Genomic DNA, 57,671 nt, shown 5'->3' on the forward strand with positions numbered 1-57,671 from the left:
CGTAGTCTGGATTTTGCAAAATACGGCGATATAACGCCAAGATATGCAGTAAATTCAGATGTTGCCGTTTGTATTCATGTAAGCGTTTAATTTGCACGTCAAACATCGCGGTAGGATCAACATCGATACGCGTCAGTTTCTTAATCACCACGGCTAAATCAGCTTTATTTTGCTGTTTAATCGCCATAAAGTTTTCTTGGAACTGCGGATCTTTGGCATGCTCAACCAGTTTTTGTAACTGATTCAGCTCTCGTGGCCAATCTGTACCGACAATCGTATCCAGCAATTTAGCCAAACGCGGGTTACATGACTTTAACCAACGCCGTGGCGTGACACCGTTAGTGATGTTGGTAAATTTATCCGGCCATAATGCCACCATTTCTGGGAACAGATCGGATTGCACCAATTTAGAGTGCACTTCGGCCACACCATTCACTTTAAATGAACCCACAACCGATAAATGCCCCATCCGAACCATTGGCTCATGGCCTTCTTCGATAATAGACAATTTACGTTTTTTCTCGTTATCGCCAGGCCACAACACGTCTACCTGCTCTAACAAGAAGCGGCGGTTGATTTCATAAATAATTTCAATGTGCCGAGGTAATACTTTTTCAAACAATCTTACCGGCCAACGCTCTAGCGCTTCTGGCAATAAGGTATGGTTGGTGTAGGCAAAAACCTGCTGACAAATCGCCCATGCATCATCCCAAGCCATTTGCGCTCGGTCGACTAAAATACGCATTAATTCAGGAATCGCTACCGCAGGGTGAGTATCGTTTAATTGAATGACCACTTGTTTACCAAAGTGGCTCCAATCATCACCGTGCCGACGTTTATAACGGCGAATAATGTCTTTTAATGAACAAGAACAGAAGAAATACTGCTGAATTAACCGTAACTCTTTACCGGCATCCGTTTCATCATTGGGGTATAACACTTTGGAAATATTTTCGGCTTCCACGTTTTCACGCGCAGCATCGATATAACCACCCGAGTTAAATACGTCCCAGTTGAAAAAGTCTGAGGCACGGCTTTCCCACAAACGTAACACGTTAACTGAGCTACCATCGTAACCAACAATAGGAATATCCCAAGGCACACCTTTGATAATACGCCCCGGGTGCCAGACTTTTTGCATTTGGCCTTGTAAATCAAATACGGTCTCGACATAACCATAAACAGCAATTTCTTGTACTGATTCTGGGCGACAGATCTCCCAAGGGTTACCGTATTCGCGCCAGCTGTCTGGACGTTCGATTTGACGTCCATCTTGAAAACTTTGCTGGAACAAACCGTTTTCGTAATGAATACCATAGCCAATGGCCGGATAATTTAAGGTGGCTAACGATTCGATAAAGCACGCGGCTAAGCGCCCTAAACCACCGTTACCCAGTGCCATATCTTCTTCTTGATCTTCCAAATCGGCAATGTCTAAGCCCAATTCAGATAAAGCTTGTTTTGCTTGCTCGTATAACCCAAGGTTATGCAGGTTATTACTGAACATACGCCCCATCAGGTACTCTAAACTGAAATAGTGGAGTGCCCGAGTATCTTTTTCATAGTGGGTACGTTGCGTTGTTCTTAAACCGTCGTAGATTTGTTCGTTGACAGCGGCACAGGTCGCGCGCCACCAAGCCTGATGACTGGCTTTATTAAGATCGGTACCTAAGGTGGAGTGTAAATGTTTAACAATGCGTTCTTTCAACTGCTCTGTGGCAGTTGCGGCAGACGCGGCCGCTTTAGCTGTAGTGGTTTTTTTCATTGCCAATCCTAAAGTTTTCCGCGTATTTCACGATTTCAATGCATATTTGTTGAAAAATTACTAAAACAATAGCCTATAAAGGTCGTTTTGGCAAAAAAAAAGTGCATCCTGTAATTAAATTACATAATCACGATTTTTATTTAAACCGCAGCAGGCAGGCAAATGCGCGACAAAAGCGTGTTTACCTGCCTAAAGGGTGTAACACTACATTTTACTGAACACATCAGCCACAAAGGCTTTCGCATCCATTTCTAGCTGCTCTAAGTGGGCCTGATCAACAAAGCTTTCTAAGTATATTTTATAGGCGTTTTCGGTACCCGATGGCCGCGCAGCAAACCAGCCATTCTTTGTCACGACTTTAACGCCACCAATACTGGCATCGTTACCAGGTGCTTTCGTTAAAACCGCTAAGATGGCATCACCCGCTAAATGGGTGGCACTGACACTGCTGGTATCCAGATTCTTTAATGCCGCTTTTTGCTTGGCATCCGCCGGCGCATCTAAACGACGATACAACGGCGAGCCCAGCTCACGCGTTAACGCTTGGTATTGCTGATAAGGATCAACACCGGTTTTTGCCAGCATTTCAGCGGCTAATAAGCCCAAGATAAAACCGTCTTTATCGGTAGACCAAGCGGTACCATCATGGCGTAAGAAACTGGCACCGGCGCTCTCTTCGCCACCAAAAGCAATAGTGCCTTGGTGTAAACCTTCAACAAACCATTTAAAACCAACCGGTACTTCTTTTAAAATACGGCCTTGTGCTGCAACGACTCGGTCAATTAGCGCACTGGATACCAAGGTTTTACCGATGGCCAGTTTGTCATCCCACTGCGGTCGATTCGCCAGTAAATAATTGATCGCCACCGCCAAGTAATGGTTCGGGTTCATCAAGCCGCCACTGCGCGTCACGATGCCATGGCGGTCAAAATCGGGATCGTTACCAATGGCCACATCAAACTGATCTTTGAGTTTAATTAAATTCGCCATGGCATAAGCAGAGGAACAATCCATGCGGATCTTGCCGTCTTTATCTAACGACATAAAAGAGAATGACGGGTCAACTTTGTTGTTTACCACGGTAATATTTAAACCATAACGTTCAGCAATACGCGGCCAATAGGCAATACCGGAACCCCCTAAAGGATCGACCCCGATCCGTATCCCGGCTTTGGCAATGGCGGCCATGTCGATCACGTTTTCCAGGTCATCAACATAGTGCTGGATATAATCGATATGCTGGCAATAGCCTGATTGTAAGGCCAAGGCGTAAGGCATCATCCGCACACCGTCTAATTCGTTAGCCAGTAATTCATTAGCGCGTTGCTCAATCCAGTCTGTCGCATCGGTATCGGCTGGGCCACCGTGCGGTGGATTGTACTTAATACCGCCATCTTCAGGTGGATTGTGCGACGGTGTAATAACAATACCATCGGCAAGTTGGCCAGTAGCGCCTTTATTTTGCGTTAAAATGGCATGAGAAATCACCGGCGTAGGCGTATAGCCAAGGCCTTCTTGAATACAAACCTGAATATTGTTAGCAATTAGTACCTCTAAGGCACTGGCAAAGGCGGCTTCAGATAAGGCATGCGTATCTTTACCTAAAAACAACGGGCCCGTGATCCCCTGTGCTTTACGATAATCGGCGACCGCTTGGCAAATGGCTAAAACGTGCGGCTCGTTGAAAGAGCAGCTTAATGCGCTACCACGATGGCCAGAAGTCCCAAAGCTAACGCGGTGAGTGGCATGGCTATGAATATCGGGTTCCAAGACATAATAGGCCGTCATTAAGCGGCAAACATTCGGGATAAGTTCGTTAGGTACCGGCTGACCTGCCAGCGGATGTAATGACATAACCATTCCTTAATTATTATAATAAATCGCGAATACGTTCTGCGTCTTCAGCGCTATAACCCAGTTTGCTTGCCGTTTCTGTCAACATCATTTTCTTGCGAGTTGTGTTCGAGTTAGTAATCACCCAAAAATCCGTATTCGGAATTTGCTTAGGGTTAGTACTACTGCCACTTTCAGACAATTCCGCTGCTGATTTAGCAAAATACAGGCGATTGCGGCCTTTTATTTCCAACACATTGGGGAAGTCTTTTTTGTGCACTCGGGCTAACACCGACAACAAATACAAAAAACGGCCAACGATATTGTGCTCGGCTTGTAAATCAGCCGGCGTGACCAGATCAAAAATATTGCCTTGTTTCTCGGTACGCTTTGGCGGCTCGCTAACCGTTGCAACCGGAACCACTGGCGCTTCAGACTTAGCTTTGCTGAGCTCTGGCGAGCTGTCAAGGGATGCAGTGGAAGTTTTTAGCGGAGCACCAGGCAATAAACGACGCAGTATATCCGACGCACTTTCGCCAATCTGTAATGTCTGTGCCGCAATGTATTGATACAAATCGTCGTCAATTTCAATGGTTTTCATAGATTTAATCCGTTACCTCAAATTCAGGTCATTATATAAAGGCTTTGCCACTGACGCCAGTTCGCTGTTTTGTTAAAATAGCAGCAATTACGCAGATAGGATAATTATGATTTTACATTATCAATTAACAGGCCAAGGCCCCTTAGTGGTGTTGGTCCACGGTTTATTCGGTAGCTTAGAAAATTTAGGCGGTGTGGCGCGTGCGCTAAGCGAGCATTTTCAGGTACTCAACGTTGATGTACGCAATCATGGCCGCTCAGCACATAGCGATGAAATGAACTATTCACTGATGGCAGCCGATCTGTCTGAAACCTTAGATGACTTAGGGCTGCGACCTTTTGCGGTGTTAGGGCACTCGATGGGTGGTAAATTGGCGATGGAATTTGCGCTGCGCCACCCTGAGCAACTCGACCGCTTAATTGTGGCGGATATTGCTCCGGTCAGTTACAGCGCTCGGCATAGCACGGTTTTTGCCGGCTTAAATCAGGTTGATCTTTTGCACATCGCCAATCGCGGTGAGGCAGACCAACAGATGGCGCAGCACATTGTTGAACCGGGTGTGCGGCAATTTTTACTGAAGAGCTTAGAGAAAACAGACAACGGATTTCGTTGGCGCTTTAACTTAGCCGCCTTGCAGCAGCAGTATCCGCAGCTGATAAACGCGCCGCAAGCCGGTGGCCAATTCAATGGTAAAGTCTTGTTTATCAAGGGCGCCGAATCGGATTATATTTTGCCAGAACATCGCCCAACCATCTTAGGCTTGTTCCCACAGGCACAAGCGAAGATTATTCAAGGCACGGGGCATTGGTTACATGCCGAAAAACCCAGTGCGTTTAATAAGCTGGTATCTGACTTTTTATTGACGTAACGCAGAAAACTTTTCACTAAATATGCTATGATGCGCGCACTTTTTTCAGAGGCGAACGATGTCAATGAGCATAGAACAGTTTGAAACCATTGGATTATGGTTAGGACTTGGCGGATTGTACTTCTTTATCGTACTGGCTATCCGAGACGTCTTGAAGAAAAGTGAAGCACCAAGAATCGGACAAATTTTTGTTTGGCTAGTGCTGTTTTTATCACCCCTGGTGTTTATCGTGAAAAGTATTGTGCAGTATTTTTTCGAATAAGAGGGTTACAGATTAATGGCGAAAATAGCCACTGATCGCACAACTATTGATTTGTTTGCTTTGGATAAGCGTCCTGGTCGGCCCAAAACCAATTTGTTGCCACGGGAAGAACAACTGAAACAAAACAAACGTAATCAAATTAAACGCGATCGTGTTAAGGGCTTAAAGCGTATTGAGTGTAAAGTGCCAGAACAGCTTTGTGAAAAGCTTGATTTGGCCGCCGCACAGGCAAATATGACACGTAGTCACTTTATTGAACATCTTTTAGAACAGGCTTTGGCCGGGTAAGAAGGCTTAAAACATGGCAACAGTTGGCATTTTTTTTGGTAGCGATACAGGTAACACTGAACATATCGCCAAAATGATCCAGAAAGAACTGGGTAAACAGTTAATAGAAGTACGGGATATCGCTAAAAGCAGTAAAGAAGATATAGCGAATTTTGATTTACTGCTGTTGGGCATTCCTACTTGGTATTATGGCGAAGCACAATGTGACTGGGACGATTTTTTCCCAGAACTTGAAGGCATCGACTTTAATAATAAACTGGTTGGTATCTTTGGTTGTGGTGATCAGGAAGATTACGCGGAGTATTTCCTCGATGCGATGGGCACATTACGTGACATCATCGAACCTAAAGGCGCCATCATCGTTGGACACTGGCCAACCGCAGGCTACAACTTTGTGGCTTCAAAAGCCTTAGTGGATGATAACCACTTTATCGGTTTAGGGGTTGACGAAGATCGTCAACCTGAATTAACCGAAAAAAGGGTTAAGCAGTGGTGTAAACAAGTTTATGATGAAATGAGTTTAGCTGAGTTTGCCTCGCTGTAATTGCAGCTAGCGCTTAGGCTATTCAAACAAAGGCTGCCATGGGCAGCCTTTGTGCTTTTTGATGCTTAGCCAGCGCGATATTGTGCTTTCTTTCGCACATACAAGGTACGATTGACCTCACAGACTACCTGATGTTTCGCATCATGAATATGCACCAGAAACTGTGGAAAATATTTGTCGCCCTGTGCTGTGTGTTGCTTGATGTCGGTCACGGTGTCATCCGATAACCAAAACTCAGCCACCAACTTACTGTAGCCAGGGCTAATAAAGTTGATGTCAGCTTGTTTATCCCAAACGTGGTACTCTTTACCTAAGGCGCCCATTAACATCAAGGGATAAATGGGATCGGTCATCGCAAACATAGAACCGCCAAATTGACTGCGATTAATGTTTTTGGTCCAAGGCCGTGATTTTAGCTCTACTTTACAATAGCGATAATCATCACTTAATACCGTCACTCTGATACCACAAAATAAAAACGGCGGCCAAAAATTAAGTAAATGCCGCAGTACCGATGGCTTAAATGCCCAACGCATAAGTTCCCCTGGTAAGACCTGTTTAGCGCATTCTACCGATTGCCGTTAACAGTACAAGAGTGGCTCATAAAAAAGCAATGTACATAAAGCATTTGAATATAGCCCTGATCTCTTTATAATCCTTAGCAAGTTCACGTTAAAAAAGAGTACTTATGAACGATCACAATACCGAATTACGCAAAGCGGGCCTCAAAGTCACGCTGCCTCGAGTGAAAATCCTTGAGATCCTACAAGATCCAAAAAATCAGCATATCAGCGCTGAAGATGTGTATAAAATCCTGTTGGAGTTGGGTGAAGATATCGGTTTAGCCACAGTTTATCGAGTACTTAACCAATTTGATGATGCGGGCATTTTAACGCGCCACCATTTTGAAGGCGGCAAATCGGTGTTTGAACTCACCGGTGCTAACCATCATGATCATTTAGTCTGTTTAAAATGCGGTAAGGTCGTCGAATTTGAAGATGATATTATCGAAAGACGCCAATTAGAAATCGCTAACAGCAATGGCATCAAACTCACCCATCACAGTTTGTATTTGTATGGTGAGTGCGAAGATGCGGCAAAATGTAAGCTTTACGCGCAAAATCAATAAATCCAAACCTTAAAAAAACCTTCCTTGTGAAGGTTTTTTTTTGCTCAAATTGCTGGCCGATCTCAGCAATAATTTTAAAGCTATTGTTAAATACGCTTGATATAATGTTGCCGTCTTAGCAAAAAGAGGTGTTAAAACTAAATTATATGAGTTTATTGATCGCGTTTGTGGTTTTGTCTATCAGCGTTTCCTTCATTTGCTCTATTCTTGAAGCCGCCCTACTCTCCATCACACCGAGCTATATTGCGCAGCAAAAATTGCTCAAGCCAAAGCTATACGAAAAACTAAAACAATTAAAAGAAAAAATTGACCAACCCTTAGCGGCGATTTTAACACTCAATACCGTGGCCCACACCGTGGGTGCTACCGGTGTCGGTGCGCAAGTCACTATTGTATTTGGTGATGGCTATTTGGGTATCGCTTCTGCGGTAATGACCTTATTGATCTTGATTCTTTCCGAGATCGTGCCGAAAACCATCGGGGCCCGTTATTGGCCAAGCCTAGTGCCAGTGTTGCCTCCTGTGTTAAACGCAATGATTCTGTTGCTAAAACCTTTTATCTGGATGTCGGATCAGGTGATGAAATTATTTGGTGGCGGCCAGCATGAACTTGATTTAAGACAAGAAATTAAAGCCTTAACCATTTTAGGCCGCGAGTTAAATAAGCTGGATGAAAATGAGCAACGGGTGATCAGTAATATTTTGGATCTGCATGAGATCAAAGTACGCGATATTATGACGCCGCGCACCGTTTGTGATTATGCCAAACCGGATGAACTGTTAGCCGATTTAGTGAAACGCGCCAAAAAAGGCCAGTATTCCCGTTATCCTATTTTAGATCACGAAGAAGCTCCCATCGGCATCGTGTTTCGTTATGACATGCTGGATTATCAGAGCGGACAAACGGCCTCAGACATCAAAAAACCGGTTAAAGTCATTTCGGATAAAATGAATGTTGAGCAATTAATGTCGCAGTTGATCCGCGAGCAGCAACATATGGCGCTGGTTTATGACGAATACGGCAGCTGGATGGGTTTAGTGACCATGGAAGATGTGTTTGAAGCCATTATCGGCCAACCGATTATGGATGAAACCGATAACATTCCCAACCTGCGTCGTTTTGCGAAACGCCGTTGGGAAAACAAGCAAAAACAACTGGAAGAGATGAAATAATAAATAACAGGGTGAAACCTAAGGTTTCACCCTAAAACGTCTTAAACCGCCGGTGCGCTTTGATTAAAGGTCAGCATTAATCCGCACCATTTGCAGCGCATTGATATAGTTGCCATATTGAAAGGCATAATCTGTTAATTCCGCCTCAACTTCAAAACCAAAACGTTCATACAATGCAATCGCGGAGTCGTTATTGCTATACACCAGTAATTCAATACGCCGCAGGGCTAACCAGTTATCCGCTAAATCTAAGGCGGCACGCAGCAGCGACGAGCCCACCCCCTGCCCTTGATACGCTTCAGCGACTGCCATACCAATATCCGCAGCATGGCGTCGCCGCGGATTCTGCATCACCTGTAAACCTAATTGACCAATGACTTCACCTTCTAATTCCGCCACCAAATTATAAAAACCGGCTTGCGGTTCAAATAAACTTTGCCATTTTGCCATCGGCTGAAACGGCAATTGTAAGGTGTTAGCATAGACTAAGGGGGCATCATAAATGGCTTTCACTGCCGCAATATCTGCCGGCTCTGCATGTCGAATAAGCGGTAACATGACTTTTCTCCCTGAAGACGAACCAGACCATATGAGCTAAATAACAGCTGCAAATAGTAAAGTTGCGCCACAGGAAAAGCCAGCAGATTATGCGAAAAGCGAGGTTAAGCAGTTAAAGGTTTTTGTCGCGGCCTAAAAAAACGGAGTGGCTTGGCCACTCCGTTTTTCATAACGACTTGCTATTAACGCCAGCGGTTACAGTGCAGCGTCAAGCTCAGGAAGCACATTAAACAAATCGCCAACAATACCGTAATCCGCTACTTGGAAGATTGGCGCTTCAGCGTCTTTGTTAATGGCAACAATCACTTTCGAGTCTTTCATACCGGCTAAGTGTTGGATAGCACCAGAAATACCGACGGCAATATACAAATCAGGAGCCACAATTTTACCGGTTTGGCCCACTTGCATATCATTCGGCACGAAGCCGGCATCCACTGCAGCGCGAGACGCACCAATCGCCGCATTCAGCTTATCGGCAATACCATTTAGCAGCGCAAAATTTTCACCATTTTGCATACCACGGCCACCAGAAATAATCACTTTAGCGGCGGTGAGTTCAGGACGCTCTGATTTGGTAAGCTCTTCTGCGACAAAACGAGAAACACCGAGATCTTTAACCACCGACACCGCTTCAATGGCAGCAGTATTGCCGGTTGCAGCAGCGGCAAAAGCGGAACTACGCACCGTTAATACTTTAATCTTGGCCGTCGATTGCACGGTAGCGATAGCGTTGCCGGCATAGATAGGTCTGACAAAGGTATCGGCACTTTCAATCGCAATCACATCGGAAAGCTGTGCCACGTCAAGTAAAGCCGCTACGCGTGGCAGCATATTTTTACCGGTGGTGGTCGCGGCCGCCAGAATATGGCTGTAACTCGCGCCTAGCTCGGCCACCAGTGCGGCGACATTTTCAGCCAGTTGATGGCCATAAGCGGGCGCATCTGCGTGTAACACTTTACTGACCCCCGCGATGGTCGCGGCTTCGTTAGCTGCAGCTTGACAATCTGCCCCCGCTACTAACAGATGGATGTCTTGGCCAATTAAGGTCGCCGCTTGTACTGTTTTGAATGTATCCGCTTTTAACGCCGCGTTATTATGTTCTGCAATTACTAAAATCGTCATCAGATCACCTTCGCTTCATCTTTTAACTTGCTGACCAACTCAGCCACTGACTCGACAATGACCCCGGCTTTACGGCTTTGTGGTGCCGTGACTTTTAAGGTCTGTACTTCTGAGCTTAAGCCGACACCGAAACTGTCTGCGGCTTTAACATCTAAAGGTTTCTTTTTCGCTTTCATAATGTTCGGCAGTGAGGCGTAACGCGGTTCATTTAAGCGTAAATCGGTTGATACCACCGCAGGTAAACTCAGTTCTACTGTTTGCAAGCCACCGTCAATTTCACGTGTCACTTGCACTTTATCATTAGCCACCACTACTTTTGAGGCAAAAGTACCCTGCCCCATACCGGTTAGCGCAGCTAACATCTGAGCGGTTTGGTTATTATCAGAATCGATCGCTTGTTTACCCAGAATCACTAGCTGTGGTTGTTCTTCTGCCACCACTTTGGCTAATAATTTAGCCACTTGTAACGAATCAAGCGTAAGGTCAGTTTCGATATGAATAGCGCGGTCTGCACCTAAGGCTAAAGCTGTACGCAGCTGTTCTTGAACCGCTTTTGCACCAATAGACACCACGACCACTTCGCTAGCGGTACCGGCTTCTTTTAAGCGCACCGCTTCTTCAACAGCAATTTCGCAGAACGGATTCAATGCCATTTTGACATTCGCTAAATCCACACCAGTTTGATCCGGTTTAACCCGAACTTTCACGTTATAATCAATTACCCGTTTTACCGGTACTAATAGCTTCATAATGGCCTCATATTAATGCCAGCCTTTTGCAGGCTGCTTTACGTGAAGGTAAAGTTTAACTTGTCGAATGCCTGTCAATCTACTTCCTGTTGACGTTAACGTCAACCTGCAATATTCTGATAGCCGTATTAGATGCGACAATTATGTAAACTATAGCATCCAACGTCGGTTTACTGAGGTGCTTAATGCGTTATTTTCATTAAGCCACTCGCGACCGCCACCCCCAACGCAGCAAGAGAGGTATTCAGTGGAAAGAGAAGCAATGGAGTACGACGTTGTCATCGTCGGTGCAGGTCCAGCTGGTTTATCAGCTGCCATCCGTTTGATGCAACGCGCGCAAGCCGCAGCTCAAGAACTGTCTGTTTGTGTGGTGGAAAAAGGCTCTGAAGTGGGCGCTCATATCTTATCGGGCGCCGTGTTTGAACCCAGAGCGTTAAATGAATTATTACCTGATTGGCAAACGCTGGGAGCACCGCTCAAAACGCCGGTAACCCATGATGATATCTACTGGTTTAATAACGCCGAGCAAGCCCGAAAAATACCAGGTATCGCCGCACCTAAAACCATGCATAACAGCGGCAATTTTATTATCTCTGCAGCCAATTTGTGTCGTTGGTTAGCCGAACAAGCTGAAGGCTTAGGTGTCGATATTTTCCCCGGTTTTGCCGCCAGCGAATTACTGCTGAACGACGGTGCCGTTGCTGGCATAATCATTGGTGATATGGGTGTCGATCGCCAAGGTCAACCCAAAGACAGTTACACACCCGGCATGGAATTGAAGGCAAAATATACGTTATTTGCTGAAGGTTGCCGCGGGCATTTAGGCAAACAACTGATTAGCCAATTTAAATTGGATCTAGACAGCGCGCCACAACATTATGCTATTGGCTTTAAAGAAATTTGGGATGTGCCTGCCGATCAACATCATCCAGGTTTAGTCGTGCATTCTGCCGGTTGGCCTTTAAACGATGCCAGCGGTGGCGGTTATTTATATCACAGCGAAGATCAGCAAGTTGTGGTCGGGTTAATTGTCGACTTAAATTATCAAAACCCCTATCTGAACCCGTTTGAAGAGTTTCAACGCTATAAGCAACATCCGGTGATTCGTCAATATCTTAGTGGCGGCAAACGCGTGACTTACGGTGCCCGCGCCATTGCCAAGGGCGGCTTGCACAGCTTACCGAAAATGAGCTTCAAAGGTGGTTTACTGCTCGGTTGTAACGCGGGTACCTTAAACTTTGCCAAAATTAAAGGTAATCACACGGCCATGAAATCGGGTATGTTAGCTGCCGAAACCGTTGCGGATGCCTTATTTAATGGTGATTTGGGTGGGCAAGATTTAACGGCTTACGCCAGCAATATTAAAAACAGCTGGCTCTATACAGAGCTTTATAGCGCGCGAAACTTTGGTGCTGCCATCCACAAGTTTGGAACCTTCTTCGGTGGTGTTTATAACACGCTGGATCAAAACCTGTTTCAAGGTAAATTACCCTTTACCCTACACGATACCATGCCGGATCACGCCTGTTTAAAACTGGCCAGCGAGTGTCAGCCAATCAGTTATCCGAAACCAGATAACCAGCTGAGTTTTGATCGCTTAAGTTCAGTGTATTTGTCTAATACCAACCACGAGGAAGAACAGCCTTGTCATCTACGTTTAAAAGATGCCAGCATTCCGATCACGGTTAATTTAGCCAAATATGCCGAACCGGCACAGCGTTATTGTCCGGCAGGAGTCTATGAAATTATCGAAGACGAACACGCTAATCCTAAACTGCAAATTAATGCGCAGAACTGCATTCACTGTAAAACCTGTGATATTAAAGATCCCAGTCAGAATATTACTTGGGTGACACCAGAAGGGGGCGGCGGGCCGAACTACCCGAATATGTAAGCATGTTTATTGCCCTTAAAAAACGCCGCGTAAAACGCGGCGTTTTGCTTGATGCAACCCAGGCTGTTAAGGCAGTCGTTCGCCGCGGGCCGCAATATATAATTGATACCAATGCTCGCGATTTAATAAAATACGGCTCGCTTCGGCACAAGCACGAATGCGCTGTAAATTGGTGGTGCCGATCACCGGCTGTACCTGTGCCGGATGGCGCATTAACCAAGCGAGGATAATCGCTTCAGTACTGCATTGATATTCTGCTGCAAATTGTTGCAGTAGCTGACACACCGCACTTTCTGCTTCCGTCTGCCCAGGATAACCGACACTAAAGCGCCCTTGTGCTAAGCTGCCCCAGCTTTGAATTTGAATGTTATGCAATTGGCAATATTCAATGGTGCCATAACCAAAGTGTCGACCTGCAGCGGCGGGCATACCGACCATAACACTTTCTTCTAGCCAGTTATGTGCTGCTAAACTCATTTCTAACTGATTAGCACGTAGCGGCTGTGTCACGGCTTGCTGCAACAGTTGCAATTGTGCCCAGCCCATATTCGAGACACCAAAGTGCCTTACCTTACCTTGCTGTTGTAATTGGTTGAACGCTTCTGCTACTTCTTCAGGTTGACATAAAGGATCCGGCCGGTGTAGTAACAGCAGATCGAGATACTCGGTTTGTAAACGTTGTAACGATTCTTCAACAGCGCGCAAGATAGCGGTTTTAGAACAATCGTATAAACCCACTTGCCCCGTCTGCGGTAAGCGAATAGCACATTTAGACTGAATATACAGTTGCTCCCGTTGCTGAGGATGGGCGTTTAAATAACGACCAAACACCGTTTCAGCTTTACCATGACTGTAAATATCCGCATGGTCGAAGAAATTAATACCATTCTCCAGTGCGGTCTCTATTACGGCAAAGGCCTGCTGCTCGGCCGCGAGGCTTACCTCGGCTTCATTCCAACCGCCGCCTAATCCCATACACCCCATACAGATGCGGCTGGCTTGCGGTAAAATGTCATGTATTGGTAATGTCATGCTGAATTCTCAATTAATTGAAGGCTTATGCTAAATCAAGCTGAACGCGCGGCGGTGAAAACCTTGTACAAACCAAGCCAGACACTTACACTAGCTCGCTAGATAACTTTTAATACTGTTTACCGACACCGCTATGACCGAAGAAACTACCTTGTACCGTTTAAATAAATTTATCAGTGATACCGGTTTTTGCTCGCGCCGTCAGGCCGATGCCCACATTGCTGCTGGTGATGTCACCGTAAATGGTCAATTGGCAGAAATGGGCCTGAAAGTATCTTATGCTGACACTGTCTTAATTAAAGGGCAACCCTTAAAGGAAAAACCCAAACGGGTTTATCTGGCTTATCATAAGCCGGTAGGCATTACCTGTACCACTGAGCGGCATATTGCCGGCAATATCATTGATGCAGTGAAGTACCCCGAGCGGATCTTCCCGATTGGCCGCTTAGACAAACCCTCTGAAGGTTTAATCTTTTTAACGAATGACGGTGACATCGTTAATAAAGTATTGCGCGCCGGCAATGCCCACGAGAAAGAGTACGTGGTCAGCGTGAATAAACCGATATCAGATTACTTTATTAAGAAAATGTCACAGGGAGTGCCCATTTTAGGCACGGTTACCCTTCCCTGTCAGGTAACCCAGATCTCACGTAATACGTTTAAGATCATTTTAACGCAGGGGCTTAATCGGCAAATTCGCCGTATGGCAGAGTTTTTAGGCTATGAAGTGGTTAAGCTAAAACGCATCCGTATTATGCATATTCGTTTAGCCGAGCTTAAACCCGGCAAATGGCGCTTACTCGATCCGATCGAAATTAAAATGCTGGACCAACTGGTTCAAGATTCCAGCAAAGTGGCCGCCAGCGCCCAGCATGATCACGAAGAATAACCGAGCCGCAGCAACAGTCATCTTCTTGTATACCTAGCCCTGCTCTGCAGGGCGCTTTAAAAACGTCAGTAAGTCTGCTAACGGCATCGGCCGCGCATAATAATAACCTTGCGCCCGATCACAACCGAGTTGTTGACACAATTCACTCATCTCTGCGGTTTCCACACCTTCAATCACCACGGTTTTACCAATTTGATTACAGGTACTGACCAGCATTTCAACAATTTTACGTTGCTTAAGATCGTGAGTAAGATCGCGGGTAAAGGAGCGATCTAATTTCACAATATCTGCCGGCAACCGATAAAGATAAGACAAACTAGAATAGCCGGTACCAAAATCATCAATGGCTAGCTGACAGCCTAAGGCTTTAATCTGATTGGGCAGAGCCAGCGTATGGCCTTGTTCTTCTAATAAAGCGCTTTCGGTTAACTCAATACAAATTCGCGCAGCGTCAATCTGATATTCTGCTAAAACTGCGGCTAAGAATTGCACAAAATCATAACGTCTAAGCTGCTGTGCTGACACATTAATCGCCACGCTAAGTTTGGCTAAACCCGGGTTTTCAACCAGATCACGCAGCACCATCTTCATGACTTGTTCGCCGATCTGAATGATTTGTCCGGTTTGTTCAGCAATCGGGATAAAAGAAACGGGCGAGATAAAGCGCCCCTGATGCTGCCAACGCACTAAACTTTCAATGGCAACGGTTTTACCCGTGCTGAACTCAATCACCGGCTGGTAATACACCTGTAACTGCTCTGCATCGAGGGCCGCTTGTAACTTGTTACGCATAGCCACAATATTGCGGTAGTTATCAGCCATGGTATCTTGATAAAAACGGTAAGTATTTCCCCCCGCCTGTTTGGCATTACTCATCGCCACATCTGCAAGCTGGGTTAATAATTGCGAGCTGCAATGGGCTTCTTGATTTTGCACAATACCAATACTGGCTGACAAATACACATCAAACCCGGTCACTGTGCTAGGTTGAGATAAAGCGCGTAACAACGCATTCGCTAACTGTTCAGTGGCCTCAACGGGAGATTCAGGTAAGTACACTAAAAACTCATCACCACTGAAACGCGCTAATAAAGCCTTTTCTCCACAAAGCAAACGGATACGCAGCGCCATTTCTGAGAGCAGTTTATCGCCAACATCATGCCCAAAACTGTCGTTTATCGGTTTAAACCCGTCTAAATCAATAAAAATAATCACTTCGGGTGCCGTCTTTTCACGGATCACCACCTGCTCGACCGCTTGATAAAAGGCATCGCGGCGCAATAAGCCGGTAATATCATCAAACTTAGCGAGGGTAGACAGTTTCACTTTTTCGTGGCGCAACAAACGCGTGCGATCAACCGCTAAAATAAAGGTGCAGCAGAACAGTAGCGATACCCATAATATGATTTGATGTAATCGACTGCGCGCTTGTAACTCGGTGAGATCGGTAATAAAAACATAAAAAGGAATACTGCCCCAATTAGCTTGATCCGGTTGAATTTGTTGATGATAAGGATAACGGCGTTGTAAATCAGCCAAGGTCGCCCGCTTAAAGCCACTGGCATCGGCGGTAAACAGCAACTGGGGTAATACTTCCAGGTAAATTTGGATTTTTGCCGCGCCCACAGAGTTATCCACTAATAACGCTTGTTGTAAATTAATCAGCACTAATAAAAATTGTGGCGACGCGTCTGTAACAGGCAAAGCTAAGCGCAACATCATAATAGGTGAATCACTATCTAAAGAAGCACGATTGATGGCCATGGCTTCCTGATCCGAGTCAGAAAACAGCCACGACCGAGTGCCCTCGCTACTGAACAAACCTTGTTCTTGAAACGCAGCGGCTTTACCCGTCATCAACACGGCTTGCTGTTGCTGATCAAAAATAACGGCCCCATAGACCACATCGTAGGCAGCCGTGATGGCAGACAGATCTTCTGTGATAAATTGCAAACGTTCAGCAGGATTAACTCGCTGCCATCTTGTACGAGCACGCTGAAATAACTCTTCAGAAAACGCTAACTGTGCTTGTACTTGGCTGACCACCCGAGTCACTTTTTGCTCGGCTAAGTGTGTTTCATAGCGTACATCAAACACGCTTAAGGCAAACCAGATACCATATCCGGCTTGAAACATTAACATAGCAGCAATAGCGCTATGGCTTAATGGCCCCGTGACCTGCAACTGAAAATGCTGTTTTAGCCAAACCGAAATCCCGACCATAATCAGCATAATGGGTAATAAGGATGAGCTAAAGGGCGTGGTATTTTGCCAAGGCAGTTGCGGAAACCACAAGCTTAGCTGGGCGTAGCAACCATACACGAGACAAATGAAAGCCAAAATGCGCCAAAGGTAATGACCAACCCGCGAGGTATGCGAACAGACTAATATGGCCGCCGCTAACAATAGCAGCACCGACAGCAAGGGTAATGGCATTCCACTTAAGTCTTGCAGCTGGCCTTGACGAGTAGCCAACCACAGATAACTGATAAAACTTAATATCAATAGGCTGCAAAATATTTGCAGTTTGCGGCGGTTGAAGAGTAAAGCGGTTAACCCCAAGCTGACTAAGGCGGTGGCGAGAACTAAATTAAATGACAGTAAAGGCAGAATAAGCTTAGCTAAAAACAGGTGCTCGACCAGTCCTAATAACGCAATAATAGTGTAAAAACCTGCAGTCAGCAGATAAAACACTACAGCCGAAGCACGGCTTATACTATCGTTTACTTTCCAAGTTTCTGGCACTCTTCACACCATTTAACTGCATAGGCTTATGAGTTTAGCCTATAAAACACGTGTAGCACATGTAACCACAGTGCCTGACAGGGTGCAACAAGGATATTTATGGATATGCTGAAGATTTAACCCGTTAATCCGCAAAAGCACTGGCATAATGATGCCAATAGCTTGGGCTTAACTTGGCTTCTGCGCCCTAACACCGTATAGTGGCGCGGTTAATTTCTTAGGTTCTTATTTATGCTGCAAAACAATCCGCTTTTGGCTCAATTAAAACAACAACTTAAAGAAACGTTACCCACTAAAGAAGGTATCGTTCGCGCAACGGCAAAAAGCTACGGCTTTTTAGAAATCAGCGACAAAGAAAGTGTTTTTATCGCGCCTCCCCAAATGAAAAAGGTACTGCATGGTGATCGTATCCGCGCGGTGATCCGCACCGAGGGCGAGAAAAGCCAAGCTGAACCTGAAGCATTGTTAGAAAGTGCCATAAGCAGTTTTGTTGGCCAGATTAAACGTCAAAAAAATAAACTCAGTGTAGAGGCCGCCAACCCACTGTTACGAGACGCTTTTAAAGCGACAGTAGCTGAGGGCATCAATGCCGCTGAGTTACAAAATGGTGATTGGGTGATTGCTACGCTAAGCCAGCATGCGCTTAGCGCTGAGAGCTTTATGGCCACAATTACTGAGTTAGTGGCAAAAGCCGATGATCCAGAAGCGCCTTGGTGGGTTGTGTTAGCGCGGCACGAATTACCGAAAAGAGCGCCAGATGCTCATCAGCAATGGCCATTACTGGATACTCAGCCTCGTACAGACTTCACCACGCTACCGTTTTTGACAATTGATAACGCCTCAACTCAAGATATGGACGATGCGATCAGTGTTCAAGCCGTGGCTGATGGCTGGCAGTTACAAGTTGCTGTTGCCGATCCAGATGCTTACATAGCCGCCGGTTCTGCCTTAGATCAACAAGCACAGCAACGGGCTTTTACCACCTATTTGCCTGGGCGTAATATCCCCATGTTACCGCGCGAACTTGCCGATGATTTATGCTCGCTGCAACAAGGGGTAAAGCGCCCAGCCATTGTCGCCACGATGCACATTACCACTGACGGTGCTTTGCAAAGCCCGGCTGAGTTTACGTTGGCCTGGATTTGTTCGCAGGCGCGACTTAATTATCAGCAGGTTTCCGACTTTTTAGAACAACAAGGTGATTGGCAACCCGATAATAGCGACATAGCCGAGCAATTACAGCAGCTGCAGTTATTAACGCAAGCCAGACAACAATGGCGTCAGCAACACGCCATTGTGTTTCAAGATAAACCGGATTACCGCTTTGAATTAGATGAGGCCGGTCAAGTGGTGCATATTCATGCCGAACATCGGCGCATCGCTAATCAAATGGTAGAAGAGGCGATGATCGCCGCTAACCAAGCCTGTGGTGACTTACTGGCCAATCGTTTGGGCTTTGGTTTATTTAACGTACATCAAGGCTTTGACAGCAACAAACTCAGCGCACTGGCTGAATTATTGCAACAGCATGCCGCGCCTGTCGCACACGAGGAACTGGCTGAATTGAGCGGTTATTGCCAACTACGTCGCTGGTTAACGCAACAAGATACCCGCTATTTAGAAAGCCGTTTACGCCGTTTTCAAGCCTATGCTGGCATGAGTATTGCGCCTGCACCGCATTTTGGTATGGGATTAACGCAATACGCGACCTGGACTTCACCGATCCGTAAATATGGCGATCTGGTCAATCAACGTTTGTTAAAAGCCATTTTACAGCAACAGCCTGCGCCGGAGATCCCCGAACAGCTGACGCAACATCTGGCCGATCAACGCAAAGTACAGCGCAAAGCCGAACGGGATATCGCCGATTGGTTGTATCATCTGTATCTACAGCCGCAACTCGGTGCAGCTCAAGCATTTACCGCTGAGATATTTGATATTAACCGGGCGGGGATCCGTGTGCGTTTATTAGAAAACGGCGCGGCGGCCTTTATTCCTGCCAGCTTAATTGCTCAGGGTAGCGAAACGGTTAAATTAAATTGGGAAGAAGGCCGTTGCTATCTTGCCGAGCAAGCCTTGTACGAGTTAGGCCAGCAACTGCAGGTGCAGTTACATGAGTTGAATGAACCCGGTAACATTTTAGTTAAACCTCTGCAAAGCGCAGAGTAAAACACCCGCCAGCTGATTTGCTGACGGGCCCAAGGGCTCATTCAGATAAGCTATTACGCTCTTCTGCTTGAGCTTTTTGGGTTTCATCGCGGATCCATTCGCGCCAAATTGCCACCAACAATGCCATTAATACCGGGCCAATAAATAACCCCACTAAACCCATTGTTTTCACGCCACCAATTAAACCAAAAAATGTGGGTAAAAACGGCAGTTTAATTCGCCCTCCCACCAAAGTGGGTCGAATGGTTTTATCGACAATAAATAGCTCGATACTGCCCCATAAAAATAAGCCAATCCCTGCGGTGGTAGCACCGGTGCCAACGAGGTATAACGAAATTAAACTAAAGGCCAGCGGTGCGCCGCCGGGCACCAGCGCCATAAAGCCCGTTAACACACCAAAAGCGACCGGCGAAGGCACCCCAGCCACCCAGTAGGCAACGCCCAGTACCACGCCCTCACCCACGGCAATAATTGACATACCCAGCACGGTTGAAGTGACGGTAGCCGGTACCACCCGCGAGAAACGCTGCCAACGCTGTGGCAAAATCCGCTCGCCCACGGTATCTAATTGCAGCGCTAATTTGTCGCCGTCTTTGTATAAAAAAAACAGGGTAATTAACATAAACAACAGTGACAGCAAAAAACCTGCGGTATGCCAACCCATGGTTAAAATGGTGCGGGAAATACCCCCGAGATGCTCCCCCGTGACCACACTGATAAATTGCCCCAACTGATTAGGCGCACTAAGGTGCGCCTGCCATAACTCTGCTAACCACTCGCCCGCTAAGGGTAAGGCGGCTAACCAAGCGGGCACGGGCTCACCAAATTGATTGGCATGCACCAGCCATTGCAGCCAGGTTTTGGCTTCTTGCAGCGCAAAAGAAAACACCAACGTTAAAGGCACCACTAACCCTAACACCATTATCGTTAGCGCCAGTGTTGCCGCTAAGGTGACGTTTTCAGCGCAGCGCTGCACTAATTTTTGATAAAGCGGCCAGCTGGCAAAGCAGATAATCAGTGCGGCTAATACCGGCACCAAAAAACCGATAAAGAAAAACACCCCAGCGGCTAAAATCAACAACAGCAAAACGCGACTGATCGCTTCATTACTAAAAATTTGCGCCATGCTTACCACCTTTGACTGCCCGCAAGGGGCTGACGACACCTAGAAATGCAGCCTTGATCCTGGCCACAATAATGGCGCTACTTTACTGCTTTACGGGTGAAATAGCACTGACAAGCAGCCGCTTGCGACTAAAGTTTTGCGACTTGTCGCGCGACGGTGCAACTTCTCCCCTCATCACGTCTCAAAATAAGGGGCAACGGCTGGCCATTTGACGAAAACCTACCTAGCCTCTAAAGTTAAACAGCAACACTATTGCAAGAGCGAGAATGAATGAAAACCCTCTACAGAACCTTAATGATTATCGGCTTACTGCTCGCTGCTTTGATATGCTATGGCTACGGCTTTTCGAGTGGCGCAGTAATTTTTGTGGTGCTAGGCATGGTATTAGAATTGGGGTTTTGGTTGGGCTTGTTTAGCAACAAGCTGCTACCCAAGTCTTAGCCTGCTGCGCGCTCGTTAATCCCTTACCGTGCCGCTGTCAAAATAACAACTTGTTGCGGCTTTAATGACCAACAAGCACCCACCTAAGCGGTGGATGCTTGTTATTAGCACACAACGACTGGTTACGCAGTGTGTTGTCAGCAGCGTTTAATGACCGCCACCCAATGACTTAATAGCTTGGATCATCGACACCATGACCTTTTGCGCATCACCGTACACCATTTGCGTGTTATCGGCATAAAACAGCGCGTTTTCAACACCAGAATACCCTTTACCCTGACCGCGCTTCACCACATACACTTGCTTAGCCATGTCGACATTCAAAATGGGCATACCATAGATCGGTGAACTTTTGTTGCTGCGTGCGGCGGGGTTGACCGTATCGTTAGCGCCGATCACAATGGCGACATCCGCATCTTTAAACTCATTATTTATGTCTTCCATATCATAGATAATGTCATAAGGCACACCGGCTTCTGCCAGTAACACGTTCATGTGTCCGGGCATACGGCCCGCTACCGGATGAATGGCAAATTTCACTTCCACATCGGCGTCTTGCAGTAACTTCACTAATTCATACAATTTATGTTGTGCTTGTGCCACCGCTAAACCGTAGCCTGGGGCAATAATCACTTTAGTGGCATACCGCATATTAATACCCGCATCGCCTGCATCAATCGGTTTTTGGCTACCCGCCATTTCGCCTTGTTCTTCATCGCCCGCTGCCCCGAAGTTTGAGAACAGCACATTAGCCACAGAGCGATTCATCGCTTTGGCCATTAATAAGGTTAATAAAGAGCCAGCAGAGCCAACCACCATACCGGCAATCATCAACGCCGGGTTATTCAGCACATAGCCTTCAAAGCCAACCGCTAAGCCAGTAAAGGCGTTGTACAGTGAGATCACAACAGGCATGTCGGCACCGCCAATGGGCATGGTCATCATCACACCGTAAACCAGCGCTAAGGCGAAAAACACCGCAAACACCGGCATGCTGACCGCACCGCCCTGCCAAACGATATAAGCACCCATGGCTAACAACACCAGCAACAAACCGCCGTTGACCAGCTGTAGCGCGTTAAAACGCAAGGTGCCATTAATTCGTCCATCGAGTTTTGCCCAGGCAATTAATGAGCCGGACAACGACACCGCACCAATCACCCCGCCAAGCACCGCTAGGCTCAGTGAAATACTGCCGTGAGTTTTATAGCCAATTAGCTCAATAGCAGCAATAGCCGCTGCTGCACCGCCGCCCATGCCATTATAAAGCGCCACCATTTGTGGCATTTCGGTCATCGCCACTTTTTTACCACTGCGCCAAGCCCAACCTAAACCTATAGCCAGCGCGAGCAATGCTAAGGTTAAGTTGGTACTTAAATGCGGTTTTGCGGCTTCGTTCACGTCTAACGTGTAGAGAAAGCTCGCCAACACCGCTAACACCATACCGGCACCGGCTACCACAATGCCTGAGCGTGCGGTTAAGGGTGACGACATGCGCTTTAAACCATAGATAAACAAAAACGCCGCAACGAAATAACTGGCATCAATCAACAAAGCTGCATTCATGTGTTACTCCTTGGCTTTAGGGCTTTTACTTGAGGGTTTAAACATCTGCAGCATGCGCTCTGTGACGACATAACCGCCCGCAGCATTGCCGGCCCCCAATAACACGCCTAAAAAACCAATGATCTGCTCAGGTAATGAACTCGCATTAAGTAATGCCCAGAGCGCCCCCACTACAACGATGCCATGAATAAAATTCGAGCCAGACATTAACGGCGTGTGCAAAATAGCCGGTACTCGGCCGATAATTTCAAAGCCGGTAAAGGCAGCCAGCATAAAAATGTATAAGGCGACAAAGCCCGTTAAAATAGTGGTGCTGTATTCCATAAAAACTCCCAAGGCCTATATTTATTGTTCTAATGCGGTTTTAATCGCAGCGGGTTTGATCTCGCCCGCGTGCGTCAGTACCGTTTTGGCTAACACTTCATCTTCCCAGTTCAGGGCGATTTCACCGTCAACAATAAACAGTTGCAGTAAATTCAGTACGTTTTTGGCGTACAACTCAGAAGCATGCTCTGCCAACATCGAGGGGACATTTAAAGGGGCCGCGATAGTAATTTGACCTTGCAGTACGGTTTCACCCGGTACGCTGTATTCGCAATTACCGCCGCCCTCGGCGGCAAGGTCAATGATTACGGCGCCCAGTTTCATGCCATCAACTTGCGCTTTACTGATCAATTTGGGCGAAAGTCGCCCCGGAATGGCTGCAGTGGTGATCACAATATCGGCTTGTTGAATATGCTTGGTGACAACCGCAGCAATCTTGTCTTTTTCTGCTGCGGTTAATTCTCGGGCATAACCGCCTTCACCGCGAGCATCAACGCCGGTATCCACAAATTTAGCCCCTAAAGATTCGGCCTGCTCTTTGGTTTCAGGCCTGACGTCATAGCCTTCGGTAATAGCGCCTAAACGTCTGGCCGTGGCTAACGCTTGCAAACCGGCAACGCCTAGCCCCATCACTAAACAGCGTGCCGGGCGAATAGAGCCAACCGCAGTGGTCATCATCGGTAAAATACGCGAGAGCTTAGTCGCGCCCATTAAGGCGGCATAATAACCGGCAAGTGCGGCTTGTGAAGATAAAGCATCCATAGCTTGGGCGCGGCTAATGCGCGGTACTTGTTCCATAGCGAAACAGGTGATCTGTTTATCACGTAATAAGCGGGTTAATGCCGCTTCTTTATTGGGATAAATAAAACTGAGTAAGATCGTGCCGGGTTGCAGCAAGGTAATGAGTTCAGCGCTGGGCGCTTGCACCGCTAACACAATAGCGGCATCCGCGAGTAATGCTTGTTCACTCTGGGCAAAAGTCACAGCACTAAAGGCCGAGTCTGGCAGCTTACTGGCTAAACCCGCCCCGCTTAGCATACTGATACTGCAACCCAGTTTCGCGAGCTTATCCGCCACTGCAGGCACCATCGCTACCCGTTTCTCATGTGGCCTGCGCTCAAACAGCACGGCAACCTTTATTGGCATATCCTTTACTCCTAATGATAACTGTCTGAGGAGTATAGTCTTTACTTAGAAACTTACCGGTGTTTCAGCATTAAAAGTTTTTGAGGTTTAGTTTATCTTTTGTCATAACGCTGCTGAACTCAACAACCTCGTTGCCTAAAAACGCCAACAGGATACGACTGTATGTCGCGGTTGTTCGCTGAAATCCTTGCCATGTCACTTAGCACTTAGCACTTAGCACTTAGCATCAGATGTTCAGTTATATTTAATCAAATAACAGCTTAACAACCCTTTTGTTTATCCCTCATTCGACAAACCAACACGCAACAGCCGCGACAATGGTTAATGTAGCGTTAAGCCCCGGGTGTTATAAATAAAGTTCACACGTTGAAAGGTACATGCAAATGAAAACGTTAATGTTCGTCTTATCCATCTCTACCTTACTGTTAAGTCATTCGGCTATGGCCAAACCTGAGCACGATAAAGGCTTACCACCAGGCTTGGAGAAAAAGCTAGAAAAAGGTCAACCTTTACCGCCTGGTTGGCAAAAAAAACTATCGGCTGGCCAGTATCTACATGATGATTATTATCGTCGTAGTACGGTATTAAAAAGACCGAATGCTGATGGCATTATTACTATCCAAGTTGAAGGCACCATCATTGAATTATTTGAACACAGCAGAGAAATAGTGCGAATTTTGGAAGGTAAACGTTAAGACGCCTTAATATAAAAGGCGATATTTCGGATACAAAAAAACCGCTTAGATAAGCGGTTTTTTTTGAATTTGGAGCGAGTTACGAGATTCGAACTCGTGACCTCGACCTTGGCAAGGTCGCGCTCTACCAGCTGAGCTAAACTCGCAATGTGATGCTTTAATATTGCTGGTCAATATTAAATGGTGCCCGGGGCCGGACTTGAACCGGCACGAGGTTTCCCTCGAGGGATTTTAAATCCCTTGTGTCTACCGATTTCACCACCCGGGCAGACAACTTTCAAACGTATTAAAACAGCATGTTATGGAGGCGGGTCCCGGAGTCGAACCGAGGTGGACGGATTTGCAATCCGCTGCATGGCCACTCTGCCAACCCGCCACTGTTGCTGCCAACTCTAAAGAATTGGAGCGAGTTACGAGATTCGAACTCGTGACCTCGACCTTGGCAAGGTCGCGCTCTACCAGCTGAGCTAAACTCGCGTTGCTATGACCGTTTCGTGGCCATCTGCCTTAACACGTGACGCATTCTACTGTTTTAAATAAATCCGTCAATATTAAATTTTTAGTTTTATGTCTGTTTGCTTAAAAAGTAACTGACTTGCTGACAATAACAGCGACTTGGTTACACTGTCGACAAATCCGCCCAGGCCGAACGCAAATATTCATACATCGACCACACGGTTAGGATAGTCGCAATGTACAACATTAACATACCAACGGGTGTAAACCAGCTCAATAAGCTTAATGTTGGCTGCCAAATTAAAGCGATTAACGCTAACATTTGCGCAATAGTTTTGTATTTGCCTAAATTCGATACCGCAACATTCGCGCGTTTGCCTAGGCTGGCCATCCATTCCCGTAACGCCGAAATAAAGATTTCACGACTAATAATAATAATAGTAGGAATGATCACCCAGAGGGTTTTAATGTCTACGGCAACTAATACCAAGGCGGTGGCCACCATCACCTTATCGGCGACTGGATCTAAAAAAGCACCGAACGGGGTAAATTGCTCCAGTTTTCTGGCTAAATAGCCATCTAACGCATCAGTAATTGCCGCTAGACAAAACACCAGAGCAGACCAAAAACGGGCATTTTCCAAACCAGAGTAGAAAAAATAGATAAATACTGGGATGAGCAGTAAACGAAACAGCGTTAACAGGTTGGGAATATTCCACATAACAGGGTTCTCAGGCACTTAATGCCTTAATGCTACTTGTTCTGACAGGCTTGGTAAATCTTTTCTGCTTGTTGTTTTGAAATTCCAGGCACAGAACTCAGTTCAGTGACCGACGCTTTCAACACACCTTGCAAGCCACCTAAGTATTGTAACAAGGCTTGCCGGCGTTTTTCACCAATACCTGAAATGTTTTCAAGCGGACTTTTTAATAACGCTTTACCGCGTTTATTTCGATGACCGGTTATCGCAAAACGGTGCGCCTCATCACGGATCTGCTGGATCAAATGCAAGGCGGGGCTATCTTCCGGTAAGTTAATACTCCGCCCACTGTCCCACAAAATTAAGGTTTCTAAGCCCGCTTTACGACTGACGCCTTTAGCCACACCAATCAATAAGGGCTTTTTCGCGTGTGGCCAAGCGCTAAATTGTTCCAATGCGATATTCAGTTGCCCGATACCACCATCGATAAAAATAATATCAGGGATTTTACTGACTTCGCTTAGCTTGCTGTAGCGCTTATCTAACGCGAAGCGCATCGCGGCATAATCGTCCCCCCCAGTGATACCGGTGACATTGTAACGGCGGTATTCTTGCTTGTAAGGGCCTTCACCATCAAACACCACACAAGACGCGATGGTGGCCTGCCCCATGGTATGACTGATATCAAAACATTCCATTCGGTCAATATCATCTGGTAATTGTAATAATTGCTGTAATGCTTGATAGCGTACCCGCATTTTTTGCGTTAATGACTGCCTGCTGTCTAAGGCAATTTGCGCATTTTTCTGCGCTAAACTCAAATACTGAGCTTTCTCGCCGCGTTTAGCGGCAGTTAACCGCACTTTGAACTCAGCAATATTACTTATCGCTTCGGCTAAACTGTCCGCATTTTCAAGTGCCATCGGTAACACGATCTCTTTAGGGATCTGCTGTTCGCTGTGACCATTGAGATAAAATTGTAGAATAAAAGCAGATAATACCTCGGCCGCGCTCATATCCAACGGCACTTTCGGATAATAGGATTTGCTACCGAGAATTTTCCGATCACGAATAAACAGCACATGCACTACCGCGGTTTGACCATGCAAGCTAAAGCCGATGGCATCAAGCTCTTCATGATCACCGCTCACATATTGCTGTTCTTGCACTTTGCGCAAGGCACTAATTTGATCGCGAAAGGCAGCGGCAGCTTCAAATTGCCAACTCTCACTAGCTGCAGCCATTTTCTGCACTAAATCATCAATAACTTGTTGGTTTTTACCGGCTAAAAATAGCGCCGCTAAACGCACCTGCTCGGCGTAATCTTCATCGCTAATTTTACCCACGCAGGGCGCACTGCACAGCTTTAATTGATATTGCAAACAGGGCCGAGTGCGAGCACGGTAGAAACCATCTTCACATTGGCGGATCGGGAAAATTTTCTGCAGACTTTTTAAACTTTGCCACACCGCGCCGGCATTCGGGTAAGGCCCAAAATACTGCCCCACTACTTTTCGCGGGCCGCGATGCGAACTAATCCGCGGATGACGATGAGAAGTTAATAAGATATACGGATAAGACTTATCATCACGCAGTAAAATATTGTATTTGGGTAAGTACTGTTTTATCAGGTTGTTTTCTAAAATCAGTGCTTCGGTTTCACTGTGCGTCAGGGTGAATTCGATACTCGCAATTTGCCCAACCAAGGCACGGGTTTTCACACTGTCGACCGTGGTTCGAAAATAGCTACTTAGCCTTTTCTTCAGATCTTTTGCTTTACCCACATAAATAACAATGCCGCCCTGGTTAAACATGCGATACACGCCAGGTTGTTGCGGCACTGTGGCCAAAAACGCTTTTGAATCAAACATAATAGGGCTTGTTAATGCGCAATCTTAGCGATATCTATCATGCCGTGTCGAAACGCTAGATGAGTCAGTTCAACATCACCATTAATCGCCAGTTTTTCAAACATGCGATAACGATATGAATTCACCGTTTTTGCACTGACATTTAACTGATCAGCGATATCGGTCACCTTTTGACCACGGGTAATCATCATCATGATTTGTAATTCACGATCAGATAAACCTTCAAAAGGATTAGGTTGCAGATTATTGACCTTAGCCAAGGCCATTTTTTGCGCCACTTCATCGGAGATATGTCGCACACCGGAATACACTTTTTTAATCGCCATCACCATTTCTTTCGGTGGCGTATTTTTTGAGATAAAACCGGCGGCACCTAATTGCATCACTTTGGTCGGTACCGGCTCTTCACAAGAAATAGATAAAGCCAATACTTTAACATCTGGACAATAATGCAGAATGCGCTTGGTCGCGGTCATGCCACCCATACCGGGCATATTCATGTCCATCAACACGACATCAGGTTCGTTTTGACGACAAAACTGTAAGGCTTCTTCGCCGGAGCTGGCCTCGCCTATCACCTTGATACCGCGCTCATCCATTAGTATGCGACTTATACCAGTCCGAACAAGCTCGTGATCATCAACTAACAGCACGTTAATCAACTTGGCTTCTCCGTTATGCGGGTTATCACCTGTAGCTGGCGGATTTATCCACAGCTAGGCGCTAAATTAATTTTCCAGCTAACCGCTTAAGGGCTAACTACGGTGTCATCGCTTTGCGTGAAATTAACAATAACCAGCAAAGCAGCTGCTTAGTGTGCCAGAAAGCGTTGCATCTGCAAACCATTAAATGTTTCTGAAATCGGTGCAAATTAACAAGCGAAATCAAAGGCTTCTAGCGCAAAAACTACTATATAGCGATTAAGTTTATTTAGCGAGTATAGTTCAATGAAAAAATAATGAGGTATTTAGCTAGACGGGTATAGGCAGCTGCGTGGCGGAGGGGGAGAGATTCGAACTCTCGGTAGGCTATTAACCTACGCCGGTTTTCAAGACCGGTGCATTAAACCGCTCTGCCACCCCTCCGCGTTACAGGACGGCATATTAAAAACTTGGCTGCACTTTGTAAAGCGTTAATTTTACTTCGCTAAACTAACTGCCGACAATTTCAGCAAATGGCGGGCAAACGTCACAAACCTAACGCTATATTGTCGTCGTCGCGGTTTATTCAGGTTTGCAACAGCGTGATGTTGAACCTAACGTTAAACTGCAACGTAAGAATGCAAAAAGCCACCCTAGGGTGGCTTTTCAGAATAATGGCGGAGGGAGAGAGATTCGAACTCTCGGTAGGCTATTAACCTACGCCGGTTTTCAAGACCGGTGCATTAAACCGCTCTGCCATCCCTCCAGCGCTGCGTATACTAATCACTTTGCTCTGGAAAATAAAGCAAAAAATTTAAAATAATTCTAACTGCCGTTTTTTCGTGCAGCCAGCACTAGTTATAACGGAACTTTAACAGTATTATGCACTCAGTAACTTTACAAAACTCGGTAATAGGAGACATTTATGTCATACAGAGAAACCAGTAATATCAACACACTCAGTCATGGTGTTGAAATCAACAAGGTATTGCGCAACACCTACTTTTTGCTAGGTTTAACCTTAGCCTTTAGCGCGGTAACCGCCGTTATTGCCATGGCCATGAACATTTCCCCGATGGCTTCTTTAGTCTGCATGATCGCAGGCTTTATTATGCTATTTGTTGTTAACAAAAAAGCAGACTCTGCTAGCGGCATTTTCTGGGTATTTGGTTTTGCAGGCGCCATGGGTGCGTCACTTGGCCCAATGTTGTCAATGTATGCTGGCTTAGCCAATGGCCCAGCATTAATCATGCAAGCTTTAGCCGGTACTGCGCTGATCTTCTTTAGTTTATCGGCTTATGTTTTAACCACACGTAAAGACTTCTCTTTTATGGGCGGTTTTTTAATGATTGGTTTAATCGTGGTGTTGGTTGCTGCTTTAGCAAATATCTTTTTAGCAATCCCAGCGTTAAGCCTAACCATCAGTGCCGTGGTTATTTTGATTATGTCAGGTTTAATCTTGTTTGATACCAGCCGTATCATCAACGGTGGTGAAACAAATTATATTCGTGCAACCGTTTCGTTATACCTAAACGTGTTCAACATCTTTGTGCACCTGTTAAGCTTATTAGGCATTATGGGTGGTGACGACTAAGCTTTTGCTGCTCAGTCGTAATTTAGTTAAAATACCCCGCTAAGCGGGGTATTTTTTTAGCCGCGCCCTACTGTGCTGTGCCCAGTGCACTAATGCCGTTATTAAGAGAAACTACCGTGGCTCATTTTAGTTTATTGTTGACTCAAAACCCCTTTGCTTGTCAAAGCTTTGATAGTGCTTTGCAATTTGCCAAAGCGGCTTTAGCCGCAGGCTACAGCATTGAGCAGGTGTTTTTATATGAAGATGCCGTATTCGCAGCCGCAGCGACGATCGACTTACCCACAGATGAACGTAATTTGGCAGCGGAATTAGCCAAATTTTGTCAGCAGCAACAACTGCCCTTGTTATATTGCATTACCGCGGCAGAGAAACGCGGTGTGCAAGCAGCGAATGATAGCCTTTTTCAAGCGGCTGGCTTGGCCGAGTTTGCTATGCGTTTGGCCAACAGTAAATTGGTGCAATTCTGATGCAACATATCCTGATACTGCAAACGCAGTCGCCGTTTAATCAAGCCCGCGCTCGTGAAGCGCTCGATTTAACCTTGGCTTTAGCCGCCGTGGATTATCAGCTCAGTGTCGTCTTTATGGCGGACGCCGTATTTCAATTAGTAAGCCCTGCTGAGTTACATGAACCGCCCATCAAGCCGGTGTATAAAAGCTTTGGTTTATTTGGCTTATACGACATTGAACAGTGCTTCGTCTGCCAGCAAGCATTAACACAACGCGGTCTGAGCGCTTTACCGCTGCCTCCCGGATTTCAAACGATTACGCCGACAGCCATAACCGCCCTGATGCGCGCGGCCGATCAAGTAATAAGGTGCTAAGCCATGCTACTGTTTAATCTTATTAACCCCGCAGCAGATTTAACCGAATTAGCCCAGCTCTGTACCCCAGCTGATACCGTACTTTTACGCCAAGATGCCGTTTACCTAGTGTTACAGCCAACACTCCCCTTCGCTTGCTCGGTATTGGCTTTAGCCAGCGATATAGCATGGCGTAATATTTCCGCGCCAACACATATTCAGCTGATCAACGCACAAGAATGGGTGCAATTAACGGCAGCCGCGAATAAAAGCATCTTATGGCGTTAACGCCAGGTTTTATTAAGGATCCAACCTCAGTATGAGCATGACATTTTTGACAGTAGGCGATCAGCAGCTCGCATTAGACAAACACGGTTATTTAGTGCAGATGTCTGATTGGCAGCCGTCGGTAGCAGAGCGTTTTGCAGAATTAGAGCAGATAACCTTAACCGAGGCGCACTGGGAGGTGATCCGCTTTGTGCGAGAGTTTTATCAGGAATTTAATACTTCACCCGCAGTGCGGATGTTAGTCAAAGCCATGGCCGCCAAATTTGGCCCTGAAAAAGGCAGTAGTAAATATTTATTTATGTTATTTCCAGAAGGCCCTGCTAAACAAGCCACTCGGCTAGCCGGTTTACCCAAACCAGCCAAGTGCTTATAACAGGCCGGTTTAACGCAGGTGCGTTTTGCCACCCATATAAGGCTGTAACACGGCAGGGATAGCCACTGAGCCATCGGCTTGTTGATAGTTTTCTAATATCGCTACCAAGGTGCGACCTACCGCTAAACCTGAGCCATTTAAAGTATGCAGCAACTCGGGCTTTTTACCTTCGGCTGAACGGAAACGTGCCTGCATGCGACGAGCTTGGAAATCGCCCATGTTTGAGCAAGACGAAATTTCACGATAAGTATTTTGCGCCGGTAACCACACTTCTAAATCATAGGTTTTACAGGCACCAAAGCCCATATCGCCAGTACAAAGCAACATGACCCGATACGGTAAGCCGAGCAGTTGTAAGATTTTCTCGGCATGGCCCGTCAGCTCTTCTAATGCGGCCATTGATAGTTCTGGATGCACCAACTGCACCAATTCTACTTTATCAAATTGGTGTTGGCGGATCAGGCCTCGCGTATCACGACCATATGAGCCGGCTTCACTACGAAAACAAGGGGTATGCGCCGTATATTTAATCGGTAACTCGTTTACATCGACAATGCTGTCACGCGCCAAGTTGGTCACCGGTACTTCTGCCGTAGGGATCAACGCCATACCTTGACCTTCCTCGGTCGCCGGTTGAGTATGAAATAAATCGGCACTGAATTTGGGTAACTGGCCGGTGCCATATAAACTGTCGTGATTCACTAAATAAGGCACGTACAACTCGGTGTAGGCATGCTGTTCAGTATGCACATCTAACATAAATTGCGCTAAGGCACGATGCAGTTTAGCCATTTGCCCTTTCATCACCACAAAGCGCGAGCCTGAAAGTTTTACAGCACTTTCAAAATCTAAGCCTTCAGCATAGGCCTCACCTAAGGCCACATGATCTTTGACCGGAAAAGGAAATGTTGCCGGCTCACCGACACGTCGCACTTCAACATTGGCTTGCTCATCGGCGCCGATCGGCACGGATGCATCCGGTAAATTTGGCAAACTTAAGGCAATTTTGTCTAATTCGGCTAACACCGCATCCAAACGTAACTTGGCTGCATCTAATTGTGCGCCTAAACCATCCACTTCAGCTAACAGTGGTGTAATGTCTTCACCGCGGCCTTTAGCTTGACCAATGCCTTTTGATTTAGTGTTACGTAAGTTTTGCAGATCTTGCGTTTGCATCTGCAATTCGCGACGTTGTTCTTCCAAAGCAGTTAAGGTGGCAACATCTAGCGTTAAACCACGCGTTGCTAAACGTTCGGCAGTTTGCGCTAGCTCAGCGCGAAGAAATTTTGGATCTAACATAGTAATAACTTCTTGTGGCCAACCCGAGGGTGGCAATTAATCGAATAGGTCAGAATATTAACCAGCGTCGCGGCAAATTGAAATGCTTTTCCTTGATTTTCCTCAAGGCTGACGCTTGTTTTTACTGTTGGCGTCTAATTCACGTAAATAGCGTAGCTTTTCTGCCAATTGTTTTTCCATGCCACGATCAGAGGGGTGATAAAATTGTTGTCCCCAAAGCTCTGCAGGTAAATAGCGCTCGCCCGCCGCATAGGCACCGGGTTCGTTGTGGGCATAGCGATACTGTGCCCCATGCCCCAATTGTTTTTGTAACTGAGTGGGCGCGTTACGCAGGTGTAGCGGCACGGGATAATCCGTTTGGCTAGCCACTACCTGCTTCATGTCATTGAAGGCTTGATAAACCGCATTACTTTTTGGCGCTAGCGCCAAATACACCGCGGCTTGTGCGATAGCCCGCTCTCCCTCGGCTGGCCCCACCCGCTGAAAGGTATCCCAAGCATCCTTAGCCAAGGTCAGCGCGCGAGGATCGGCATTACCAATATCTTCACTGGCAATGGCCAGCAAACGTCTGGCAACGTAAAGTGGATCGCCGCCACCGGCCAAAATACGGCAATACCAATACAAGGCGGCATCCGGATCGGAGCCGCGTACGGATTTATGAAAAGCAGAAATCAGGTCGTAAAATAATTCACCTTCACGATCAAAACCCGGTAATTGTTGCGGCACAATTTGCCGTACTTGCTCAACACTGATGGTGGCATCCTGCACCAGCTCAGCTAATTGCTCTAAAATGTTTAATAAACGCCGCGCATCGCCGGCACTTAATTGAATTAATAGCTGCTCAGCAGCAGGGCTTAAGCTGAGTTTAAGCGCAGCCAACCCCTCAGGGTGGCTGTGCAAGGTACGTGTTAATACCTGCTTTAAATCTGCATCGGTTAACGGTTTTAACACGCACACCCGAGTGCGAGATAACACAGCGTTATTTAACGCAAAGGCGGGATTTTCGGTGGTCGCACCGATGAAAATAATAGTGCCATCTTCGATAAAGGGTAAAAAAGCGTCTTGCTGGGCTTTGTTAAAACGATGCACTTCATCAACAAACAATAAGGTGCGCTGCTGATACTGCTGCTGGCGTAATTTCGCTTCGCTAATGGCTTCACGGATCTCTTTCACACCGGCAGTTACCGCAGAAAGTCGCTGCATGCTAGCCTTGGCATGACTGGCAATAATTTCAGCTAGGGTGGTTTTACCGGTGCCTGGCGGCCCCCACAAGATCAACGAAAAAACGCGTCCAGCGAGGATCGCTTGATAGAGCGGTGTACCCGGCGCCACGATATGCTGCTGCCCAACATAATGCTCTAAAGTACGTGGCCGCATGCGCGCGGCCAACGGCATCAAGTTGTCATTAAAATCGAAAGGTAAGCTACTCATCAGGCAAGCAACTGTAGAAATTAACGCTGACGTTGATCATCAACATCTAAATTTTTGCTCACGGTAAAAGTAAACAGCTTATCGGCAATACTGCTATTAACCTTGATCTTACTAAACAAATAAACGCTTTGTTGTTGGTTGATATCAATAACTTGCATTTCAACTAACTGATCCCCTTTAAAGGTCAGCATCAGTTGCTGCACCGGATTACCGGCATCAAGAGGATGTATAAAAAAGCTCTGTTGCTGCTGCGTCACTTGATACTGCTGCCATAACGCTTTATCCGTAGAGGTGAGCAGTGCAAAAGGCGTTTGACCCACTTCACTGTTGGCATCATAAATACTAACTTGTTCAAGCAACTCGTTGTAAAACCACAAGGTTTTACCATCACTGACTAACAATGATTGCTCTGGCGTTTCACTTTCAAAACGAAAACGCGCATGTTGTTTTAACGCCAACTTGCCCTGACCTTCTTGCAACAATTGCTGCTGAATATCATAAACTCGCTGTTGATAATCTGCGGAAAAACTCTTAATTTTCGCCAGTTGCTGCATCAAGGGCTGACTGGCATCTTCGCTCGCCATGCGCTGTTGCCGTAATGCCTGCATATGTGGCGCAAAATCAGGTCGTGCCACGACTTCTACCGTTTGCGCGGATAACGTAGAGGTTAACCCTGCTGCGGTTAAACTGGTTAAGAGCAAAACGACCACTGCACTTTTTTTCATTAATACCCTCTATTATTTGGCGCAGGTACCACGACTTCGCGATTACCATTGTGTCCCGGCGCACTGACAACGCCACTACTTTCCATTTGTTCTACTAACCGTGCAGCACGGTTATAACCGATCCGAAACTTGCGCTGTACGCCAGAGACCGAAGCTCGACGGGATTCGATAACAAAGGCAACCGCCTGATCATATAAAGGATCCGATTCGCCATCTTCCGTTTCGAGTGTTTCACCAGGCAATAAGTTCTCTTCGGTCGTTTCGCCAATTAAAATCTCAGCAATATATTGAGGTTTGCCGCGTTTTTTCCAATCTGCGACAACCGCATGAACTTCATGATCATCAACAAAAGCACCATGCACCCGTGTTGGCACACCGGAGCCAGGCGGTAAATACAACATATCGCCCTGCCCTAATAAGCTTTCGGCCCCTTGCTGATCCAGAATGGTACGCGAGTCAATTTTTGACGACACCTGAAAGGCAATGCGCGTAGGAATGTTGGCTTTAATTAAGCCGGTGATCACATCCACAGAAGGACGCTGTGTCGCCAGGATTAAATGGATACCGGCCGCTCGGGCTTTTTGCGCAATACGAGCAATCAGCTCTTCCACTTTTTTACCGACAATCATCATCATGTCGGCAAATTCATCGATTACCACGACAATAGCCGGTAACTTCTCTAATAATGGCGCTTCAGTGCGCATATCATCAGAGGGTTTCCATAGCGGGTCTTTTAGTGGCTCGCCTTCGGCAGCCGCTTCTTTAACTTTAAGGTTGTAGCCTTTTAAGTTACGCACACCTAAGGCTGACATTAACTTATAGCGACGTTCCATTTCACCCACACACCAACGCAGGCCATTGGCGGCGTCTTTCATGTCGGTAACCACTTCGGTTAATAAATGCGGAATACCTTCGTAAATCGACAATTCCAACATTTTGGGATCAATCATTAAGAAGCGCACATCATCAGGAGTTGATTTGTATAACAAACTACAAATCATCACGTTAACCCCTACTGATTTACCCGAGCCGGTTGTACCGGCCACTAATAAATGCGGCATTTTGGCTAAGTCGGCCACCACTGATTTACCGGCGATATCTTTGCCTAACACCATGGTTAAAGCTGATTTGGACTCCGTGAAAATCTCATCGCCAATCACTTCAGATAAACGCACAATTTCCCGATGCTGGTTCGGTAACTCTAAACCGATAAAGCTTTTACCTGGGATAACTTCCACAACACGAACACTGATTGCGGATAATGAACGTGCTAAATCTTTGGCTAAACCCGTAATTTTACTCACTTTAACCCCAGGGGCTAAGTCTAATTCAAAACGGGTGACGACTGGGCCAGGGTGAACACCGACCACTTGCGCTTCAACATTAAAATCTAATAGCTTGGCTTCAACTAAGCGCGACACACGCTCTAAATCGGCGGGGTCAATCGGATTAATCGCTTTATCGGGGCGATCCAATAAGGCTAAAGACGGTAACTCTTCCAGCGAGTGCGCGACTTCTTCACTGTCATCAACCGCGTCATCCTCTTCTGGCGGGAACTGCATCAACGGATCCAGTTCTTCCTCTTGCTGCATATATTTGAAGGTGCTGGTAACATGTTCTGCATCAAAGGGATCATCCACCGCACTAAAAGACAGTTGATCATCCGCCAAGGTGTCAACACTGTAATAAGCTTTGCTTTCAGTTCGTTCATTCAATGGCCGGATAGGCAGCGGCTCTTTGCGTTTAATGGCTGGCACATCATCATCACTAAAAGAGAAATGCGGATCGACACTTTCAGGCGGCTCGCTAAAATCAATATCATCGTCAATCGGCTCAGGCATCCGAGTAATACGCGCGCGTTTGGCGATGGCTTTGGTAGGTGGCGCGAGCTCTTCTTCTCGTTCCAGTTCAGCTTTGCGCTCGGCATTGGCCGCTCGCCGCTCGGCCAAGAATTGAGGAAAATTCAGCACAAGATTAAACAGGGCAAAACATTGTGCGCCTAAATAATCCGCCACGGTTAGCCAAGAAATACCGGTTAATAAAGTCAAGCCGGTGGCAAAGGCGCACAGTAATAACAGGCTGGTGCCAATAAAATTAAAATACGGCAGCAAATTACCGCTGATCCGATCGCCTAACACGCCACCGGAAGAGAAATAATAAATATCATTGAAATTCATGCTACTAATGGCTGTTGCCGCACACAGTGTCAACAACACACCAAATAAACGTAAGCCTAGAATTAAATAATCGAGTTGTAATAAGTCATGGTAGCGCTTAAACAACAGATAACCGGTTAACGCCACCACAAAAGGCAGCAAATAGGCTACCCAGCCAAAACTGACCAACAACACATCGGCTAACCAAGCGCCACTGCGCCCAGCATAATTATTAATTTGTTGATGATAGCCTGTTTGTGACCAGCTCGGATCGGCTGGGTCAAAAGACAACAGTGACAGCAACATAAAAAGTGCCAGGCCAGAAAAAACAATCAGCCCCACTTCTAATAATCGCTGTACTCCATTTAACGTGAAAAACACTTTGCTTTGCAAAAGAGAGGCCCCTAAATTCGTCATCACACTTGGCTACGCAACGCCGGTTTCATACCATGAATTGCCACTAGCGCTCAGTCACGACTGCCTGTCGCCACTGACGCGACTAGGTTACCAGAGCTGGGGTAAAAGTGCATCTATGTCAAACATAGCGTAACGGCTTTTCGCTGAATGATAGCTGTATAAAGCCAATAACTTAGCTTAAACCATCGGCACAAAACTACTTTGTTTCACCTCTTCCATCACCACATAGGTACGGCTTTCGCGCACACTGGGTAAACGGAGTAAGGTTTCCCCTAATAACTCTCGGTATGCCGCCATATTAGCAACACGGGTTTTCAGTAAAAAATCGAAGCTACCCGATACCAAATGACACTCTTGGATCTCTGATAACTTTTGCACCGCTTTACTGAACTCATCAAAGTCTTCCGGCGAGGTTTTGCTTAGCGTTATTTCAACAAAAACCAACAACGCGGCCCCCACTTTGTGTGGGTCAACTTGCGCGGTATAGCCCAAGATATAACCTTCAGATTCTAGCTTTCGTACTCGCTCTAAACAGGGCGTAGGACTAAGCCCTACCCTTCTGGCCAATTCCACGTTGGCTAAACGACCATCGAGTTGTAATTCGACTAATATTTTTCGATCAATCCTATCTAACTTCTTAATACTCTTACTTAAAGAATACATAGCAGCATAAAATCCCGACTTATAACCATAAACAGCATATTGCACTATTTAGCAAACTTAAAACAAGCAGTAATTCTGGTTTTTTGCCGCTATACTTCCTAAAAATATTACTCAACTGAACCAAGGTGAAACATATGATTATCGGTGTACCTAAAGAAATCAAAAACCATGAATACCGTGTCGGCATGACGCCAGCAAGCGTTCGCGAACTGATTGGCCATGGCCACAGCGTGTTGGTTGAACAACAAGCCGGTATGGGTATCGGTTTTACCGATGAAGATTATCAAGCTGCCGGTGCTTCTGTATTAGCGACTGCGGCTGACGTGTTCGCACAAGCAGACATGATTGTAAAAGTAAAAGAGCCACAAGCCGTTGAACGTGCCATGTTACGTGATGGCCAAATTCTGTTCACTTACCTGCACTTAGCGCCGGATCCAGAACAAACTGCTGATTTAATCAATTCAAAAGCGGTTTGTATCGCTTATGAAACAGTCACCGATAATAAAGGCGGTTTACCGTTATTAGCGCCTATGTCAGAAGTGGCTGGCCGCATGTCAATTCAAGCCGGTGCTCGTGCTTTAGAAAAATCTTGTGCTGGTCGCGGTATGTTATTAGGCGGTGTACCAGGTGTTGCACCCGCTAAAGTCGTGGTTGTCGGTGGCGGTATGGTGGGTACTAACGCGGCGCAAATGGCCTTAGGTTTAGGTGCCGATGTTACCGTACTTGATCGTAATGTGGATGTATTACGCCGCATTAACGCTCAGTTCAACGGCGCAGTTAAGGCCATTTACTCAACGGCTGATGCCTTAGAGCAAGAAGTCTTAGCCGCTGATTTAGTGATTGGTGGTGTATTAGTTCCAGGCGCAGCCGCGCCTAAGCTGATTACCCGTGACCATATCAAACGCATGAAGCCAGGCTCAGCTATTGTTGATGTGGCGATTGACCAAGGCGGTTGTGTGGAAACCTCAAAACCCACTACCCATGCCGATCCAACTTATATTGTTGATGAAGTTGTGCATTACTGTGTTGCGAACATGCCAGGTGCGGTACCACGTACCTCTACTTTCGCCTTGAACAATGCCACCCTGCCTTTCATTATTCGTTTGGCGAACAAAGGCTACAAAAAAGCCTTACAAGATGACAAGCATCTGTTAGCGGGTCTAAACGTGTACCGTGGCTTAGTAACCAACGAAAGTGTTGCTGACGCGTTAAAACTGGCTTACGTAGCGCCAGAAACCGCTATTGGTGCCTAATTAGCGTTGCCTTTAGTCTGAGCAAACAGCCGGTATTTTTTACCGGCTTTTTTATTTCTGCTTGTTTTAACGATTTATTATCCGATAAAGCTATACATTCCGCTCAGACCTGTTATAGTGCTTTCCGGCCTGTAGTACAGACCTATGTAACAACTTGTTTTTGAAAACTTCGCTACACAGCTTCGCTTGTAAGTCATGTCCTGAAGATTCACGCACGTTTGGCCACATAAGTAACAGTCAGGCTAAAAGCGCATTTCGCGTTAAATAACTTTTTAAAATTTTTAGGAGTCTCTCATGGCTAAAGTAACTGGTGTAGTAAAGTGGTTCAACGCAGATAAAGGTTTCGGTTTCATCACTCAAGACAACGGCGGCGCTGACGCTTTCGTTCACTTCCGTGCTATCCAAACTGAAGGTTACAAAACCTTAAACGAAGGCCAACGTGTTGCCTTCGAAATCGAACAAGGCCAAAAAGGCCCACAAGCTGCTAACGTAACTGTACTGTAATAGTACTTTTATAAAGCGCTTCTCGATTTGAGATAGTATAAAAGGTCAGCTTGCTGGCCTTTTTTGTTTCTGCCATTCCTGTTTCTACTCACCTCGTTTGTTTGCTGTTGTTTTCTCTGATTTTTTATATTGCCCTGTTCTGCATTCTCGCATTCTGCTGGTTAATCGCATTCAGCAAGACCCTTAACGTTTTCGCCGTTGGCGAGATACTTTCTTTTGCGTCGCCAAAAGAACGTATCCAAAGAAAATGCGACCCCACTTCCGCTCGAAAGCCCAACTGCTCATGCGCTGTCCAAGGCGAAAACATCACTCGCGCTATGCTTCGTCGCCGCACTCAAACACCCGTTTTCTTAAAACCTTGGCCAACGATGATCAGTCGGCTCGCGCTAAGGGGAATAAAAGCCTGAACAGTAATGGCTTTAGCAAATACCAAGTATGTTCAACTGATACTTGCGCAACTCTCTTAATCAAGCCCTAACCTATTTACGGATTAATGTGCACGATGATTTGGAAGCCACAGAAAATTTTGAACTCTAACTGTCTTGTAAAAGCTGGGAAGTCCAGAGTTGCATTTTGAGCAGCGACTTACTGAGATACATTTAGCGGGTTTTGCTTTAGTTTATGGGCAGTAAAATCCAAAAGGTACTACCTTGCCCCTCCACGGATTCATAACCAATATGGCCATTCATTCCTTCAATCAGAGCCTTGCTGATGGCAAGCCCTAAACCTGAACCTTTGACGCTTCTGATGTTACCTGAATCCGCTTGTGAAAATTTTTCAAATACGTGTGGTACAAACGCTTCTGAAATGCCAATACCCTTATCTTCGACAGAAATTTTTGCATAACCGTCTGTAATCGTGGCTTGAACTTTGACAGGGTATTTAGCCAATGAAAACTTGATTGCATTGGAAAGCAAATTAATAACCACTTGTATAAAACGATGTTCATCAACGTTGACAACAGCTTGAGCTGCAGCAGGAGAAAAATCCTTAATAAGCAGATGCTCACTATAATGAGCTACTGAATTGATGGCTTGCTCAATCAGGTCAACTAGTTGATGTGGTATAAGATTGTACGTCATTCTGCCTTCAGAGATTTTTTCTATATCGAGCAGATCATTGACTAAAAAGGCCAGTCGTTCAGTATTCTCTTGAGCTATATTTAGTAAATAACTGACCTTAGCAGGTAGAGATTGCGTTGAGAGCAATTTGCCAGACAAAATCAACTTAATGCTGCCTAAAATTGACGTTAGCGGTGTTCGAAGTTCGTGGCTGACCGTTGAGATAAACTCGTTTTTTAAGCGTTCAACGTGTTTTCGCTCACTAATATCAATTATTTGTGAAACAAAATATAGTACCTTGCTGTCTTCGGCTCTCACGGTTGAGACACACAGAATTGCATCGATAAAATGCCCCTGTTTATGGCGATATCGCTTCTCCATCTGATAGCTTTCTCGTTTTCCATCGATGGTCTCATATAAGAGTTCTAGGTCGGCTTGAAGATCGTCCGGATGGGTAATATCTTGAAATGTCAGTCGTAAAAATTCAGCTTCGGTATAACCCAGCATGTTAGAAAGGGCTGGGTTCACTTTTAACCATTGACCTTCAGTGGACACTAATGCCATGCCGATACCGGAATGATAAAAGCTGTTACTAAACGTATCTTCAACAACGCGCAACTTTTCCTGATAAGAGGCAAGTTGGCTTATATCCTGTCGAGTCCCGATAAGCGAATCGTAAGAGCCATTTTTGGTTAAATCAAACAGCTTTGCTCTATCAACCACCCAAATGTACTTACCCGTCTTGCGCATTACCCGATAATGCATCTCGTAAGAGTGTGCCGCCATCTTAGTGCAAGCTTCAAGCTGCTTTATTGCCAAATCTTTATCGGCAGGATGGATTAAGTCTAACCATTGTTTAAATGAAAAAGGGGTTAGATCTTCTAGGGTAAAACCGAGCATTTCTGCCCATCGCTTATCAATGCGCATCTCATCTTTGTGCAAGTTCCACTCCCAGACAGCAGCATTTGCACCATCAATAATTGCCTCCATCCTGGTTCTGGCATCAACCAATTGCTGAATAGGGCTGCCTTCAGGAATAATAAAGATCACGTCACCCTGGCTATTTTTTACTGGCCTTAAACTAAATAATATCGTGGTGCGAGCGCCGTCTTTAATTAGAACTTCTGCTTCGTAGGTAACGGCCTGTCCTGAAACCGCTTTTGCAAAGTTTTCGCGCAAGCGTTCACGTTCTAAGGTTGAGGATTGCCACCAATAACAATCCCAGAAGTACTTACCAATGACATCGTCATGTGTAATACCCGCAACTTCAACGGCAGTATTATTTGCTTCAAGCAACACGCCGTCGGTGTTTAAAAAACCAATAAAGGTAAAGGTGGAGTTAAAGATGCCGCGAAATTTGTCAGAAAGCTCAATAGGAGTCATAGTTTAAATCTTTAACTTTCTAATTAAGTTAAGAGCTTAGCTGACTGGGTTCTCCAGAGCAATGTGTTTACAACGAAAGCGTAGCTTCAGGATCAGATACCAAGACCCTTAACGTTTTCGCCGTTGGCGAGATACTTTCTTTTGCGTCGCCAAAAGAAAGTATCCAAAGAAAATGCGACCCCACTTCCGCTCGAAAGCCCAACTGCTCATGCGCTGTCCAAGGCGAAAACGTAACTCGCGCGGCGCTACCGTCGCCGCACTCAAACACCCGTTTTCTTAAAACCTTGGCCAACGATGATCAGTCGGCTCGCTCTAAGGGGAATAAAAAGCCAGAGCGGTATTCGCTTAGCTGAATAGCTTGTTTGTGCCAAAAGCAGAAGTTTACAAGTGTTTAATGCCACTTTAGTGGTTGCTATCAAAAGGTGTAATTTTTGAAAAATAATTGGACTCAATAACTTCAAGTAATGCTCTATCATTTAATACATCACCTAAGGTTTTTATTAGAAAGTCATAATCAGTAAATTCGCTTTCAACCGTAAGTAATTTATTTATCCATCTCCACATATTCTCCTCACCAATAACATGTTCCAATTTGATCCAATTAGTCGGGGCATATGTGTAAAAGTACAAGTTTCTATCACCATAGCCACTTGAAGATTTTATTTCGCTAATCGGTATCAGTTTGGCATTTATTAACTCTTTAAGTTTATTGTCGACGATGTTGTTAAAGACATCTTCACCGATCAATTCTTTTGTAAGTTTTAGAGATATATATTCTGAGAATGACTCTGACAACATATCACCCAGTTCAGAATTGAACTTTCTATAAGTACCAAAATAATAATGCGCTAATTCGTGTGCTATAAAAGGCTTGAACCAATTAGATTTTTCGTCATTTATTAAATCACTTAATCCGCCTTCTGGGTGACCTACATTAACAATGCTAGGGTATGCTACAAAAAGCCAACTGTTATTTTTAGAGATTGGTGTTGTATGTATGAATACGACACTATCACCATATGGCAGATTTAGTTTTTCTTGATAAAATTTTTCAAATGATGAGATAACGTTACCAAAATCAACCATTTGCTCATTGGAAAGTCCTGTATTTAAGAAGTAGCTGCCATTTGATTTTTCTATTTCGAAATCACCTGCAAATAGCATTAATTCCACAGGATTTTCGCTAATAAACTTACCTGCTTTGCCTGAAACTGGCGAGCTACCGTTCAGGTAAATTGATTTACAATCAGTACATTTAACCTCAATGTCATATGTCACGGAATCAAACCTGACATCCTTATCAATGTCATAAAGGACTGGATACCACGATGCTTGCATCCCGTCGGATCTTAATGTTTTTCCGTTAAATGCAATATTTCCTTTCCAGTCACCATGTTGGCTTGCTTTATCCATATCTGAAATCACAGGAAATTTACCTGTATACTTAAAGCTTAGTGACTTCGGGAGAAACTTTTCTTTACCACTATTATCAGGAAGATAGTATCCGAAGCTTTCGTATGAATATTCTTCATTGTATTTTTTCCGGAAAGCATAATTGAAGCTATCGTCTTTATCTCTAAAGTATTCAATGTTTAAACCAGAGTTAATAAAGATGTAGTAATTTTTGATTTTTGGGATGTTGCTGAGTTTTAGTTCAGCTTCAATTGTTCCCTTCTCAATTGAAAGGATTAAAGTACCAGATAGTTTAAGGGGTTCTGCAAATGCTGATGTTGAGAATAATACAAGAATAAAAAATAATGTGTTTTTCATAAACGTCCATTTCATGCGGGTATTTTAGTAAACTGAGGTAAGTCAAACCTGAAAATATTTGCCTAATTTTCTCATCTTGTCTCAGGCTTCCATACGCACTTTTAGCTGATAGGCAACAAAGTGTCAATTATGGGTTTATAAAGCTCATAATCTTAAATGCGATTGCTGATAATTTTTAGTACTTACGAAAGATTGTTTATCTCTCTTAGATGCCGGTCTGCTGAGTAAGAAATCAGTGGTAGCTTCGGGGTTAGATAACAAGACCCTTAACGTTTTCGCCGAAGGCGAAAACGTTGTTTACTTATAAGTTATTGAAGATATGCGCATAGACATTTTGGTGCGGCAGGTATTTCTGTTGATCGCTCAAAGCAGTAATAATCTTAAAACCGAAATACGCCTTAACCTGATATGCTTTTAAATCCCATTACGTTGCAAGCCGTGCAAGTTTGCATGTCCAAGGTTTTAAGACGAGGGGTGTTTGAGTGAGGTTCGGTAGCGCCGAGCGAGTTACCTCGTCGCCTTGGGCGGGCAAAATTGCATGGGCTTTCGCCGCAACGTGGGTCGAATTTTCTTTGGTGACTTTCTTTTGGCGAAACAAAAGAAAGTTACTCGCCAACGGCGAAAAAGTTGTTTATTTAATACGTTATTACGGACATGCGCATAGACGTTTTGGCGCAGCAGGAATTTCTGTTCTTCGCTCTACGCAGCATCCTGCTGCCATTACTAAACACCGCTATTAGGTAACATATTTCGATACAACAGCAAACAACAGACATAAAAAAGCCCGCAAACAGCGGGCTTTCAAAATGGCGCAAAAATTATTTCGCGATAGGCAAGGTTGGGTATTTAATACCCGCCATTTCATTCATTACCCGAGTAACCTGCACACTGTAACCAAACTCGTTATCGTACCATACGTATAACACACAGCGATCACCGTCTACGATTGTCGCTTGCGAGTCCACTACCCCTGCGTAGCGCGAGCCTACTAAGTCAGAAGACACGATTTCGGTTGAACTGGTAAAATCGATTTGATCTTGCAGTTCAGAGAACAGTGACGTGCGCTGTAAGAAATCGTTTAGCTCATCTTTGTTGGTTTCACGATTCAAGTTTAACGATAATATCGCCATTGACACGTTAGGCGTTGGCACACGGATCGCATTACCGGTTAACTTACCTTTTAACTCAGGCAAGGCTTTAGCCACCGCACTGGCGGCCCCCGTTGAAGTTAACACCATATTTAACGGTGCAGCACGGCCACGGCGATCGGCTTTGTGGAAGTTATCAATCAAGTTTTGATCGTTGGTGTAAGAATGCACGGTTTCTACGTGACCATTGCGAATACCGTACTCATCTTGCAGTGCTTTTAATACCGGCGTTATGGCGTTAGTGGTACAACTGGCTGCAGAAACAATTTTATGCTCTGGCGCGATCATATGCTGGTTAACACCATATACCACGTTCGGTACTTCACCTTTAGCCGGTGCGGTAATTAATACGCGAGCCGCACCTTTGCTTTGCAAGTGAATGGATAATTCTTTATCGTCTTTGAATATACCGGTGTTATCGACGATCAGCGCGTTATCAATACCGTATTGGGTATAATCAACTTGCTCTGGAGAGTTGGCGTAAATCACTTTGATAAAAGTACCGTTAGCTTTAATGCCTTGGTTCTCTTCATCTACAGTAATGCTGCCATTGAAAGGGCCATGAATAGAATCGCGACGTAACAAGCTGGCGCGTTTTTCTAAGTCACCTTTTTTACCACCACGTACCACTATCGCTTTTAAACGTAATTTACTGCTAGGGCCTGAACGCTCTAACATTAAGCGGGCAACTAAGCGGCCAATTCGACCGAAACCATAGAGCACAACATCGACGGGTGTCACTTGATCTTCGTGATCAAGAATATCCGCTAGCTCTTGAGCTAAATATTGCTCAAGCGTTAGGCCTGTTGCATTGTCTTTGTATAAATAGGCGTAAGCCAATTTACCAATATCTACCCGACCGGGTGCCAAATTCATTTTACTGATGGCTTCTAATAACGGAAAACTCTCACGAAGGCGTAATTTTTGGCCTTCGAACCGCTCTACTGTTTTATGCGCTTTAATAATATCAATGGTGGTAGCATTAACCAAAGGCCGTCCATAGATGACCACCTCGATGCCTTTATTACGATAAAGCCGACCAATGATAGGTAACATGTTTTCGGCGTATTCCTGGCGTTCCTGCCAGCTTTTTTGATACTGTTCTGCGTGTGATAGGGTCATTATTAGGCCTTTTACTTCAATAAAATGAATTAATCGGTGTGCCTATGCCGCTTTTCTGTAGGATACAGCGGTTTTTATAAGGCGGCCTATTGTAATTGATTATGAAACCCTACCACAACACTTACAGCTTAAATATAGGCTTAAGTCTTATGGGTGAAAGTTAATGCAGCAGAATTAACACAGTAACGCTGCCCGGTTGGCGCAGGCCCGTCTTCAAACACATGGCCTAAGTGGGCATCGCAATTATTGCAAACAATTTCAATGCGTTGCATACCATGGCTGTGGTCTTCTTCATAACGCACCTTCCCCGCTAACGATTGATAAAAACTGGGCCAGCCGCACCCGGCATCAAATTTCGTGCTGGCATTAAATAATTCTGCACCGCAACAGACACAGTGATAAGTGCCTGCGGCGGTATGGTGTAATAATTCACCCGTGAATGGATATTCTGTGCCTTTTAAGCGCGTCACCCGAAATTGCTCTTCGGTTAAACGCTGCCGCCATTCTGCTTCTGATAATTTCATTTGATGATCCTGTATTATCTTTTAACGCTGACATCAATATACGCTGCGCGCTGCGCTTAGCTCAATCAGTTTGTCTCTAACCTGGCTAAAAGCATAAGGATGGCCAATGGTCATTGCTTAATGCTGTTGCTTTTAAACAGGCTTATAGCAGAATGAAGAGGCAAATCAATATTTACGGGTAGCCCATCGACTGGCCTTAAGGTAAATTAAGCATTTATAGATGCGTTAGAGCCTTGTATGCCCCCATTCTTTCGACAGCCCTTCTTCATCGCCCTGTGCTTATTACTTGTTGCCGTTGTCTGCTATCAGGTCACTTTTCAGCAGTTGTTACAACGCTCGCAGCAACTCTCTTTTAAACAAGGCGCTGAATTTAATCAGTATCTTAATTTACAACTGACCCGCTTTAGCACACTGACCGATACCTTAGCACATCGGCCGGAGCTGCAAGACTTGTTAACGGCCCCCGACAACGCCGCAAAACAACAGCAAGTTAGTCAATTATTAGCGGACTTTACGCTGGCCAGTGGCAGTGCTTCAATCTATTTAATGAATCAAAATGGCGATGTTGTGGCCAGCAGTAATTATGCTGCCGAAGTCAACTTTATGGATCACAACTTTGCTTTTCGGCCTTATTTTTCAGAAAGTATCACGGCTAATACAAGCTACATCGATTACGGTTTAGGCTGGGTTTCCAATGAACGCGGCATATACTTTGCGGCAACGGTTAGCGATGCACAGCAGCAAACTATCGGTGTATTGACCACAAAAATGAATATAGACCAATTAGAGTTAGCTTATCAGTCAATTGCCGGTCAAAGCCCATTATTGTTTATGTTAGTTGATGATGAAAATACCGTGCTGGCCAGTAACCACGAGGCTTGGCGCCTCACCTGGTTTGGTGAAGATGCCGTGACACGTTCACGCCATCCCAATACAACTTTGCATGCCTTACAAGTCAATCAACAACAAGACATTTGGCAGTTGCGCCCAGAACCCGTTAGCCGGCCATTAGCAGCGCAGCAATATGTTGTCGCCATCCAAGATCAACCAACGCTACCTTGGCAGCTCGTTATGCTGGAACCCGCCGCTCCGCTCAAAATGCAAGCTTGGCAATTGGCTATCAGCTTTTGCTTGTTATTGGCAGTGATCTTATTAGCTCGCGTTTTCTGGCGTAATAAATCCCAACAGCAGCAACAAAAAGCATTAATGCTTAGCCAGTTAGAATCGGCGGTAGCAGAGCGAACCGAATCGCTGCAACAAAGCAACCAGCAACTGCAAGTTGAGATACAGCACCGTATTGACGCAGAACATGAATTAAAACAAACCCAAGATCAGTTGTTACAAGCGGCCAAGCTCGCGACTATTGGTCAACTGAGTGCTTCTATTAATCATGAAATCAATCAACCTTTAACGGCCATGCATAGCTATCTGCAAAATAGCCAGCTTTTACTGAAAAAAGGCCTGTATAGTGAACTGCAAGAAAATTTAGATAAAATGGCCCAGATGATCCTGCGCTTAAATCATATGGTGAAACAATTTAAAAGCTTTAGCCGCAAAGCGGCAAACCAACCCGTCGTCGTAGCATTAAGCAGTGTGTTACAGAACGCCTTGGATATTTTAGCGCCGTCACTGAAACAGCAAAGTATCAACATCACGCTGCTACAATCGGATCACGTCAAGGTAAAAATCGATCCACTGCAATTAGAGCAAGTGTTGATTAATGTGTTGGGGAATGCGATGCAAGCGGCAGAGCAGCATGCTGCACCTACCGTCAGCATCCGTATTGTGCAACGCGCTGAGCTTGCACTGGTGCAAATTCATGACAACGGCTCCGGTATCAAACCCCATGTGATGGCACAGTTGTTTGAACCCTTTTTCACCACGAAACAAGGCAGCGGTTTAGGCTTAGGCCTGTCTATTTCAAGACAAATTATGCAAAGCTATCACGGCAGTTTAACCATAGAAAACCATCCAGACGGCGGTGCCCTCGTTAGCTTAACCTTACCTCGGTATCTTGCGGAGTAAATCATGAGTAACACTGCAGAAATTTGGTTATTAGATGATGACCACCATGTTCTCGATGCCTTGGCGCAGGGGCTTAAGTTAGAAGGCTGGTCTTGTCGCACCTTTGATAAACCCTCCGCCTTACTGCAAGCTTTAAACCCCAACTTCTTCGGCGTGATTGTGACTGATTTAAATATGCCAGAAATGGACGGCTTATCGCTGCTGCAGGCATTACGCGCAAGTGACGAAGATTTACCGGTTATTTTACTCACCGGCTACGGCGACATCAGCATTGCCGTCAATGCCATGCAAAATGGGGCTTATAGCTTTATCGAAAAGCCGGTCAACCATACAGAATTGCATAAAATCTTGCAGCAAGCCGGTGAAAAGCGCCAGCTGTGTTTGGAAAATCGCCGTTTGAGCAGCCAGCTGCGTGAAAGCCGACGCGGCAAAGTGCAGCTTATTGGTGATAGCCCCGCCATTAATCAAATGCGTCATTTACTCGATCTGGTGCTAGATACGCCTGCAGATGTCTTGATTGAGGGCGAAACCGGCAGCGGTAAAGAGCTCGTTGCACGATATTTACATGATAATTCGCTACGGAGTGATCAGCAGTTCGTGGCTATTAACTGTGGCGCGATACCTGAACAACTGATTGAAAGTGAGCTATTTGGTTGCGAAGCCGGCGCTTTTACCGGGGCGGATAAAAAACGTATCGGCAAGTTTGAATTTGCCAATGGCGGTACCTTATTTTTAGATGAAATTGAAAGTACGCCTTTAAGTGTGCAGGTAAGATTATTACGTGTGTTAGAAGAGCGTAAAGTCACGCCCTTAGGCAGCAATATCAGTATCCCACTAAATATCCGCGTTGTGGCGGCCACTAAAACCAACCTAGCCCAATTAAGTCAGCAAGGTGAATTCCGACTGGATTTGTATTATCGGCTCAATTTATTACAGGTCGCCATCCCACCCCTGAGACAACGACGACAAGATATTCCTTTACTTTTTAAACACTTTGCCATGCTCGCTGCAGCGCGCTACCACAAACCCGTATTACCACTTAATCAGTTACAGTTAGACAGTTTGTTGTCACACGAATGGCAAGGCAATGTTCGCGAACTGCGAAACCTTGCTGAACGTTATGTGTTGCTTGGTCCAGAGGCGGCTTTTATGCAACAAGGCTTACCCTTAGCCGATACGTTTGGCAGTGCGATGGGATTGTCTGAGCGCGTCGCCTTTTTTGAACAAATGTTGATTGAAGAAGCCCTTAGCGCTACCCGCGGCAGTATTAAATTGACCATGCAAGCACTCAACCTGCCAAGAAAAACCCTGTATGACAAAATGCGTAAATACGGCGTTGTACGTAGTCAATTTAAAGATGATGATGCTGTGGATGAACTTAACTAAATGGGCGGTAATCCACCCATTTCTTGACAGCAAGGTTTCAATTACCACCCAAAGCAACATCGACAAAATAATAAATGTATGATTTAAATCAATTAAATTGTTGGCCGCGTTCTTGCTAACACCTAGTGCCTACAACTATAACTCTTTATGACGAGGTCATTATGCAACAGGTCATTCGCAACGCTTTAACCGTAGCCGCTATCGGCGCTACCACATTGTCCGGTCATCTGGCAGCTGACAGCAAAGCCGTGTCTTTAACCTTACCCTCTATCACTGTTTACGGTAAGGCCGAAGTGCAACTGGCTCATACCGATAAAGGCTTATTACGTTACACTAAACAAGGCTCGCAACTCGATAGCCCTTTCAGCCGCTTGGGGGTTCGAGGTGAGCAAGTCTTAAATGAACATATTACCGCTTTTTTTACCTATGAAGTTGAAGTGCGTGGTTTTGATGAGGCTAACACCGTCAGTCCTTTTTCATCACGTAACACTTTTGTCGGGATCAAAGGACAGTTTGGCCAATTGATTGCCGGACGCAACGATACGCGTTTGAAAACCAGTGAAGGCGGCATTGATCAATTTAATGAAACCAGTGGTGATATCGCGCAAATCTTACCTGGCCAAGATCGCTTAGGCGACAGCTTGACCTATATCTCACCGAGTTATCAAGGTTGGACACTGTCGGCAAGCTATGTGCTTGGCCAAGACAATGAAGTGCAAAATGGTAAAGATGGCGTCGCTATCAGCTTGGCTTATGGGGATCGAGGCTTAAAAAAACAGCCTTACTACATCACGCTGACTCGAGCACAAAGTTTAAATGGCTTAGATGCGACGCGTTTATTGTGGCAACAAAAACTGGGTGACTTTACTTTAGGCTCATTACTGCAATACAGTGAACAAAGTGAGGGCGAACGTAAAGGTACGGGCGGTTATATCAGCCTGCAGTATGCCGCTGGCGATTGGCAACCCAAGCTACAACTTGGCCGTGATACTTCAGAAATCAGACAACAGAGTGCTGCAAATCACTATACTGCAGGTGTCGATTATCTGTTTAATAGCCAGAGCAAAGCGTATTTCTTTGTTACCCAGTTAGCGTTGACCGATGAGACTGACACCTCGATCGCGTTAGGTCTGCAATACCGTTTCTAGGAGCTCATCATGACAGTTAACGAAACGAAAACCCCATTTTTGGCGCTGCTGATTGGCCCATTGTTGATGCTCATCACCTTAGTGCTACCCGCACCTTTTGGTATGAATGAACCTAGCTGGTTAGTTATAGGTTTAACTGCTTGGATGGCCAGTTGGTGGATCAGTGAAGCCGTTCCTATCTCTGCCACGGCTTTTTTACCTTTACTAGTGGCCCCTTTACTCGATTTAAATGGTTTAAGCGCTGTGGCACAGTCTTATGCCCATCCATTGATCTTTTTATTCTTGGGCGGATTTATTATCTCGATTGCCATGGAACGTTGGTCTTTGCATACACGTATCGCCCTGCATACCATGCTGATTGTGGGCAGTAAACCAAGCCAGCAGATTGGCGGTATTATGTTAGTCACGGCGTTCTTATCTATGTGGATGTCGAACACGGCAACCGCGGTAATGATGTTACCCATTGCACTGTCTATTACTCGCATGTTAGAGCAAGATAAACAACCCACCGAAAATGACTTTAGCAAGGCCATTTTACTAGCCGTGGCCTATGCTGCCTCGATTGGCGGTTTAGCTACCTTAATTGGTACACCTCCTAACGCTTTTATGGCCGCGTTTTTGCAAGATACCTACGGCATTCGTATTGGTTTTGTCGAGTGGATGATTGTAGGTTTACCGCTGACCGTAGTTATGTTGTTCGGTTGTTGGTTATGGCTAACCAAATTTGCTTATAAACTCGACCAGGTTAAGATTGCCAATACCCGTAACTTATTCCACCAAAAGTTGATTGTGCTAGGTAAGATGCAGCGAGGTGAAAAAGCGGTACTGATTATTTTCGCCCTTACCGCGTTACTATGGATCACACGTCCGTTTTTAGTCAAACTCACCGGTTTACCGTTAGATGACACCATCATTGCGATGCTCGCAGCGGTATTAATCTTGGTGTTGCCTTTGGATAGTAAAAACACCCGCATTTTAACTTGGGAAGAAACCAAGCAGTTGCCTTGGGGGATCTTAATGTTATTTGGTGGCGGTTTAAGCCTCGCCGCGCTGATCAGTAAAAGTGGTTTAGCCAGTTATATCGCTGAGCAAGTGATGTTACTCGACAACATGCCACTGTGGCTGATGGTGGTGCTCGTGACGACTGTTATCGTATTTTTGACCGAAGTCACCAGCAATACCGCGACAGCAGCAGGCTTTTTACCTTTGCTAGCGCCCATATCATTAGCCATGTCAGGCTCGCCAATGACCTTGGTGATCCCGGCTGCCATTGCGGCCAGTTGTGCCTTTATGATGCCGGTAGCCACCCCGCCCAATGCCATTGTCTTTTCATCTGGCCATTTACGCATTGCAGACATGGTTAAAGCCGGTTTTGCTTTAAATCTCTTTGCCGTCTTAGTGGTGAGTTTAACCAGCTTGTTTTTAGCGCGCTGGGTGTTTGCGTTTTAAAGCGTTTTTACACAACCTTATCCATTTATCACCATAAAAAAACCCACTGCAGCGAACAAACTGCAGTGGGTTTTTCTTTGTTATCGGTGCTGAACACCGCGATAAACTAGCTTAATTCGACTTTGAGTTCAGCGATAACGGCTAAGGCTTTAGCACAGGCTTTATCAGTATCGTCAGCCAAGGCTAATGCCACCCCCATGCGCCGCTCGCCTTGAACTTCGGGCTTACCAAAAATACGCAGTTCCGTATCGGGCTGCATTAATGCCGCCGCACCAATATGATATTGAATATTTTGGCTGTGCCCAGGCACTAATAACACCGCCGAGGCAGCTGGGCCGTAGTGTTTAATGCTAGGAATAGGTAAACCCAAGATCGCACGAGCGTGCAGTGCAAATTCACTTAATTGCTGTGAAATCAAGGTAACCATACCGGTATCGTGTGGCCGCGGTGACACTTCGCTAAACCATACTTCATCGCCTTTAACAAAAAGCTCAACGCCAAATAAGCCTTTACCCCCCAAGGCTTGCACCACAGCGGTAGCGTACTGTTGAGCTTTTTGCGCAGCAACAACCGACATCTGTTGCGGTTGCCAACTTTCACGATAATCGCCTTGCTCTTGCCGATGGCCAATCGGATCGCAGAACTGAATGCCTGAAATAGAATTTACCGTCAGTAAGGTAATTTCATAATCAAAATCAACAAAGCCTTCGACAATGATACGGCCTTTACCGGCACGGCCACCTTCTTGCGCATGAACCCATGCTGCTTCAACATCGGCATCGCTGCGTAATACGCTTTGCCCTTTGCCAGAAGAAGACATAATCGGTTTGACCACGCAGGGATAACCTATCGCGGCCACCGCGGCCAGGTAACCGGCTTTATCACTGGCAAATTGATAAGCTGAGGTAGGTAACTGCAAGGTTTCGGCAGCTAAACGGCGGATCCCTTCGCGGTTCATGGTTAAATTAACCGCTTGAGCACTGGGTACCACATTAAAACCTGCGGCTTCCAGTTCCAGCAGCACCGACGTCGCTATCGCCTCTAGCTCTGGCACAATTAACGCCGGCTTTTCCGTTATCACCAACTGTCGCAGTGCGGCATTGTCGAGCATCGAGATCACCACCGCTTTATCGGCAACTTGCATGGCAGGAGCATTAGGATAACGATCAACCGCTACCACTTCGCAGCCATAACGCTTTAATTCTAAACACAATTCTTTACCTAATTCACCAGCGCCTAATAACAATACCTTAGTGCTGCTGCTTGTGCCGGGTGTTCCAATGACAACGCTCATTTTACTTTCACCATTGGCCGTTCAGGACGACTCCAATCAACATGATAGGTTTTACCCTTGGTTTTATCCGTGCGCTCAAAGGTATGAGCACCAAAGAAATCACGCTGGCCTTGTAATAAGTTTGCCGGTAACACCGCGGTGCGGTAAGCATCATAATAACTTAGCGCCGAACTTAACGCGGCAACCGGGATCCCCGCCAGCGACGCGTTGGCAACCGCTTTGCGCCAGTTTTGTTGATACACTGAAATTTGCTTTGAGAAAAACGGATCCAACAGCAGGTTTTCCAACTCGTCGTTTCGCTCGTAAGCTTCAGTGATCGATTGTAAAAACACCGCTCGGATAATACAGCCCGCACGCCAAATCTTAGCGATTTCGGCAAAATTTAACTGCCAACCATGCTCGGCCGCAGCCGTTTTCATCAGATGAAAGCCCTGCGCATACACGCAAATTTTGGCACAATACAAAGCATCATGCAGTGCTTGGATCATGTCGGCTTGCTGTTCTTCTGAGAATAAATTTTGAGCAGGACCGGCCAGTACCGTTGCAGCTTTCACCCGTTCAGCTTTTAAGCCAGAAATCGCGCGGGCATATACCGCTTCAGCGATGGTGGGCGCGGGGCTGCCTAATTGTAAACTGCTCACGGCAGTCCACAGGCCCGTGCCTTTTTGACCGGCCTTATCTAGAATAACATCAACCAGCGGTAAGCCGGTTTCGCTGTCTTTGGTGGCTAAGACTTGGGCACTGATATCCATTAAATAACTGTGCAGTGGGCCATCATTCCATTGCACGAAAATCTCACCAATGGCCGCTGCCGACATGCCTAACACATCTCGCATCACCTGATAGGCTTCGCAAATCAGCTGCATATCGGCATATTCGATACCGTTGTGCACCATTTTGACATAATGGCCAGAACCACTGGGGCCAATATAGGCCGCACAAGGTTCACCTTCTGTTACGGGATTACCCGGCTCAAAACGTTCGATAGGCTTACCGGTGGTTGGATCCACTTTGGCGGCAATCGCTTGCCACATCGGTTTAATGCGGGTCCACGCGTAAGGATCGCCACTGGGCATTAAAGAAGGGCCAAACCGGGCACCCACTTCACCACCTGACACGGCGGTGGAGAAAAAGATAAATTTACCTTCGTAGCTTTTTTCTCGCGCGACAGTATCCGTCCACAGACTGTTACCGGTATCGACCACGATGTCATCGGCTTGAATACCGGCATCGATCAATTTATGACACACATCGTCAACGGCTTTGCCCGCAGGCACGGATAACACTATTAGGTGAGGCGCAGATAAACGTGATAACAATTCGGTGTACGAGCTACACCCGACAACTCGGGGGCCTTTATCGCCTTGCTCTGCCGCATCTTGTGCTAACACAGCCTCTAATTTCTGGTTATCAAGGTCAAAAGCCGCCACTCGATAGCCGTTATCTGCCAGGTTGAGAATAAGGTTTTTACCCATTACCCCTGCCCCAACAAAACCAATTTCACACAGAGTTGTGCTGTCTGTCATCTAACGATCCTTAACAACGTTGAAAGCGCGCAAACTGGCGCGGGTCGAAAAATGCCGCGCATTATAGGCTATATACCAGCATAAACCTACTGCCAGACCGATAAGCTATAAGCGCTTTGCAACCACTTATCTTTACGCACCGCTGTAGTAGGCGTTAAACCGTCATTCACTGAAGTGTCGAACAATAAGTTGCGTAAGGGCGCTGGAATGCTAACCGCTTGATTTTTATCCGATGCATTTAGGATGCATAACAAACGTTGACCGCTATTGTCATTAACAATATCCACCATGCAACTGTGCCGCTCGGACTCATGCCAATTCGGCTCGGTCATATCGGTGCCATCCATTAAATACCAATGCACGTGGTGTTTATCACCATGTTTTTGGTAGTTATCGTCTAATAAGCTGATTTGCTGTAAACAACATAATGACTGGCGCATTTTCAGCATTTGTTGCACAAATTTCAGAAACTTAGTGGCGGGCCCATCTAACTGCCAATTTAACCAAGAAATCGGATTATCTTGGCAGTACGCATTGTTATTGCCATGCTGAGTATGACTTAGCTCGTCGCCGCCTAACCAATGGATCATCCCTTGGCTAAGCACTAAAGTGGCAACCAAATTACGCCGATGTTGATTACGGGCATTAATAATGGCTTCATCCGAGGTCACACCTTCAGCACCATGATTCTTACTCAGATTATGGCCGTGACCATCGCGGTTTTCTTCACCGTTTAGCCAATTGTGTTTGTCGTTGTAACTGACTAAATCTCTGAGTGTAAAGCCATCGTGATAGCTAATATAGTTCACACTGCAGCTGGCGGGCTTATGATGTTTTTGAAAAATATCGCGCGAGCCCAATAAGCGTGTAGCAAATTCGGGGAGCACCCCTTGGTCGCCACGCCAAAACGCCCGAAAAGTATCACGGCATTTATCATTAAGCTCAGACCAGTGCGCCGGAAATTGCCCCAAATGATAGCCAAAAGGCCCAACATCCCAAGGCTCCGCAATCAGCTTAGCTTTACTGATCACCGGATCTTGCGCGACGATTTGAAAGAAAGCCGCAAACGGATTGTAGCGTTTAAACTCCCGGCCCAGTGTCACCGCTAAATCAAAGCGAAAACCATCTACCTGCATCTCGGTTAACCAATAACGCAAGGCATCCATGATCATCCGCTGCATCATCGGATGCGACACATTCAAGGTATTGCCACACCCCGTAAAATTACAATAATTCTGGTAATCGATCATTTCGCCATGGCTATGAAACAGATAATACTGCCGATTCGCTAAACCACGAAAACTAAGTACTGGGCCATCTTCACCCGCTTCGGCCGTGTGATTAAACACCACATCTAAAATAACTTCTAAGCCATGTTGATGCAGGGTGCGCACCATGGTTTTGAACTCGGCTACCGCATCTTCGTACTGATAACGCGGTTCCGGTGCAAAAAAATTCAGCGGGTTGTAACCCCAATAATTGGTTAAACGTAACGCACTGAGCCGCGGTTCGGCCATAAAAGAAGCCACCGGCAATAATTGCACCGTGGTAATGCCTAACGCTAACAGATGTTTAATAATCGCCGGATGACACAAGCCCAAATAGGTCCCGCGCAAATGCTCAGGCACATCGGGATGTTGCATGGTCATGCCTTTGACATGCGCTTCATAAATGACGGTTTTTTCTCGAGGGATCGCAGGTTTAACGCTATCTTGCCAGTCAAATGGAGCCTGTTCTAACACCC

The 57,671-nt window shown here is 45.8% G+C and carries 49 protein-coding genes and 6 tRNA genes (2 of these 55 only partly in view); 21 read left to right on the forward strand and 34 right to left on the reverse strand.

What is annotated here, in order from left to right; genetic code table 11:
- The 3 genes from L1N97_RS10685 to seqA all read right to left on the reverse strand — a co-directional run.
- Positions 1 to 1,765, reverse strand: the 5' portion of a protein-coding gene (locus L1N97_RS10685) for a glycogen/starch/alpha-glucan phosphorylase (RefSeq protein WP_236129783.1). The gene continues 722 nt to the left of window position 1, outside the view; 1,765 of the gene's 2,487 nt are visible here — the first part of the coding sequence; it begins with the start codon at positions 1,763 to 1,765; its stop codon lies beyond the left edge, outside the window.
- 204 nt (positions 1,766 to 1,969) lie between these two features.
- Positions 1,970 to 3,619 carry a phosphoglucomutase (alpha-D-glucose-1,6-bisphosphate-dependent) gene (gene pgm, locus L1N97_RS10690; protein WP_236129784.1) on the reverse strand — a complete coding sequence of 550 codons (1,650 nt, stop codon included), beginning with the start codon at positions 3,617 to 3,619 and terminating at the stop codon, positions 1,970 to 1,972.
- A 16-nt stretch (positions 3,620 to 3,635) separates the two neighbouring features.
- On the reverse strand, positions 3,636 to 4,199 hold the full coding sequence (gene seqA, locus L1N97_RS10695) for a replication initiation negative regulator SeqA (RefSeq protein WP_236129785.1): 564 nt from the start codon (positions 4,197 to 4,199) through the stop codon (positions 3,636 to 3,638).
- Positions 4,200 to 4,305: 106 nt separating this feature from the next.
- On the opposite strand from seqA, the gene L1N97_RS10700 reads away from it, so the two are divergent.
- The 4 genes from L1N97_RS10700 (at position 4,306) to fldA (ending at position 6,161) form a co-directional block, all read left to right on the forward strand.
- A complete protein-coding gene (locus L1N97_RS10700; protein WP_236129786.1) occupies positions 4,306 to 5,067 on the forward strand; it encodes an alpha/beta fold hydrolase in 762 nt (253 codons plus the stop codon).
- Positions 5,068 to 5,131: 64 nt separating this feature from the next.
- Positions 5,132 to 5,329, forward strand: coding sequence for a DUF2788 domain-containing protein (locus L1N97_RS10705; RefSeq protein WP_229585884.1), 198 nt, complete (start codon positions 5,132 to 5,134; stop codon positions 5,327 to 5,329).
- Between the two features lie 15 nt (positions 5,330 to 5,344).
- Complete coding sequence (gene ybfE, locus L1N97_RS10710; RefSeq protein WP_226751486.1) at positions 5,345 to 5,617, forward strand: LexA regulated protein; 273 nt, start codon at positions 5,345 to 5,347, stop codon at positions 5,615 to 5,617.
- A gap of 13 nt (positions 5,618 to 5,630) precedes the next feature.
- Positions 5,631 to 6,161 (forward strand): flavodoxin FldA, encoded by a 531-nt coding sequence (fldA, locus tag L1N97_RS10715; protein ID WP_226751485.1) that lies wholly within the window; start codon positions 5,631 to 5,633, stop codon positions 6,159 to 6,161.
- Positions 6,162 to 6,226: 65 nt separating this feature from the next.
- Here the strand turns inward: fldA and L1N97_RS10720 are convergent, their stop codons facing one another.
- Complete coding sequence (locus tag L1N97_RS10720; protein WP_229585883.1) at positions 6,227 to 6,697, reverse strand: DUF4442 domain-containing protein; 471 nt, start codon at positions 6,695 to 6,697, stop codon at positions 6,227 to 6,229.
- Positions 6,698 to 6,849: 152 nt separating this feature from the next.
- On the opposite strand from L1N97_RS10720, the gene fur reads away from it, so the two are divergent.
- Together fur and L1N97_RS10730 are read left to right on the forward strand one after the other, a co-directional pair.
- A complete protein-coding gene (gene fur / locus L1N97_RS10725) occupies positions 6,850 to 7,290 on the forward strand; it encodes a ferric iron uptake transcriptional regulator (protein WP_229585882.1) in 441 nt (146 codons plus the stop codon).
- 146 nt (positions 7,291 to 7,436) lie between these two features.
- Entirely contained in the window at positions 7,437 to 8,462 is a 1,026-nt protein-coding gene (locus L1N97_RS10730; RefSeq protein ID WP_229585881.1) for a CNNM domain-containing protein, read from the forward strand.
- A gap of 63 nt (positions 8,463 to 8,525) precedes the next feature.
- On the opposite strand, the gene L1N97_RS10735 is transcribed toward L1N97_RS10730, so the two are convergent.
- The 3 genes from L1N97_RS10735 to L1N97_RS10745 form a co-directional block, all read right to left on the reverse strand.
- Positions 8,526 to 9,020, reverse strand: coding sequence for a GNAT family N-acetyltransferase (locus L1N97_RS10735; RefSeq protein WP_226751481.1), 495 nt, complete (start codon positions 9,018 to 9,020; stop codon positions 8,526 to 8,528).
- A gap of 195 nt (positions 9,021 to 9,215) precedes the next feature.
- Positions 9,216 to 10,142: an electron transfer flavoprotein subunit alpha/FixB family protein gene (locus L1N97_RS10740; protein WP_229585880.1), complete on the reverse strand. Its 927-nt coding sequence runs from the start codon at positions 10,140 to 10,142 to the stop codon at positions 9,216 to 9,218.
- Positions 10,142 to 10,891, reverse strand: a complete 750-nt coding sequence (locus tag L1N97_RS10745; protein WP_229585879.1) for an electron transfer flavoprotein subunit beta/FixA family protein — start codon at positions 10,889 to 10,891, stop codon at positions 10,142 to 10,144. The genes L1N97_RS10740 and L1N97_RS10745 overlap by 1 nt, the downstream gene beginning before the upstream one ends.
- A gap of 262 nt (positions 10,892 to 11,153) precedes the next feature.
- On the opposite strand from L1N97_RS10745, the gene L1N97_RS10750 reads away from it, so the two are divergent.
- Positions 11,154 to 12,785: an electron transfer flavoprotein-ubiquinone oxidoreductase gene (locus L1N97_RS10750; RefSeq protein ID WP_229585878.1), complete on the forward strand. Its 1,632-nt coding sequence runs from the start codon at positions 11,154 to 11,156 to the stop codon at positions 12,783 to 12,785.
- 66 nt (positions 12,786 to 12,851) lie between these two features.
- On the opposite strand, the gene L1N97_RS10755 is transcribed toward L1N97_RS10750, so the two are convergent.
- The gene (locus tag L1N97_RS10755) at positions 12,852 to 13,817 is read right to left on the reverse strand and encodes an aldo/keto reductase (RefSeq protein ID WP_236129787.1); all 966 of its coding nucleotides are present in this window, start codon (positions 13,815 to 13,817) and stop codon (positions 12,852 to 12,854) included.
- Between the two features lie 133 nt (positions 13,818 to 13,950).
- Between L1N97_RS10755 and L1N97_RS10760 the strand changes: the two genes are divergently transcribed.
- A complete protein-coding gene (locus tag L1N97_RS10760) occupies positions 13,951 to 14,706 on the forward strand; it encodes a pseudouridine synthase (protein ID WP_236129788.1) in 756 nt (251 codons plus the stop codon).
- 33 nt (positions 14,707 to 14,739) lie between these two features.
- Here the strand turns inward: L1N97_RS10760 and L1N97_RS17030 are convergent, their stop codons facing one another.
- The gene (locus L1N97_RS17030; protein ID WP_236129789.1) at positions 14,740 to 17,451 is read right to left on the reverse strand and encodes a putative bifunctional diguanylate cyclase/phosphodiesterase; all 2,712 of its coding nucleotides are present in this window, start codon (positions 17,449 to 17,451) and stop codon (positions 14,740 to 14,742) included.
- A gap of 231 nt (positions 17,452 to 17,682) precedes the next feature.
- Here L1N97_RS17030 and L1N97_RS10770 point away from each other — a divergent pair, with 231 nt between their 5' ends.
- Entirely contained in the window at positions 17,683 to 19,620 is a 1,938-nt protein-coding gene (locus L1N97_RS10770; RefSeq protein WP_236129790.1) for an exoribonuclease II, read from the forward strand.
- A 37-nt stretch (positions 19,621 to 19,657) separates the two neighbouring features.
- Here the strand turns inward: L1N97_RS10770 and L1N97_RS10775 are convergent, their stop codons facing one another.
- The 4 genes from L1N97_RS10775 to L1N97_RS10790 form a co-directional block, all read right to left on the reverse strand.
- Entirely contained in the window at positions 19,658 to 20,746 is a 1,089-nt protein-coding gene (locus tag L1N97_RS10775) for an AI-2E family transporter (protein WP_229585873.1), read from the reverse strand.
- 588 nt (positions 20,747 to 21,334) lie between these two features.
- Positions 21,335 to 22,753: an NAD(P)(+) transhydrogenase (Re/Si-specific) subunit beta gene (locus L1N97_RS10780; protein WP_236129791.1), complete on the reverse strand. Its 1,419-nt coding sequence runs from the start codon at positions 22,751 to 22,753 to the stop codon at positions 21,335 to 21,337.
- 3 nt (positions 22,754 to 22,756) lie between these two features.
- On the reverse strand, positions 22,757 to 23,077 hold the full coding sequence (locus tag L1N97_RS10785) for an NAD(P) transhydrogenase subunit alpha (protein WP_226751470.1): 321 nt from the start codon (positions 23,075 to 23,077) through the stop codon (positions 22,757 to 22,759).
- Positions 23,078 to 23,098: 21 nt separating this feature from the next.
- Complete coding sequence (locus L1N97_RS10790) at positions 23,099 to 24,223, reverse strand: NAD(P) transhydrogenase subunit alpha (protein WP_236129792.1); 1,125 nt, start codon at positions 24,221 to 24,223, stop codon at positions 23,099 to 23,101.
- A 383-nt stretch (positions 24,224 to 24,606) separates the two neighbouring features.
- Between L1N97_RS10790 and L1N97_RS10795 the strand changes: the two genes are divergently transcribed.
- The gene (locus L1N97_RS10795; protein ID WP_236129793.1) at positions 24,607 to 24,918 is read left to right on the forward strand and encodes a hypothetical protein; all 312 of its coding nucleotides are present in this window, start codon (positions 24,607 to 24,609) and stop codon (positions 24,916 to 24,918) included.
- Positions 24,919 to 24,988: 70 nt separating this feature from the next.
- Here L1N97_RS10795 and L1N97_RS10800 read toward each other — a convergent pair.
- From L1N97_RS10800 to L1N97_RS10840, 9 genes are all read right to left on the reverse strand, one after another.
- Positions 24,989 to 25,064, reverse strand: a tRNA-Gly gene (locus L1N97_RS10800).
- A gap of 35 nt (positions 25,065 to 25,099) precedes the next feature.
- A tRNA-Leu gene (locus L1N97_RS10805) sits at positions 25,100 to 25,186 on the reverse strand.
- Between the two features lie 34 nt (positions 25,187 to 25,220).
- A tRNA-Cys gene (locus L1N97_RS10810) sits at positions 25,221 to 25,294 on the reverse strand.
- A 25-nt stretch (positions 25,295 to 25,319) separates the two neighbouring features.
- A tRNA-Gly gene (locus L1N97_RS10815) sits at positions 25,320 to 25,395 on the reverse strand.
- A gap of 142 nt (positions 25,396 to 25,537) precedes the next feature.
- A complete protein-coding gene (gene pgsA, locus L1N97_RS10820; RefSeq protein ID WP_229585985.1) occupies positions 25,538 to 26,095 on the reverse strand; it encodes a CDP-diacylglycerol--glycerol-3-phosphate 3-phosphatidyltransferase in 558 nt (185 codons plus the stop codon).
- Between the two features lie 32 nt (positions 26,096 to 26,127).
- The gene (gene uvrC, locus L1N97_RS10825) at positions 26,128 to 27,945 is read right to left on the reverse strand and encodes an excinuclease ABC subunit UvrC (RefSeq protein WP_236129794.1); all 1,818 of its coding nucleotides are present in this window, start codon (positions 27,943 to 27,945) and stop codon (positions 26,128 to 26,130) included.
- A gap of 11 nt (positions 27,946 to 27,956) precedes the next feature.
- Entirely contained in the window at positions 27,957 to 28,598 is a 642-nt protein-coding gene (gene uvrY, locus L1N97_RS10830; RefSeq protein WP_442967237.1) for a UvrY/SirA/GacA family response regulator transcription factor, read from the reverse strand.
- A gap of 341 nt (positions 28,599 to 28,939) precedes the next feature.
- Positions 28,940 to 29,030, reverse strand: a tRNA-Ser gene (locus tag L1N97_RS10835).
- A 231-nt stretch (positions 29,031 to 29,261) separates the two neighbouring features.
- A tRNA-Ser gene (locus L1N97_RS10840) sits at positions 29,262 to 29,352 on the reverse strand.
- A 159-nt stretch (positions 29,353 to 29,511) separates the two neighbouring features.
- On the opposite strand from L1N97_RS10840, the gene L1N97_RS10845 reads away from it, so the two are divergent.
- The 5 genes from L1N97_RS10845 (at position 29,512) to L1N97_RS10865 (ending at position 31,643) form a co-directional block, all read left to right on the forward strand.
- A complete protein-coding gene (locus tag L1N97_RS10845) occupies positions 29,512 to 30,180 on the forward strand; it encodes a Bax inhibitor-1/YccA family protein (protein WP_229585868.1) in 669 nt (222 codons plus the stop codon).
- 92 nt (positions 30,181 to 30,272) lie between these two features.
- Positions 30,273 to 30,647 carry a DsrE/DsrF/TusD sulfur relay family protein gene (locus L1N97_RS10850; RefSeq protein ID WP_229585867.1) on the forward strand — a complete coding sequence of 125 codons (375 nt, stop codon included), beginning with the start codon at positions 30,273 to 30,275 and terminating at the stop codon, positions 30,645 to 30,647.
- Complete coding sequence (gene tusC, locus L1N97_RS10855; RefSeq protein ID WP_236129795.1) at positions 30,647 to 31,003, forward strand: sulfurtransferase complex subunit TusC; 357 nt, start codon at positions 30,647 to 30,649, stop codon at positions 31,001 to 31,003. The genes L1N97_RS10850 and tusC overlap by 1 nt, the downstream gene beginning before the upstream one ends.
- A gap of 3 nt (positions 31,004 to 31,006) precedes the next feature.
- Positions 31,007 to 31,270 (forward strand): DsrH/TusB family sulfur relay protein, encoded by a 264-nt coding sequence (locus tag L1N97_RS10860; RefSeq protein WP_236129796.1) that lies wholly within the window; start codon positions 31,007 to 31,009, stop codon positions 31,268 to 31,270.
- 31 nt (positions 31,271 to 31,301) lie between these two features.
- Positions 31,302 to 31,643: a TusE/DsrC/DsvC family sulfur relay protein gene (locus tag L1N97_RS10865; protein WP_236129797.1), complete on the forward strand. Its 342-nt coding sequence runs from the start codon at positions 31,302 to 31,304 to the stop codon at positions 31,641 to 31,643.
- 9 nt (positions 31,644 to 31,652) lie between these two features.
- Here L1N97_RS10865 and serS read toward each other — a convergent pair whose 3' ends face one another.
- From serS to lrp, 5 genes are all read right to left on the reverse strand, one after another.
- The gene (gene serS / locus L1N97_RS10870; RefSeq protein ID WP_236129798.1) at positions 31,653 to 32,942 is read right to left on the reverse strand and encodes a serine--tRNA ligase; all 1,290 of its coding nucleotides are present in this window, start codon (positions 32,940 to 32,942) and stop codon (positions 31,653 to 31,655) included.
- Positions 32,943 to 33,044: 102 nt separating this feature from the next.
- Positions 33,045 to 34,373 (reverse strand): replication-associated recombination protein A, encoded by a 1,329-nt coding sequence (locus L1N97_RS10875; RefSeq protein WP_236129799.1) that lies wholly within the window; start codon positions 34,371 to 34,373, stop codon positions 33,045 to 33,047.
- 20 nt (positions 34,374 to 34,393) lie between these two features.
- Positions 34,394 to 35,098 carry an outer membrane lipoprotein chaperone LolA gene (gene lolA, locus L1N97_RS10880; RefSeq protein WP_229585862.1) on the reverse strand — a complete coding sequence of 235 codons (705 nt, stop codon included), beginning with the start codon at positions 35,096 to 35,098 and terminating at the stop codon, positions 34,394 to 34,396.
- The gene (locus L1N97_RS10885; protein WP_236129800.1) at positions 35,098 to 37,671 is read right to left on the reverse strand and encodes a DNA translocase FtsK; all 2,574 of its coding nucleotides are present in this window, start codon (positions 37,669 to 37,671) and stop codon (positions 35,098 to 35,100) included. The genes lolA and L1N97_RS10885 overlap by 1 nt, the downstream gene beginning before the upstream one ends.
- 177 nt (positions 37,672 to 37,848) lie before the next feature.
- Complete coding sequence (gene lrp / locus L1N97_RS10890) at positions 37,849 to 38,334, reverse strand: leucine-responsive transcriptional regulator Lrp (protein ID WP_226751455.1); 486 nt, start codon at positions 38,332 to 38,334, stop codon at positions 37,849 to 37,851.
- Positions 38,335 to 38,468: 134 nt separating this feature from the next.
- Between lrp and ald the strand changes: the two genes are divergently transcribed.
- Together ald and cspE are read left to right on the forward strand one after the other, a co-directional pair.
- Complete coding sequence (ald, locus tag L1N97_RS10895) at positions 38,469 to 39,587, forward strand: alanine dehydrogenase (RefSeq protein ID WP_229585860.1); 1,119 nt, start codon at positions 38,469 to 38,471, stop codon at positions 39,585 to 39,587.
- A gap of 294 nt (positions 39,588 to 39,881) precedes the next feature.
- Positions 39,882 to 40,091 (forward strand): transcription antiterminator/RNA stability regulator CspE, encoded by a 210-nt coding sequence (cspE, locus tag L1N97_RS10900; protein WP_027670166.1) that lies wholly within the window; start codon positions 39,882 to 39,884, stop codon positions 40,089 to 40,091.
- 614 nt (positions 40,092 to 40,705) lie between these two features.
- Here the strand turns inward: cspE and L1N97_RS10905 are convergent.
- From L1N97_RS10905 to msrB, 4 genes are all read right to left on the reverse strand, one after another.
- On the reverse strand, positions 40,706 to 42,535 hold the full coding sequence (locus L1N97_RS10905; protein WP_236129801.1) for a PAS domain S-box protein: 1,830 nt from the start codon (positions 42,533 to 42,535) through the stop codon (positions 40,706 to 40,708).
- A 402-nt stretch (positions 42,536 to 42,937) separates the two neighbouring features.
- Positions 42,938 to 44,305, reverse strand: a complete 1,368-nt coding sequence (locus L1N97_RS10910; RefSeq protein ID WP_229585858.1) for a hypothetical protein — start codon at positions 44,303 to 44,305, stop codon at positions 42,938 to 42,940.
- 818 nt (positions 44,306 to 45,123) lie between these two features.
- A complete protein-coding gene (locus L1N97_RS10915) occupies positions 45,124 to 46,575 on the reverse strand; it encodes a glyceraldehyde-3-phosphate dehydrogenase (RefSeq protein ID WP_236129802.1) in 1,452 nt (483 codons plus the stop codon).
- Positions 46,576 to 46,715: 140 nt separating this feature from the next.
- Positions 46,716 to 47,099, reverse strand: a complete 384-nt coding sequence (msrB, locus tag L1N97_RS10920) for a peptide-methionine (R)-S-oxide reductase MsrB (RefSeq protein ID WP_236129803.1) — start codon at positions 47,097 to 47,099, stop codon at positions 46,716 to 46,718.
- Positions 47,100 to 47,336: 237 nt separating this feature from the next.
- On the opposite strand from msrB, the gene L1N97_RS10925 reads away from it, so the two are divergent.
- The 4 genes from L1N97_RS10925 (at position 47,337) to L1N97_RS10940 (ending at position 53,107) form a co-directional block, all read left to right on the forward strand.
- Positions 47,337 to 49,124, forward strand: a complete 1,788-nt coding sequence (locus tag L1N97_RS10925) for a sensor histidine kinase (protein WP_236129804.1) — start codon at positions 47,337 to 47,339, stop codon at positions 49,122 to 49,124.
- Between the two features lie 3 nt (positions 49,125 to 49,127).
- Positions 49,128 to 50,510, forward strand: a complete 1,383-nt coding sequence (locus tag L1N97_RS10930) for a sigma-54-dependent transcriptional regulator (RefSeq protein WP_236129805.1) — start codon at positions 49,128 to 49,130, stop codon at positions 50,508 to 50,510.
- A 161-nt stretch (positions 50,511 to 50,671) separates the two neighbouring features.
- The gene (locus tag L1N97_RS10935) at positions 50,672 to 51,658 is read left to right on the forward strand and encodes a porin (protein ID WP_236129806.1); all 987 of its coding nucleotides are present in this window, start codon (positions 50,672 to 50,674) and stop codon (positions 51,656 to 51,658) included.
- Between the two features lie 9 nt (positions 51,659 to 51,667).
- Entirely contained in the window at positions 51,668 to 53,107 is a 1,440-nt protein-coding gene (locus L1N97_RS10940) for an SLC13 family permease (RefSeq protein WP_236129807.1), read from the forward strand.
- A 106-nt stretch (positions 53,108 to 53,213) separates the two neighbouring features.
- Here L1N97_RS10940 and purT read toward each other — a convergent pair whose 3' ends face one another.
- The 3 genes from purT to glgX all read right to left on the reverse strand — a co-directional run.
- The gene (purT, locus tag L1N97_RS10945) at positions 53,214 to 54,401 is read right to left on the reverse strand and encodes a formate-dependent phosphoribosylglycinamide formyltransferase (RefSeq protein ID WP_236129808.1); all 1,188 of its coding nucleotides are present in this window, start codon (positions 54,399 to 54,401) and stop codon (positions 53,214 to 53,216) included.
- Positions 54,398 to 55,927: an NADP-dependent phosphogluconate dehydrogenase gene (gene gndA / locus L1N97_RS10950; protein ID WP_229585851.1), complete on the reverse strand. Its 1,530-nt coding sequence runs from the start codon at positions 55,925 to 55,927 to the stop codon at positions 54,398 to 54,400. The genes purT and gndA overlap by 4 nt, the downstream gene beginning before the upstream one ends.
- 86 nt (positions 55,928 to 56,013) lie before the next feature.
- Positions 56,014 to 57,671, reverse strand: the 3' portion of a protein-coding gene (gene glgX, locus L1N97_RS10955; protein ID WP_236129809.1) for a glycogen debranching protein GlgX. It continues 391 nt past the right edge of the window; only the last 1,658 of its 2,049 coding nucleotides appear in the window; its start codon lies beyond the right edge, outside the window; it ends in the stop codon at positions 56,014 to 56,016.

The sequence above is a fragment of the Rheinheimera sp. UJ63 genome, assembly GCF_021568285.1.
Classification (GTDB): domain Bacteria; phylum Pseudomonadota; class Gammaproteobacteria; order Enterobacterales; family Alteromonadaceae; genus Alishewanella; species Alishewanella maricola.

Coding starts and splice junctions, on each gene's coding strand:
- pgm (WP_236129784.1), bottom strand. CDS start 3,619: ATGTCATTACATCCGCTGGCAGGTCAGCCGGTACCTAACGAACTTATC.
- seqA (WP_236129785.1), bottom strand. CDS start 4,199: ATGAAAACCATTGAAATTGACGACGATTTGTATCAATACATTGCGGCA.
- L1N97_RS10700 (WP_236129786.1), top strand. CDS start 4,306: ATGATTTTACATTATCAATTAACAGGCCAAGGCCCCTTAGTGGTGTTG.
- L1N97_RS10705 (WP_229585884.1), top strand. CDS start 5,132: ATGAGCATAGAACAGTTTGAAACCATTGGATTATGGTTAGGACTTGGC.
- ybfE (WP_226751486.1), top strand. CDS start 5,345: ATGGCGAAAATAGCCACTGATCGCACAACTATTGATTTGTTTGCTTTG.
- fldA (WP_226751485.1), top strand. CDS start 5,631: ATGGCAACAGTTGGCATTTTTTTTGGTAGCGATACAGGTAACACTGAA.
- L1N97_RS10720 (WP_229585883.1), bottom strand. CDS start 6,697: ATGCGTTGGGCATTTAAGCCATCGGTACTGCGGCATTTACTTAATTTT.
- fur (WP_229585882.1), top strand. CDS start 6,850: ATGAACGATCACAATACCGAATTACGCAAAGCGGGCCTCAAAGTCACG.
- L1N97_RS10730 (WP_229585881.1), top strand. CDS start 7,437: ATGAGTTTATTGATCGCGTTTGTGGTTTTGTCTATCAGCGTTTCCTTC.
- L1N97_RS10735 (WP_226751481.1), bottom strand. CDS start 9,020: ATGTTACCGCTTATTCGACATGCAGAGCCGGCAGATATTGCGGCAGTG.
- L1N97_RS10740 (WP_229585880.1), bottom strand. CDS start 10,142: ATGACGATTTTAGTAATTGCAGAACATAATAACGCGGCGTTAAAAGCG.
- L1N97_RS10745 (WP_229585879.1), bottom strand. CDS start 10,891: ATGAAGCTATTAGTACCGGTAAAACGGGTAATTGATTATAACGTGAAA.
- L1N97_RS10750 (WP_229585878.1), top strand. CDS start 11,154: ATGGAGTACGACGTTGTCATCGTCGGTGCAGGTCCAGCTGGTTTATCA.
- L1N97_RS10755 (WP_236129787.1), bottom strand. CDS start 13,817: ATGACATTACCAATACATGACATTTTACCGCAAGCCAGCCGCATCTGT.
- L1N97_RS10760 (WP_236129788.1), top strand. CDS start 13,951: ATGACCGAAGAAACTACCTTGTACCGTTTAAATAAATTTATCAGTGAT.
- L1N97_RS10770 (WP_236129790.1), top strand. CDS start 17,683: ATGCTGCAAAACAATCCGCTTTTGGCTCAATTAAAACAACAACTTAAA.
- L1N97_RS10775 (WP_229585873.1), bottom strand. CDS start 20,746: ATGGCGCAAATTTTTAGTAATGAAGCGATCAGTCGCGTTTTGCTGTTG.
- L1N97_RS10780 (WP_236129791.1), bottom strand. CDS start 22,753: ATGAATGCAGCTTTGTTGATTGATGCCAGTTATTTCGTTGCGGCGTTT.
- L1N97_RS10785 (WP_226751470.1), bottom strand. CDS start 23,077: ATGGAATACAGCACCACTATTTTAACGGGCTTTGTCGCCTTATACATT.
- L1N97_RS10790 (WP_236129792.1), bottom strand. CDS start 24,223: ATGCCAATAAAGGTTGCCGTGCTGTTTGAGCGCAGGCCACATGAGAAA.
- L1N97_RS10795 (WP_236129793.1), top strand. CDS start 24,607: ATGAAAACGTTAATGTTCGTCTTATCCATCTCTACCTTACTGTTAAGT.
- pgsA (WP_229585985.1), bottom strand. CDS start 26,095: ATGTGGAATATTCCCAACCTGTTAACGCTGTTTCGTTTACTGCTCATC.
- uvrC (WP_236129794.1), bottom strand. CDS start 27,945: ATGTTTGATTCAAAAGCGTTTTTGGCCACAGTGCCGCAACAACCTGGC.
- L1N97_RS10845 (WP_229585868.1), top strand. CDS start 29,512: ATGTCATACAGAGAAACCAGTAATATCAACACACTCAGTCATGGTGTT.
- L1N97_RS10850 (WP_229585867.1), top strand. CDS start 30,273: ATGCCGTTATTAAGAGAAACTACCGTGGCTCATTTTAGTTTATTGTTG.
- tusC (WP_236129795.1), top strand. CDS start 30,647: ATGCAACATATCCTGATACTGCAAACGCAGTCGCCGTTTAATCAAGCC.
- L1N97_RS10860 (WP_236129796.1), top strand. CDS start 31,007: ATGCTACTGTTTAATCTTATTAACCCCGCAGCAGATTTAACCGAATTA.
- L1N97_RS10865 (WP_236129797.1), top strand. CDS start 31,302: ATGAGCATGACATTTTTGACAGTAGGCGATCAGCAGCTCGCATTAGAC.
- serS (WP_236129798.1), bottom strand. CDS start 32,942: ATGTTAGATCCAAAATTTCTTCGCGCTGAGCTAGCGCAAACTGCCGAA.
- L1N97_RS10875 (WP_236129799.1), bottom strand. CDS start 34,373: ATGAGTAGCTTACCTTTCGATTTTAATGACAACTTGATGCCGTTGGCC.
- lolA (WP_229585862.1), bottom strand. CDS start 35,098: ATGAAAAAAAGTGCAGTGGTCGTTTTGCTCTTAACCAGTTTAACCGCA.
- L1N97_RS10885 (WP_236129800.1), bottom strand. CDS start 37,671: ATGACGAATTTAGGGGCCTCTCTTTTGCAAAGCAAAGTGTTTTTCACG.
- lrp (WP_226751455.1), bottom strand. CDS start 38,334: ATGTATTCTTTAAGTAAGAGTATTAAGAAGTTAGATAGGATTGATCGA.
- ald (WP_229585860.1), top strand. CDS start 38,469: ATGATTATCGGTGTACCTAAAGAAATCAAAAACCATGAATACCGTGTC.
- cspE (WP_027670166.1), top strand. CDS start 39,882: ATGGCTAAAGTAACTGGTGTAGTAAAGTGGTTCAACGCAGATAAAGGT.
- L1N97_RS10905 (WP_236129801.1), bottom strand. CDS start 42,535: ATGACTCCTATTGAGCTTTCTGACAAATTTCGCGGCATCTTTAACTCC.
- L1N97_RS10910 (WP_229585858.1), bottom strand. CDS start 44,305: ATGAAAAACACATTATTTTTTATTCTTGTATTATTCTCAACATCAGCA.
- L1N97_RS10915 (WP_236129802.1), bottom strand. CDS start 46,575: ATGACCCTATCACACGCAGAACAGTATCAAAAAAGCTGGCAGGAACGC.
- msrB (WP_236129803.1), bottom strand. CDS start 47,099: ATGAAATTATCAGAAGCAGAATGGCGGCAGCGTTTAACCGAAGAGCAA.
- L1N97_RS10925 (WP_236129804.1), top strand. CDS start 47,337: ATGCCCCCATTCTTTCGACAGCCCTTCTTCATCGCCCTGTGCTTATTA.
- L1N97_RS10930 (WP_236129805.1), top strand. CDS start 49,128: ATGAGTAACACTGCAGAAATTTGGTTATTAGATGATGACCACCATGTT.
- L1N97_RS10935 (WP_236129806.1), top strand. CDS start 50,672: ATGCAACAGGTCATTCGCAACGCTTTAACCGTAGCCGCTATCGGCGCT.
- L1N97_RS10940 (WP_236129807.1), top strand. CDS start 51,668: ATGACAGTTAACGAAACGAAAACCCCATTTTTGGCGCTGCTGATTGGC.
- purT (WP_236129808.1), bottom strand. CDS start 54,401: ATGAGCGTTGTCATTGGAACACCCGGCACAAGCAGCAGCACTAAGGTA.
- gndA (WP_229585851.1), bottom strand. CDS start 55,927: ATGACAGACAGCACAACTCTGTGTGAAATTGGTTTTGTTGGGGCAGGG.